This is a genomic window from Paenibacillus sp. IITD108, assembly GCF_036541265.1.
Taxonomy (GTDB): Bacteria; Bacillota; Bacilli; order Paenibacillales; family Paenibacillaceae; genus Pristimantibacillus.
This window is the reverse complement of sequence record NZ_JAZHCT010000026.1, coordinates 1-57,671: the sequence shown is the minus strand read 5'-3', so window position 1 is coordinate 57,671 and position 57,671 is coordinate 1. Positions and strand designations below refer to the sequence as shown.

At 43.4% G+C, this 57,671-nt stretch carries 33 protein-coding genes (1 of these 33 running past the window's edge); 30 read left to right on the top strand and 3 right to left on the bottom strand.

Annotated elements, in window-relative coordinates; genetic code table 11:
* Both V1L65_RS20635 and V1L65_RS20630 read left to right on the top strand, forming a co-directional pair.
* Window positions 1-388: the 3' portion of a TetR/AcrR family transcriptional regulator gene (locus V1L65_RS20635; RefSeq protein ID WP_331701142.1), read on the top strand. The gene continues 185 nt to the left of window position 1, outside the view; 388 of the gene's 573 nt are visible here — the last part of the coding sequence; its start codon lies beyond the left edge, outside the window; the stop codon is at window positions 386-388.
* Entirely contained in the window at window positions 385-4,734 is a 4,350-nt protein-coding gene (locus V1L65_RS20630) for a chitobiase/beta-hexosaminidase C-terminal domain-containing protein (RefSeq protein ID WP_331701141.1), read from the top strand. Before V1L65_RS20635 ends, V1L65_RS20630 begins: the two co-directional genes overlap by 4 nt.
* A gap of 305 nt (window positions 4,735-5,039) precedes the next feature.
* Here V1L65_RS20630 and V1L65_RS20625 read toward each other — a convergent pair whose 3' ends face one another.
* Window positions 5,040-8,270: an ATP-binding protein gene (locus tag V1L65_RS20625; RefSeq protein WP_331701140.1), complete on the bottom strand. Its 3,231-nt coding sequence runs from the start codon at window positions 8,268-8,270 to the stop codon at window positions 5,040-5,042.
* Window positions 8,271-8,474: 204 nt separating this feature from the next.
* Here V1L65_RS20625 and V1L65_RS20620 point away from each other — a divergent pair, with 204 nt between their 5' ends.
* Both V1L65_RS20620 and V1L65_RS20615 read left to right on the top strand, forming a co-directional pair.
* On the top strand, window positions 8,475-11,003 hold the full coding sequence (locus V1L65_RS20620; protein ID WP_331701139.1) for an S-layer homology domain-containing protein: 2,529 nt from the start codon (window positions 8,475-8,477) through the stop codon (window positions 11,001-11,003).
* Between the two features lie 564 nt (window positions 11,004-11,567).
* Window positions 11,568-11,816, top strand: coding sequence for a hypothetical protein (locus tag V1L65_RS20615; RefSeq protein ID WP_331701137.1), 249 nt, complete (start codon window positions 11,568-11,570; stop codon window positions 11,814-11,816).
* Between the two features lie 111 nt (window positions 11,817-11,927).
* Here V1L65_RS20615 and V1L65_RS20610 read toward each other — a convergent pair whose 3' ends face one another.
* Complete coding sequence (locus tag V1L65_RS20610) at window positions 11,928-12,071, bottom strand: hypothetical protein (RefSeq protein ID WP_331701136.1); 144 nt, start codon at window positions 12,069-12,071, stop codon at window positions 11,928-11,930.
* Window positions 12,072-13,032: 961 nt separating this feature from the next.
* Between V1L65_RS20610 and V1L65_RS20605 the strand changes: the two genes are divergently transcribed.
* The 26 genes from V1L65_RS20605 (at window position 13,033) to V1L65_RS20480 (ending at window position 57,192) form a co-directional block, all read left to right on the top strand.
* On the top strand, window positions 13,033-14,001 hold the full coding sequence (locus V1L65_RS20605) for an ABC transporter permease (protein ID WP_331701135.1): 969 nt from the start codon (window positions 13,033-13,035) through the stop codon (window positions 13,999-14,001).
* 31 nt (window positions 14,002-14,032) lie between these two features.
* On the top strand, window positions 14,033-14,911 hold the full coding sequence (locus tag V1L65_RS20600; protein WP_331701134.1) for a carbohydrate ABC transporter permease: 879 nt from the start codon (window positions 14,033-14,035) through the stop codon (window positions 14,909-14,911).
* Between the two features lie 55 nt (window positions 14,912-14,966).
* A complete protein-coding gene (locus V1L65_RS20595; RefSeq protein WP_331701133.1) occupies window positions 14,967-16,595 on the top strand; it encodes an extracellular solute-binding protein in 1,629 nt (542 codons plus the stop codon).
* A 114-nt stretch (window positions 16,596-16,709) separates the two neighbouring features.
* Window positions 16,710-20,816 (top strand): sugar-binding protein, encoded by a 4,107-nt coding sequence (locus V1L65_RS20590; RefSeq protein WP_331701132.1) that lies wholly within the window; start codon window positions 16,710-16,712, stop codon window positions 20,814-20,816.
* Window positions 20,817-20,875: 59 nt separating this feature from the next.
* Window positions 20,876-22,669, top strand: coding sequence for an extracellular solute-binding protein (locus V1L65_RS20585; protein WP_331701131.1), 1,794 nt, complete (start codon window positions 20,876-20,878; stop codon window positions 22,667-22,669).
* Between the two features lie 24 nt (window positions 22,670-22,693).
* Entirely contained in the window at window positions 22,694-25,015 is a 2,322-nt protein-coding gene (locus V1L65_RS20580) for a helix-turn-helix domain-containing protein (protein WP_331701130.1), read from the top strand.
* 6 nt (window positions 25,016-25,021) lie between these two features.
* Window positions 25,022-27,154 carry a family 78 glycoside hydrolase catalytic domain gene (locus V1L65_RS20575; protein WP_331701129.1) on the top strand — a complete coding sequence of 711 codons (2,133 nt, stop codon included), beginning with the start codon at window positions 25,022-25,024 and terminating at the stop codon, window positions 27,152-27,154.
* A gap of 17 nt (window positions 27,155-27,171) precedes the next feature.
* Window positions 27,172-28,860, top strand: coding sequence for a hypothetical protein (locus V1L65_RS20570; protein WP_331701128.1), 1,689 nt, complete (start codon window positions 27,172-27,174; stop codon window positions 28,858-28,860).
* A gap of 429 nt (window positions 28,861-29,289) precedes the next feature.
* Window positions 29,290-30,240 carry a hypothetical protein gene (locus tag V1L65_RS20565; RefSeq protein WP_331701127.1) on the top strand — a complete coding sequence of 317 codons (951 nt, stop codon included), beginning with the start codon at window positions 29,290-29,292 and terminating at the stop codon, window positions 30,238-30,240.
* A gap of 156 nt (window positions 30,241-30,396) precedes the next feature.
* On the top strand, window positions 30,397-31,266 hold the full coding sequence (locus V1L65_RS20560; protein WP_331701126.1) for an AraC family transcriptional regulator: 870 nt from the start codon (window positions 30,397-30,399) through the stop codon (window positions 31,264-31,266).
* 172 nt (window positions 31,267-31,438) lie between these two features.
* Window positions 31,439-33,601 carry an alpha-L-rhamnosidase-related protein gene (locus V1L65_RS20555; RefSeq protein ID WP_331701124.1) on the top strand — a complete coding sequence of 721 codons (2,163 nt, stop codon included), beginning with the start codon at window positions 31,439-31,441 and terminating at the stop codon, window positions 33,599-33,601.
* 124 nt (window positions 33,602-33,725) lie between these two features.
* Entirely contained in the window at window positions 33,726-34,625 is a 900-nt protein-coding gene (locus V1L65_RS20550; RefSeq protein ID WP_331701123.1) for an ABC transporter permease, read from the top strand.
* A 16-nt stretch (window positions 34,626-34,641) separates the two neighbouring features.
* Window positions 34,642-35,547 (top strand): carbohydrate ABC transporter permease, encoded by a 906-nt coding sequence (locus tag V1L65_RS20545; protein WP_331701122.1) that lies wholly within the window; start codon window positions 34,642-34,644, stop codon window positions 35,545-35,547.
* A gap of 31 nt (window positions 35,548-35,578) precedes the next feature.
* Complete coding sequence (locus V1L65_RS20540; RefSeq protein ID WP_331701121.1) at window positions 35,579-37,285, top strand: extracellular solute-binding protein; 1,707 nt, start codon at window positions 35,579-35,581, stop codon at window positions 37,283-37,285.
* 79 nt (window positions 37,286-37,364) lie between these two features.
* Window positions 37,365-38,330, top strand: coding sequence for a hypothetical protein (locus tag V1L65_RS20535; protein ID WP_331701120.1), 966 nt, complete (start codon window positions 37,365-37,367; stop codon window positions 38,328-38,330).
* Window positions 38,331-38,342: 12 nt separating this feature from the next.
* On the top strand, window positions 38,343-39,260 hold the full coding sequence (locus V1L65_RS20530) for a hypothetical protein (RefSeq protein WP_331701119.1): 918 nt from the start codon (window positions 38,343-38,345) through the stop codon (window positions 39,258-39,260).
* Between the two features lie 26 nt (window positions 39,261-39,286).
* Entirely contained in the window at window positions 39,287-40,255 is a 969-nt protein-coding gene (locus V1L65_RS20525) for a hypothetical protein (protein WP_331701118.1), read from the top strand.
* Between the two features lie 652 nt (window positions 40,256-40,907).
* Window positions 40,908-41,855: a hypothetical protein gene (locus tag V1L65_RS20520; protein WP_331701117.1), complete on the top strand. Its 948-nt coding sequence runs from the start codon at window positions 40,908-40,910 to the stop codon at window positions 41,853-41,855.
* Between the two features lie 32 nt (window positions 41,856-41,887).
* Window positions 41,888-42,538: a hypothetical protein gene (locus V1L65_RS20515; RefSeq protein WP_331701116.1), complete on the top strand. Its 651-nt coding sequence runs from the start codon at window positions 41,888-41,890 to the stop codon at window positions 42,536-42,538.
* Window positions 42,539-43,865: 1,327 nt separating this feature from the next.
* Window positions 43,866-44,687: a DNA adenine methylase gene (locus V1L65_RS20510; protein ID WP_331701115.1), complete on the top strand. Its 822-nt coding sequence runs from the start codon at window positions 43,866-43,868 to the stop codon at window positions 44,685-44,687.
* Between the two features lie 696 nt (window positions 44,688-45,383).
* Window positions 45,384-46,823, top strand: coding sequence for a hypothetical protein (locus V1L65_RS20505; RefSeq protein WP_331701114.1), 1,440 nt, complete (start codon window positions 45,384-45,386; stop codon window positions 46,821-46,823).
* Window positions 46,820-48,403 (top strand): coiled-coil domain-containing protein, encoded by a 1,584-nt coding sequence (locus V1L65_RS20500; protein ID WP_331701113.1) that lies wholly within the window; start codon window positions 46,820-46,822, stop codon window positions 48,401-48,403. Before V1L65_RS20505 ends, V1L65_RS20500 begins: the two co-directional genes overlap by 4 nt.
* A complete protein-coding gene (locus tag V1L65_RS20495; RefSeq protein WP_331701112.1) occupies window positions 48,403-49,422 on the top strand; it encodes a hypothetical protein in 1,020 nt (339 codons plus the stop codon). The genes V1L65_RS20500 and V1L65_RS20495 overlap by 1 nt, the downstream gene beginning before the upstream one ends.
* Window positions 49,415-54,634, top strand: a complete 5,220-nt coding sequence (locus V1L65_RS20490) for a DEAD/DEAH box helicase (protein WP_331701111.1) — start codon at window positions 49,415-49,417, stop codon at window positions 54,632-54,634. Before V1L65_RS20495 ends, V1L65_RS20490 begins: the two co-directional genes overlap by 8 nt.
* Window positions 54,635-55,150: 516 nt before the next feature.
* Window positions 55,151-56,260 carry a M48 family metalloprotease gene (locus V1L65_RS20485; RefSeq protein ID WP_331701110.1) on the top strand — a complete coding sequence of 370 codons (1,110 nt, stop codon included), beginning with the start codon at window positions 55,151-55,153 and terminating at the stop codon, window positions 56,258-56,260.
* A 149-nt stretch (window positions 56,261-56,409) separates the two neighbouring features.
* On the top strand, window positions 56,410-57,192 hold the full coding sequence (locus tag V1L65_RS20480; protein ID WP_331701109.1) for a DUF6615 family protein: 783 nt from the start codon (window positions 56,410-56,412) through the stop codon (window positions 57,190-57,192).
* Between the two features lie 270 nt (window positions 57,193-57,462).
* Here V1L65_RS20480 and V1L65_RS20475 read toward each other — a convergent pair.
* Window positions 57,463-57,671: hypothetical protein (locus tag V1L65_RS20475; RefSeq protein ID WP_331701108.1), on the bottom strand; the 209-nt coding region annotated here is incomplete at its 5' end.

The following is a 57,671-nucleotide window of genomic DNA, read 5'->3' as shown; positions in this document are numbered from 1 at the left end:
TCATAATCGTGTGAAGGCATTAGTTGATAGCAGTTTGCTTGAACCAGAAAGAGAGATAGGGGAAGTTAGCGAGAATATCAAAACAAATTTAAAAGTGCTTTTTGATTTTTTAGCGGCTGACCCCGAATTAACGAGAATTGGATTATTCATCGATCCTAACAGGACACAAGTTAAAGCGAGTATGGTTCAAATGATTACAAGGAATCTGGTCAAAGAACAGCAGGCGGGTTATTTTAGAAGCGACTTGGAAATGGAATTTGCAGCTGAATGTTTAGTAAGCATGATTGAACGGCTTGCGGATACACGGTTATTGCCGGGTTTAAGTGATGCGGATCGCTTGGCGGCCCAGGTCGCCGATTTATTGTTAAAAGGGATGATGAAGGAATGAGTGAATCTCATTTCAAAATTAACTATTTTATGAAAGGATGTAAGGAACTCATTATGATGAGGCTCATGCGATTCGTTTTCTTTAGTGCGCTGCTTTTTTTTACTGTTCTATTGGCTGGACATGAAGTTTATGCAAGCGAAGCGGATTATAATTGGATTGAAAACACAGACGGAACGGTCACGATTACGAAATATAAAGTGTACAAGGATAATAATCATGTGGTGGTTCCGGATCAACTGGGTGGTAAAATAGTATCAGAAATTGGAAATAAGGCTTTTGATAATGCTCATATTATTGGAGTAACGCTACCAGACACTGTTACTAGCATAGGGGAATGGGCTTTTGCACGATGCTACAATCTTCAAACGGTAAAACTGCCAAGCGGATTAATTTCAATAGGCAACTATGCTTTTGATACCAATCAGATCAGTCATATTGATTTGCCTGATAGCTTGCAAGATATTGGTTTTTCGGCATTTAACAATAATAAACTAACAAGCTTGTCACTGCCTGACGGAATTAAAAGTATTGGTCAGTTTGCATTTTATAAAAATAACATTACTGCCATATCCATTCCGGATAGTATCACCAAATTAAACCAGTATGTATTTGGTTACAACCAATTAACTTCGATAACGATTCCGAAAAGCGTGACCCTAGTAGATGACTATGCATTTACGGGCAATCTGCAGTTATCAGAAGTAAGGGTTCTTTCAAGTAAAACCGCTTTGTACTTTGTACCCTTCCCGGATGTCGGATCCCAATTAACGATTTATGGACATGCACACTCGTCTGCTCAAATGCTTGTGCTATACAATTCGAAATACAAAGGCTATAATTTTGTGCCGTTTAAAAATCGTGTTGTTTACAATGGAAATGACGATACGGGTGGGAGCGTTCCCGTCGATAATAATTTGTATGAGAGATGGGAACGGGCAACGGTGTTAGGGAATACAGGATTGTTGACAAAGCCGGGATATCGTTTCGACGGATGGAATACGGCTTCTGATGGCAGCGGCGAAGATTACGCGGTTAATAGTAAAGTCAGCATCCAGGAAGAAGATCTCATCTTGTTTGCCAAATGGGTACCGGACAATGCTAAAACGCCCGCTGTTACCGACGCTTTTACCGCAGAAAATAGACAGAGCGCAAGCGGATTGGTCATCACGCCAGATCCGGCAGATCCCGTCGATGTGATGTACTATAAGATCAGCGCAATTGTTGGAGGAACGTTGTACAAGCATGATGGTACGACACAAGTCACGAATGGAGATTTTATAACCGTTGCGGAAGGTGGAGCCGGCTTAAAGTTTACACCTGAGGCCCGTGCAAACTCTGCCGCTGGCGATACGTTTTCTTTTCAAGTACAGGCTGCACCGAAGGCAGACGGGACGCTCCTAAGCAATCCAGTCACGGCCTCCATCCATGTAACCGACGTGAATGATGCGCCGGTTGCAACTGATGATACGTTACCGAAAGTTATGAAAGGTGCAGGCAAAATCATTATTGAATTTGCAGATTTACTCATGAATGATTCCGCGGGTCCCGCTAACGAATCCTTTCAATCCTTAACCATTGTTGCTGTTGGGAACGCTGTTGGCGGAACCGTTGAAATCATAAACGGGCATATAGAGTTCGATCTGGATCCGGCATTTGTCGGGACAGCAAAGTTTTCTTATACCGTACAGGATGATGGCAAGACAGACGGAGTCGACGACTTTAAGACCGCTGATGCGGCAGTCAGCTTTGAGGTGGAAGATAAAGCTGCTATACCGCTAGCCAATCCAGCGGGTGGTGCAGTTATATCCGGCACGAAGATCACCTTAACATCGGCGACAGAAGGAGCGTTGATCTACTACACCACGGATGGCACTACGCCAACGAACGCTAGTACACTGTATACGGGACCGATTGAAATCACGGGTACGATGACGCTCAAGGCTGTGGCCACGAAACTGTGGATGCTCGACAGTGAAGTGCTGACGGAGCAGTACACGATCTTGCCTCTGGAGCAGGTCGTCAAGCCGCTAGCCACCCCAGCGAGCGGTGCAGTTTTATCCGGCACGAAGGTTACCTTGACGTCAGCGACGGACGGAGCCGTGATCTACTACACCACGGATGGCACTGCGCCCACAAGCGCTAGCACGCTGTATAAGGGACCAATTGAAATCACGGATGGAATGATGCTCAAGGCCATAGCCGCGAAGCCGGGTATGCGCGACAGCGAAGTGCTGACGGAGCAATATACGCTCTTGCCTCTGGAGCAAGTGGCCAAACCACTAGCCAATCCAGCGAGCAGTGCAGTTGTATCCGGCACGAAGGTCTCCTTGACATCAACGACGGACGGAGCCGTGATCTACTACACCACGGACGGCACTACGCCAACGAGCGCCAGCACGTCGTATACAGGACCGATTGAAATTACGGGTGCGATGACGCTCAGGGCTATGGCTGTGAAACCGGGTATGCTCGACAGCGAAGTGCTGACGGAGCAGTACACGCTCTTGCCTTTGGAGCAGGTCGTCAAGCCGCTAGCCACCCCAGCGGGCGGAGAGGTTGTATCTGGAACGAAGGTCACCTTAACGTCGACGACAGATGGCGCAGTAATCTACTACACTACAGATGGCACTACGCCAACAAGTGCTAGTACGCTGTATACGGGAGCGATTGAAATCACGAGCGCAATGACGCTCAAGGCTATAGCCGCGAAGCCGGGTATGCTTGACAGCGAAGTGCTGACGGAGCAATATACGATCTTGCCTTTGGAACAAGTGGCCAAACCGCTAGCTAATCCAGCAGGCGGAGCGGTTGCATCTGGAACGGAGGTCACCTTAACGTCGTCAACAGAAGGCGCAATGATCTATTACACCACGGATGGCACTATACCAACGAGCGCTAGCACGCTGTATACGAAAGCGATCGAAATTACGGGTGCGATGATGCTCAAGGCTGTGGCTGTGAAATCGGGTATGCTCGACAGCGAAGTGCTGACGGAGCAGTACACAGTTGTACCGATAGCGGCTCCCACGATCCAGACTGTAACAGCGGGCGATGGTTTTGTGACATTGAATTGGACGGCTGTGGCAGCAACAGATACTGTAACCTACACGGTGTACAAAGTTGCAGGATCAGCTGCTCCGATAAATCCGAACGAGTGGGTTCCTGTTCAAACGAATGTAATGGGGACAACGTTCACCGCCACTGGCTTAACGAACGGAACGAGCTATACGTTTGCGGTTAAGGCTTTCGTTGCAGGAAACGACAGTGACTTCTCCAATGTGGCAACAGCGACCCCGCGAACATCTGGGGGGAACGGTGGTTCTGGTGGTGGAGGTGGCAGGGGTGCTAGCACCCCCAACCATGTGACTTCAACTAACGGCATTATCGCCATTCCGGTTGGAAGCTCCGGAAAAGTTAGTCTGGACGGCGAGATCATAATTGATATCCCTGACGGGGCAGCAGAACAAGAACTGCGCATTACGATTGAAAAGCTGAGCGACACGTCCGACTTTTTGACAGACCAGGGAACATTCCGGAGCCACGTATACGAGGTCTTGAAAAATTTCAGCGGCAACTTCAAGAAGCCGGTCACACTTTCCATCAAGTTCGATCCAATCAAAGTCGGCCAAAACGACAAAGTCGCCATCTTCTACTATGACGAGAACAAGAAAACGTGGATGGAAGTCGGCGGCATGATTGACTGCGAATGGATCACGGTCGAGGTTGACCATTTTACTAAATTTGCCGTTCTGGCGGTTACTGAGAATATGGATGGTGACGGAGAAACACCGAAACAGCCCTCTCTATCATTCACAGATATTGCTGGTCACTGGAGTGAGGACTTCATCATTCGCGCGGTAGCTCAAAAACTGGTGAGCGGTTATCCGGACGGTACTTTCAAACCGAACAACCCGGTTACCCGTGCTGAATTTACGGTCATGTTGGCAGGAGCGCTGAAACTGGACGGAACGGGTAAGGCGCTTCCCTTCAAGGACCGGGATAAGATCGGCGCCTGGGCCAAACGAGCGGTTGCACTCGCTGTACAGGAAGAGATCGTCAGTGGGTACGAGGACGGCAGCTTCCGGCCGGATGCGCGGATTACCCGCACGGAGATGGCGTTGATGATTGCCAAAGCGCTAAAGCTGTCTCTTGAGTACGATGTGCCAACCGGCTTCGCCGATAACAGAGACATTCCGAAATGGGCGAAAGGCGCAGTGGAAGCGATTCGCAAGCTTGGCATTGTCAGCGGCCGAGGAAACAACTATTTCACACCAAACGATACGGCTACGCGGGCGGAAGCGGTCGTCATGCTGCTCAGAATGTTGGAATACAAAGATAATCGATAGGTTCCCCCTTTTTTGTCGTTATTTCAGAAAGAAACGAGGTAATTTATGCGGGGAATGGCAAAGGGGCAGACGCTTCTCAAGTCGACACATGCGGAGTGCTGTGTGTCGCTTGTAAGAGAATAGCATTCAAGAGCCGCATTTACCTGCTTGAAAGCCCAAACGTTGCATGCGTTCGGGCTTTTATATTTGGAAGTGCAAGTCGAGTAAGCCAGATGAGAGGTTGAAGCCAACCGTTTTGGCGGAAGGGGCTATTCAAAAAAATTGCTTTTGGACAGTTGGGTCGAACTCACTCGATGTCAGCGACTTTACGCCTGTCTTTCATGTGGACTTGCTTCACTACGGTCGTAACAGTCTTTCATATCAAGCAGATGAATGATGATCGTTGTCCCTTTGCCCACTTCACTGTTCAATTGAAAACGAGCTCCTTTAATAAGTGAAAGCTTTCTAAACGGATTTGTGAAGCCCAATCGCTCATTTCGACCGCGCATTAGCTCTTGCTGCTTTTCTAGAGGAATCCCGACACCGTTATCCTCTATCGTGATTTTGATATGCTGCTGTTCCCGCTCAATAGTAAGACGCAGCGTTCCGCCTTTTTGATTTTTGATTATTCCGTGAGTAACAGCATTTTCCACTAGCGGCTGCAGTGTCATTGCCGGGATATAGGTTTTAATCGTCTCGTCGATATTATATTCGATATGAAGCCTTTCCTGGAAGCGCAATTGCTCTATCGCTAAGTAAGCCATCACCAATTGTAATTCTTCCTGCAAAGGGACGAGTGAGCGCTGCTTCTGGTAATCCAGCTTTCCTCGGAAATAGGTAGAAAGATGTTCTAATGCAGTTTGGGTTTTTTTCTGGTCAGACAAACTTAGCGCAATAATCGCATTAAGTGTATTGTATAAAAAATGCGGTGTAATCTGAGCGTAAAAGTAGCTGAGTTCATGCTCCACAGCATCTTGCGCGGACTTTTTCATTAATAATAAGGACTCGATTCGCATCTCTAATTCCTTTAAATTAACAGGCTTTTGCAAGTAATCATTGGCTCCTAATTGAAAGGATACAACTAAGTCAGACAATTGTCCCGCTGCTGTTAATATGATGACAGGCAAATCTACTAAGTCTTGCTTCTGTCTGACCATTTTGCAAACCTCATATCCCGTCATATGGGGCATCATTAAATCTAAAATTAATAGATCCACCTTTTCCGTTTCGATGATGTCGAGTGCTTCTTGTCCGCTGCCTACTGCAATTACGCTATAATGAAGCGAATGAAGCAAATTAATAAGCACCTTCAAGTTGGCAGGCTCGTCATCTACAACTAATATCGTATACGGTTTTGGTCCTTTCACTTTTGTTGGCAGAATAACCTGCGACTGCTTCATTTCCTGATTTTTCATTGGGTCAGACGTAACTTGTTCGTTCATTTCGTGATTGTTTATTACATTATGCTGCAATAGCTGCTGATTAGTAGCCAGCGGGATCGTGAAGGTGAAGCATGAGCCTTTACCTATTTCAGAAGTTACCCAAATACGCCCGCCTGCACTCTCCACAATTTTCTTGGTAATGCTTAATCCCAGACCAAGTCCTTCTGAATTTCTAGTCCGGCTGCTTTCAACTTGATAAAAGGTAGTAAATATGAGTTCTTGGTAATCTGGAGCAATACCCGGACCCGTATCCTCAACCGATATGTGCATCTGTTCCTCTATAATTTGAGCTGAGATCGTGATCGTTCCCTGCTTGGTGAATTTAATCGCATTGTAGATCAGATTGAAGAAAACTTGCTTTAGCTTTTGCTCATCGGCGTAGACAAGCGGCAAATTTTTTGGGATCGTATTGATCAATTGAACAGGCAGAGCGGGCGGCATAACATAGGCAATCTCAGCGAGCACTTCCTCAATAATTTGAATTTCGATCGGTCTGGATGTAAAAGACACTTCACCTTGCTTTATTTTAGAAATAAATGTAAGATCCTTAACCAAACCTGCCAATCTTGCACTAACCGAGTGTATCAAAATAACACTTTCTTGCTGTTTTCTTTTTAAAGGCCCCTCTACACCTTCCAGCAGAGATTGAGAAAGATTCATAATACCGTGGAGCGGAGTGCCGAGCTCGTGTGATGTTTTGACTAGAAAATCATCTTTCATGCGGTCAAATTCAAGCAATTCATTAGACAGTTCCTCTACTTTATTATATGCCTGCTGTGAACGGTGACTCATTAGCAGCGCCAAGCTCATTACCATAATTAAAAATAAAAGAAGTGACGGCACTTCGATATCCACTTCAAAAAACAGGACAATTGCAAGTAGAATACCATAAACAGCAAAAGCAAAAACAACGACCAGTACATAGTCCGATTCATCTGTTTTTTGTTTATAGGCTTTTAGAAGCATAATAAAAATATACACATAACTAATAGCGGTAGTCCCTGAAATAATGAGTTGAGTGAACGGAAGTGGAACCTTTGCCATTAGATCAATGGTCATGTTTAATACACATATTGCCAAGACTTGAAATCCTAAGATTGCACTTAATGCAGTGACGATCCTTTTGCTGGCAGACATGTTGAAGAAATGATAAACAAATAGTAGAAAAAATAATACGAAAAGCGTAAGTGAAACGGCTTGAATGACTAGTTGTGAGGCTGGACTGAGTTCCGGAAATAGCAAGTAGCTCCATCTCTCATTTATCGCAGATATATGTACAGCTTGCGCTAAACTGAATAGACTGAAATAGAGCTCATACCGGAATTTCCGTTTGTGTTGCAAATATATCGTAAAGTATATAAATGAAAACAGAAAATAGCCGGAAATAAGAAAGGCTTCAATGAATTTTTCACGGCTTTGTTTTGCTAATATTTGATCGGCTGGACCGAATTGGAGCGAACTGACAATCCCGCCGACAGCATAGTCATAATTGGCAACTAGTATAACAAGTTCTATTTGTTTTTCACTACTGTTTCCAAGAACGACATATTTTTTGAAATCAAAGCGATATTCTTCGGTGCTTTTTGAAGGAACGCCTGCTGAGCCAAGCTCCTCCCCGTTAATATACACTTTACTGGCATTTCGAATCGTATTCAGCTTTATTCCGTAAAGGTCATCCTCCGGCACATGAATAAGCAAGCGATACGTACCTGTCCCATAAGGAGTAGTGCTCTCAGCTCTATGGCGATCCCACGCTGCAGGTACTGGTATGGATTGGCGTTTGTTCTTATAACGTTCAAAGATATCCTCATCCGGGCTTGGCACAATTAATTCATCAGGATAGAAGCTCCATTCTCCATCAAGCGCAATCGTTTTTTCATCTTGCCAATCCCAATGCTGCAATGAAAGAACACCATTTTTCGCTACGAATGTATTGGAGTCGAATACACGAAAGGAGTGAAGGACAAAGTAAGTTGTTAAAAGAGTGATAGCGATCATAATTAGAGTGAGCGTCTTTCTATTTTTCACAAATCCGATTCCTTTCAATATGAGAGCTTCACCTATTTTCAAACAGGCGGCAGCGCCTCTTATTCTACTATATTTTACTAGCATCATCGTGTTAAATCCATGATACAGATTATTAATATAAATATGCATCAACGTTAACATATGAAGGCGATAGAGTATATGAAAAACAGATTAAAAAGGAGAAGGGTTAGAAAAAGAACAGCGTGTATTTAATCTTTCATTATTCTTTCATTGGCCCATGTTATGATGTCGCTGAAAAATAGGCGGCATTATTGCACTAGGAGGAGAATTATGAATCAGTGGAAAAAACAAGGTGTTTTGGTTTTAGTCATTTGTATGTTGTTATCCGTACCTTACCCGGGATGGTTATCGTCAGTAGGGAGCGTACATGCAGCGGTCAGTTTTGTGGGCGGTGATGGTTCGGAGGATGAACCGTTTCAGATTGCGACAGCAGAACAATTAAACGAGATAAGAAATCATCCGACAAGTCATTTTGTTCTAATTAATAATATTGATTTAAGTACTGATGCTTCAACGATCGCATGGGAGCCAATCATTAATTTTTCAGGCAGCTTGGATGGCAGAGGCAATACAATTAGCAATTTAAAAATTGATAAAAGTTCGAACAATGTGGGTTTGTTTGCTAATGTACTCACTGAAGGACGTATCGAAAATTTGGTCATTGTTGCAGTTGAAGTCAGGGGCTTGGATTATGTGGGTATACTCGTTGGAAGTCATATGGGTCTAATAAATAATGTTAGTGTGTCGGGAGCGGTGTATGGGGGTAATTATGTCGGCGGTTTAATAGGTGATTCTGATAAAAGCAACATTTCCAACAGCATTGCAGCAGGGTCAGTCCTAGGAGAGGGCGACTATGTTGGAGGTTTAATTGGGCATGCTCTGGAAAGTATCGTATCACACAACTCTGCATCAGGAGATGTTCAGGGCGATAAAAATGTCGGCGGTTTGGTTGGTCAATATATAACAGGTACGATCACTGAAAGCTACGCAATGGGGAGTGTCACTGCCAATCGTAATGAAGGGGGTCTCGTGGGCAGCTTCCAAAATGGTGACGTTTCCCTAAGTTATGCGACAGGCGAAGTAAGTGGTCTTAAAAACACGGGTGGCTTGATCGGTGAATTGGTAAAGAGCCACGTCATCTCCAGCTATGCTACAGGGAATGTCACAGGTAGTGTAGATGCAGGTGGTTTAATCGGAGGAAACAGGGACGGTGACCTATCTTTTTCTTTTGCAACCGGGACTGTGGCTGGTTGTGATGATATCGGAGGTTTAGTGGGTGACACTGATGACGGAAAAGTGTCCAATAGTTACGCCACAGGTAATGTAACAGGTATATGCAATCCAGGCTCTAATTCAATCGGGGGTCTTGTTGGGGATAATAGATCAGGAACAATTGAAAATAGTTTTGCGATAGGTTCAATAATAGGAAATATATCTGAAGTAGGCGGCTTAGTGGGTGATGGCAGCTCTGGAATCATCACGAACAGTTATTATGATATGGATTTATCAGGGCAATCTGATAACAAGGGTCAAGGTTTAACTTCTGAACAAATGAAAAATATTGCAAACTATGATGGCTGGGACTTCGATACCATATGGAAAATGGATCAGCATCATTATGGATATCCTTATTTAGCAGGAATGCAAGCCTTCTTAACTTACATGGGGAATGATTCAAACGATGGTAGCGGGATGTATGTAAGCAAGTCTTATAGGATCGGCTCGTCTGTAACTATAGAGGATTTCAATTGGACGAGGACAGGACATCTCTTCCAAGGGTGGAATACAGAGTCTGATGGCAGTGGTGTGCCATATGAGATCGGTGATGAGAGACCATTGAATAGTAATCTGCTGCTGTATGCGACTTGGAAACGAGTGAGCAGTGGTTCTGGATCATGGCAGTCTGACAACGCCAATCTTTCTAATTTGATCGTTACAATAGATGGTGAGGAGCTCGCATTATCGCCACAATTTTCGGCAGAGAAAACTAGTTATCGGGCTGAAACAATGTCTAGTGAAGCAATAATTAAAGCGACTCCTTCTAGTGCATGGGCTACGGTTACCTTAGAAGGCGAAAGGTTAAATGGAGAGAAAACGGTTGTTCTCGCAGGAGGGGACAATGTGTTCGAGATTGTCGTGAAAGCAGAGAACGGTACGCTTAAGACATATAGTCTGACTATTCATCGTGTAGTGGACAGTGAGGGTACTCCAACAACACCGGAAGCTCCAGGATGCACATTTTCTGACTTGACGGGTCACTGGGCAAAGTCATTCATATGTGAAGCCTTCGAGCGAGGAATTGTAAATGGTTATACGGAAACGAGGTTTAGTCCGCAAAGCGGCATCACACGAGTCGAGTTCGCAGCGATCTTGCTTCGAACATTGGGTATGACTTCATCAGCCTCCTCATTGACCGGGCATAGCTTTATTGATCAGGATCAAATTCCCGCTTGGGCAACATCTACAGTTCATATTGCAGTGGGGAATGGCCTATTACAAGGATACCCGGATCATTCGCTTCGACCGTTGGATAACGTGAGTCGAGCAGAGATGGTAACGATGATAGGGAGAGCGATGAAGTGGGGGAACTTACCAGGAAACACAACCTTCCACGATGATGCCGATATACCGCATTGGGCTAAAGGGTATACCCAAGAAGCTGTTGCGAGAGGTTTATTGAATGGGCGTGGAGACAATCGATTTAGTCCGTTAGAGTCGACGACTAGAGCGGAAGCAGCTGTGCTACTGCTAAGATTATGGTATGTTCTTAATGAGTTAAATAGCGAATCTGGCAATTGAAAATGTAAATGTGACGAAGTGTGCCCCGATTTTATGAGGATCGGGGATTTTGAAATTGGCATTCTCAAGCTAATATTACAATTGGGATTATATACCTGTTTGGACGATGACAGATAGATTTGGAGTTGCATGGGGGGGGGTTGGGAACCTTTAACTCACACATCAAAATATGCATACACAGCGGTTGCAGAAAGTGCACGAGGAGTTGTAAGTGCTACTAGCGGAGGGTAACTCAAACTGGTTATAACAACTTTAATCCTGCTGCAGGAATAGGTTGGGCAGTTGATCTCACTCTGAATTTTCGAAAAATGGAAATGTATATTCTACTACTAGACATAAGGGATGGGGAAAAGTAAACGCTCAGAAAAAGCACAATGGTTCAGGGGAACAGGATATAAACGAAACCTGTTATCTCTAACGAGTTGTTTTATGTTGGACATTTGATGTGATAAAAACCCGCTCCTTGCTGCTCTTGTGGTGATTTGGCATGCAGATTATGGTCGAATTTATTATTATGATGAAGAAAGCGAACGAGCGTATAAGAAGAACTGGGGGGGCGAACGAATGGGCAAAAGAAAAGGCAGAGAACAGCATAGTGAAGAGGGAAAAGAGATAGAGATATTCTCCTTTGATGATGACGAGGAAGAAGTGTTTATTGATTATGTCTGCGTAGATTGTGGTTGCTTAGATCCTGTGCCTGACTTCATTGTAGGAGAGTGTTCTTATGGGTTAGAACCGGGGGAGAGCCCTGTGTTTGTCTGTCCGGAATGTAACGGAGACTTGGTGAGAAAGGGAAAGCCGGCTGAAGAGTAACCGTCGGCTAGCAAGTTAGGTCACCGATAGGTGATTTTGTTTTTCCGATAAGAGGCAAGGAAGGGGCTTGTTTTTCAAGCCTTTTGGGATTCAAACGGTACTGCTTCGGACTCACCCGCTGAAATGCTGGGTGAACGGATCGAAGGTCAGATAGCCGAGTTTATCAGCGATCGCGGTCACGGCGAGATTGCTCTCCCGCAGAAGTTGAGAGGCTCGTTTCATCAGCAACTTATGTTGGTATGACTTTGGCGTCATACCTGTTTCACGAAGGAACAGCTCATGAAAATAGGTTCTTTTCAGGCCGCAAAATTTGCAACATGTTTCCACCGGATCACGTCTCTCTGGAAATGAGTCTAGTTGGGCAAGAAGACTACTTTCACCAAATAAGTCAGCGCCTGCTCCTACCGAACATTATTGAGGTGTAAAGTGTGTATACTATGACCAATCACCTACAAAGGGGGGAACTGGATTGTCTAAACAGCAAGGACATGGTGTCCAAAATACAACAACTCGAACGTCGGACAAAAAAAGCAACAAAGGGAAAAAAAAGTAGGGTTTTAGCTTAAAGCCGTCTCTCAAAAGCAGCTGTTTGTTAGCTGCTTGGGATGGCTTTTCGTTTTTTTGACGGAACAAGCAGCCAAAATGATCAGTTCCACCGTAAAGTTCAGAATCCCATCAAGTTCCTGCATTTCATACAACAATTTCGCCTCTCGTATGTTGTTAATAATTTCAACTTGTATTAGCAGTGGGACAGTCTCCTACCAGTGTGTAGACATATTGAACTCATTAAAATGAGTAAGGGTTGAATGATTGAAAGACACCTGCTGCAGGTCGGCGGAATGTTATGAGACGTGAGTACAGCAGGTAATCCTTGATGGAACCAGCAAACCGGCCATCCATTGTTGAAGTTGCGTTTCTATAAATACTTGATGCATCTTTTCGAGCAGTTGCCGCATGAAGAAGAGCTAGCAACAGCATACTTGAAGTCCGCTCCCATCGCTAGTCGGGGGCTATTTGATGTTCACATCGCCGGGTCAGTATCCGCGCCTCAAAAACCTATTTTCCTCAAATAATAAAGACTTCCGCAAAAAATAAAGATTAAAAAAGAGCAAAAATCGTTTACGGATAAAATTGTAGCGATTTCGCGGCTCCTTTGCCATGTGCTAGCGTTAGGGCAGATTCAACAAATGGTCATCACATGAAAGGAGCAATTCCCATGCGACATTCCGAAAGCCTGCACCCGCAGCCAGCCGAAGCTTCTTTGGCCGCAGCCGTCCCTAAACGGGGCCTAAAGAAGCATATCATTCGGGACAAATATTTGTACCTGATGCTTGTGCCAGTGGCCTTCTATTTTCTGCTATTCAAGTATGCGCCCCTCTATGGGGAAATCATTGCCTTCAAGAACTACCGTCTGACGGATGGCATCTTAGGAAGCAGTTGGGCAGGGCTGGATCACTTCCGTCAGCTGTTTTCCAGCAAAGAGTTTTATGTTGTTATGCGTAATACGCTTCTGCTTAATCTGTACAATTTGGTATTTGCTTTCCCGGTACCTATTGTGCTGGCGATCCTTCTAAATGAAGTTCGCTGGAATGGATACAAGCGGTTGCTGCAAAATCTGCTCTACATCCCCCACTTTATATCCTGGGTGGTACTGGGCACCATCATTATTGCCATGTTGTCCCCGTCGACGGGTATTGTCAATACGATTCTGGGATTGTTTGGCATGGAGCCTATCTATTTTATGGCGAGTCCGTTCTGGTGGCCGATATCCTTCGTAGGCTCCGGGATCTGGAAAGAGGCGGGCTTCGGCACCATCCTCTATATGGCCGCCATGGCGGGGATTGATCCTACTCTGTATGAAGCGGCCAAGATTGACGGAGCCAATAAGCTTCGGCAGATCTGGCATGTGACTTTGCCCGGGATTCGCAGCACCGCAGCGATTATTCTGATCCTTCAGGTGGGGCGAATCATGGATGTAGGCTTTGAGCAAGTATTTACGATGAAGAATCCTGCTGTTACCCAGGTGGCCGAAGTGATCAGCACTTTTGTGTATACTCGCGGCATTGAGAATCTCCAATACAGCTATACCACAGCTCTTGGTTTGTTCCAGTCGATTGCTGCATTGATCTTGATCGTCAGCGTGAACAAGCTAATTAAGATCATGGGCGAACGAGGGTTATGGTAGACCGATCAGAAAGAAAGGGGATGATTGTCACGTGAGGACAAAATATTTTAGCTCAGAGAGCCTTTTCCGTGGGTTCAACTACATCTTTTTGGCGTTATGCGCCGCTGCAACTGTATTTCCTTTCCTTAATATTATTGCGGTCTCCTTCAGCGACAGCAGAGCGATCTCGGCAGGGGAGGTATTCTTGTGGCCTATCGAATTTAATTGGGATGCTTACCGCAATCTGATTGACGACGGACAATTGGTCGTAGCTATGAAAAATACGGTTCTAATAACGGTTGTGGGCACTCTGTTGAATATGGTGTTTACCATTCTGGCTGCGTACCCGTTGTCCAAATCCAGACTTCGGGGTAGAAACATCATGCTGCAGGCCGTGCTGTTCACCATGTTATTCGGCGGCGGGATGATTCCTCATTTCTTGCTCATCAACAGTCTGGGACTGGTAAATACCTATTGGGCGATCTGGTTACCCGCTTTGATTAGCGTCTATAACATGTTCGTCATGAAATCCTTTTTCGAGGGAATTCCGGCTGAACTGGAGGAGTCGGCATCTATCGATGGCGCTAATGAATGGGTGCTGCTGCTGAAGATTATTATCCCGTTGTCTATGCCGGTGATCGCGGCGCTGACCCTATTCTATGCCGTGGGCTGGTGGAACTCTTACATGAATGTACTGATTTACATCCGAAGCACCGACAAGATGTCTTTGATGGTGAAGCTCTATCAGATGATTGACTTGGTCAGCCCCGAGATGCTACGGAGCGGGGAGGGGGTCACCGAACAGACCTTGACGCCGGAGGGGATCCGCGCGGCAGCTATTGTGTTTTCGATTATACCCATTCTGTGTGTATATCCCTTCTTGCAGAAGTATTTTGTAAAGGGAGTTTTGTTAGGCTCCGTCAAAGGTTGATATCGTAGACTGCCAAGCGGTCTTGATATATATAATTTATTTAGGAGGTCTATGCATGAAAATCAGTCAACAAAAAAAGTGGGTTGTTTTAACAGCTGCCTTATGTATGCTGGCGGGAACGGCATTGGCAGGATGTTCGGGGAAAGGAGCGAACAGCCCCTCCGCATCGCCTTCTGCATCGCCAGGGGTTGAAGCGTCTGCAACGGCAACGGCGATTGCGGATCCGTATGCCGATCTGCCGAAAGCGGTTAGCATCTCCGCGTTTGACCGGGGGGCTGTATCCAGTGACGAAGGGACTTATGAAAACAATCGATGGGTGAAATGGATCCGGGAACAGTCCGGGATTGACGTGACGATGGTGCCTGTGCCCCGCAACCAGGCTCAGGACAAGCTGAATGTGCTTATTGCTTCGAATCAGGCGCCGGATCTGATCTGGGAATACGATCGGGCCTACATCGGCAAGCTGATTACTCAAGGCGCGCTGCAGCCGATTGACGCTTATATTGAGCAATACAGCACATCCTACAAAAAATATTTGCAGGAGCATCCCGAGTTGTTGCCTTACCTGACCTTCGATGGTCAAATGTATACGGTCGCGACTGCTCGGACGATAGATGGCATCGCCAATCATGGTCTGTGGATCCGGCAAGATTGGCTGGACAAGCTGGGCCTCAAGACGCCAACAACGATGGAGGAATTGATCGAAGTGGCGAGGGCGTTCAAGGAGCAGGATCCGGATGGCAACAATCAGGACGATACTACGGCGCTGGTAGGCAGTACGGTTTTTGATAGTTATGCAGCGATGAACGCGGCAATCAGCAATCAATGGTACCTTGAGGACGGCAGCATGAAGTACGGGGCCACACTTGACCGCTTCGGGGATGCGATGGATCTGGAGAAGCAATTGTACGAAGCAGGGCTGGTGGACAAGGAATATTTGACGGACAAAAACTTCCAAAGGGCTATCCAACTGTGGACGACGGGCAAAGCGGGCATCTTCGCCGGCAGTTGGGGCGGCAGCGCGATGGAGAACCATATCCGGAATATGCTGAAGAACGAACCGGAAGCAAATCCGGTGCCGCTTGAGCCGGTATCCACCAAAAACGGTAAATTCGGTCTGTATCAAGAAACGCCGCCGAATATTTTCGTAGCCTTCAATAAGGAAATGAAAAATCCGAAGGCCGCAGTGGAATATTTAGACTGGATGGTAGAAGAGGGATGGAAGACGTTGGTGAACGGTGAAGAAGGTGTTCATTATAAGGATGTCAACGGAGTGGCTCAAATGCTGGATGCAGAGAAGTACAAGAAGGAAGTGTCATACGCGGGTGAATATGCAGTTGTGCGGGATGCAAAGTTTTCCCCTGAAGATCTGCTCGTGAAGGCGGCTTCTGACGAGATCTCCCAGAAGCTGGCGGCATTGAGTCAGCAGGGATTGGAGATGGCGACCAAAAACAAGTTCCGTCGGGATATTCCGTATCAGCCAAACTTTATGGAGCTGAACGATATTCAGACGGCGCTGAAACCTTTTATCGAAGAGGTTCGCGCCAAAGTGACGATGCAGGGCAGCCAGTATACGGCGGCATGGGGACTGGAGGAAATTCGCAAGGAATGGAAGCGACTGGGCGGAGAAGCGGTAGAAGCCAAGGCGCAGGAATGGTACGAAGCGAACAAAGCCAACTTTTAAATAAGGTGTAGAGATGGTCATCCAAGCGAGACAGGCCTCGACTTTCATGAATAGATTTCAAGAAAGGCAGAGGTTCTGTCTCTCCCTCAATAACGATAACTGAAAGGGGCATACATGATGTCGACGAGTAAGCGGAATGAAAATGCAAGAACGATTCGTTTAGCTTTGTTTATGGTTATCTTCTTGTTATTTCAGACTGTAATTCCTGTCGGTTTTTCCGAGACTACGCAAGCGGTTGCGTTGAATGGGACAGAATCAATCGATTCCATCGACAACCTCATTACCAACGGAGGTTTTGAGACAGGTCTATGGTCAACCAGAGCGGGAGGAAGCTTGGATACTACGGTTAAACATAGCGGAAACCAAAGCGCGAGTATGACTGCGACTGCGACGACACAGTATCTGGGAAGCGCATTGATACCTGTAGAATCGAACAGTATCTATGAGCTGTCGGCCTGGATCAAGACATCCGGCATCTCCGTTTCTGATGCAGCAAGTGTAAACGCTTTAATGGTTGATGCCAACATGAATGCAATAGGCTGGTACAATACGATGAAGCTGATCCGGACCGGAGGCAGTCAAGATTGGACGGAATATACGACGGAGCTAAGCCAATTTGCAGCCGGGACGTCCTATATCCGCATATATGTCAGGTTGGATGGCAATGTGAGCGGTTCCGTATGGTTTGATGACGTGGAGTTGAAGGTATCCGACAATATGCTGGTCAACAGCGGCTTTGAGTTCGGGTTGTGGTCGCCGAGAGAAGGGGGAAGTCTAGATACAACCGTTAAACGAAATGGCAACCAGAGCGCGAGGATGACGGCGGCCACGACGACACAGTATTGGGGAAGCGCGTTGATTCCTATACAATCGAATGAAGTGTATACGCTGTCGAGCTGGATCAAAACATCCGGCATATCGGTTACGGATGCCGTAAGTGTAAACGCTTTAGTGATTGATGCCAATATGAATTCACTGGGCTGGCACGATACGATGAAGCTGATTCAGACAGGAGGCAGTCAGGAATGGACGGAGTATACGACAGAGCTAAGCCGATTTGCGGTTGGGGCGGCCTATATCCGCCTATATGTCAGGCTGGACGGTAATTCGGGCGGCGATGTTTGGTTTGACGACATTGTATTCAAGCCAAAGGACTTCGTTATTGGTGTCGATGGACCAACGGGAAATATTTTTTCGGCTAATGAACCGACGATATTAAGTCTGTCGCTGAAAAACTCCACAAACCGGAGCAAACAGGTTCAAGTGGATTACGGTGTAAAAGATTCCGAAGATAACTTGATCATAACCGGAAGCTTTGATACGGATGTCGGCATGCGCGGGGTAGCGAATCAAGAGCTGGACTTCTCGGCTATTGAACGTTACGGCGTATATACTTTGGAGGTAACGGCAACAGGAGACAATGGCAATATTAACGAGCAGGAGAGCTTCCCGTTCAGCAGGGCGCCGGCACCGGGCGAAAGCACGCCGGGCAGTGTATTCGGTACTGCGATTCATCTTCTTAACAAAACCGATGTCAATTATGTCGACACCTATCTTACCCAGATCGCACAGACAGGAATCCAATGGATTAGGGATGATGCAAGATGGACAGTTGCCGAAACGGTGAAGGGGCAGATCAGCATTCCGCCTGCTTGGGATATGTTTGTAGACACTGCATTGTCCAAAGGCATCAGTCCTTTGTTTATTGTCGATTATGGCAATCCGTTTTACGATGATGGAAAGGCGCCTTATACTGATGAAGGAATTGCAGCCTATGCCCGTTATGCAGGCGAGCTGGCAGAACACTTTCTGGGCAGGGTGGACCACTTTGAAATATGGAATGAATGGAATATCGGAGGAGGCAACCCGGATCGCCTTTCGCCGGAGGCGTATGCCAAAGTGCTTAAAGCGGCATATGCCGCTATCAAGGCGGTCAATCCCGATGCGGTAGTCATAGGCGGCGCCACGTCGGGGGCGGATGCAGGATGGATTAGCAGAGTATTGTCGGCAGGCGGATATGATGATATGGATGCCGTATCCATTCATCCCTATACCTATCCGATCAACCCGGATGACGGAGGATTCGTAGCCAGCTTGCAGTCGATAAAGAATCTGTTTCTGGCCTATGGCCCTGCCAAGCCGATATGGGTGACCGAGATAGGCTGGCCAACCAGTGAAAGTTTGACCAGAGGCGTAAGCGAGCTAATGTCGGGAGCTAATGTCGTTAAGACGTATACTCTAGCACTTAGCAGCGGCCTTGCAGATAAGGTTTTCTGGTATGATTTTAAGAATGACCCTAAACCGCCGACAAGTCTTGAAGGTCATTTCGGTCTGGTCAGAGGGGAGCATGAAGGTACGACTTGGTCCGCGAAAGAGAACTATGTGGCTTATCGTGGGCTTACCAACATGCTTTCAGGAGCGGAGTTTGTTCAAACCTATGCCGCTGGCGATCAGGTCCAGGCCTACAGATTTTACCGCAATTCGGATCAGAAAGACGTGCTTGTGCTGTGGAGCAAGGGCGATGCCAAAAATCTGGCGTTAAATCTCGGCGCTACCGTTGCGACATCCTATGATTTGTTTGGCAATAGCAGCCATGAAACCGCGAATAGCAATGGCATAATAACCCTGCCAATTTCGGAAGTGCCCATATATGTGGAAGGAAACTTTGCCCAGAACATAGAGGTTCAGGATCCATATCATATCCGCGTAGAACCGCATTTGCAGGAGACGCCGCAGGGCGAGCAATGGAGTGTCCGTATTGGCATCGACAACAATACGAACGCGGCCATATCCGGGGAGATACGAATCGTTGGTTCCTCGCCATGGAATCAGGGAAGCGAGGAGATGTTGTTTACCGCTGCGGCCAACCAATCGGCAACCGTATCGTTCGCATTCCCGGGAAATCCGGAGCCAAGATTATATGATTTGCAAATTGCAACAACATTGGACAGCGGAGTGAGCACTGTCGTAGATCGGAAAATCAGCTTCCTTGCCGCAAAGCAAGCCGCTGAAGCTCCGATCATCGACGGGGTGCTGTCGCAAGGGGAATGGTCCGACACAATGCCAATCCTGATCAATCAAACCTCACAGGTCCAAATGGGCGATTGGGGAGGAGTCGACGATCTGAGCGGCACAGGCTATATTCTATGGGATGATGATTATTTCTATTTTGCAGTGGCAGTACAGGACGATGTCCATGTTCAAAACGATACGGACGGCAATATCTGGAGAGGAGACAGTATACAATTCGCTATAGATCCCGGCAGAAAGTCGGGGGCATCCAATCTCGGGTATAATGAAATCGGTATTGCTATGAACCCTAACACCTCCAATGTCATTGTCTGGAGATGGACCGCCGCCTCGGGAGTTTCAAGCCTGAGCAACGTACAAGCTTCGGTCATACGAGACGACAACAGCAATACGACCAGCTATGAAATGGCGATTCCATGGGACGCGTTATTGCCGGTTGGCGTGACGGCAGCTCCGGGCTCGGATTTTGGATTTGCCATGCTCATCAATGATAATGACGGTTCCGGCAGACGCGGTTGGATGGAGTATATGGGCGGTATCGGCTCGGGCAAAGACCGTAGTGCTTTCGGAGATTTGCTGCTAGTTCCACTTGCTGCGGAAATAACAAGCCAGGCCGCTCCGAAGAAGCCGATTCTGTCTGACAACAACGGGCATGATACAGGATTATTGGACGGCAATTATGAGATCACCATGAATATGTGGTGGGGAAATAACGGTTCTTTGTACCAATTGTATGAAAATGATGTTTTGATCGATAGTCAGTTATTGTCCGAGAACCCGCCGTATGCCCAGACGGCGGTTACATCGTTAACCGATAGATCGAACGGCATATATCGTTATGTCGCAAAGCTTACTAACGCATCCGGTACGACGCAAAGTGACGAGTGGGTTGTTCGCGTCAACGATGCGTCGCCGGGGAAACCGGTGTTGTCAGATGATAATTGGGATGGAGACGGGAACTTCACCCTTACCATGAATATGTGGTGGGGTACGAACGGGACAACTTATCAATTGTACGAAAATGGTATTCTGATCGATACACAACCGCTCTCCAAACGGACACCGCAAGCGCAATTCGCTGTAACATCAATCCGTGACAGACCGGCAGGCACGTATGAATATCGATGCGAATTGTCTAATAGTGCCGGGATCACATCAAGCGAGACAACAACGGTGACAGTCCTTCGTTAATCGATGTTGTCCCCAAGTGCAGGGACTTCTTCCGCAACGTAAATGCGGGAGGAGTCCTTATGGCATGCCGATCAAGGGCATTTCCTCAAAAAATAGATACTTCCGCAAAAAGTAGAGATTTCGGAAATCCATTGCAGCATGTTACCGTTAGAGTGGGTTTGGCACATATGCGCGGCAGAAGCCTATATCGCAGGCTCATCACAGGAAGCCATGGTATAAACTATAATTCAGGAGGTCGGGCTACTTTGAAAACAAGACATAAGCTGATAACTGCCTTTGCAGCCGCCGTATGCTTGTTTGCGGGAACGGGGTTGACTGGCTGTTCGAATCCAGGAGCGGATGAACCCTTAGCATTGCCCGGAAGCGAGTCGCCAGCGACGGCAGCAGATCCGTATGCCGATCTGCCGAAAGCAGTCAGCATCTCCGCGTTCGACCGAGGGGGCGTATCTAGTGATGAGGGAACCTATGAAAACAATCGTTGGGTAAAGTGGATCCGGGAGCAGTCCGGAATTGACGTAACGATGGTACCCGTGCCCCGTAACCAGGCTCAGGACAAGCTGAACGTGCTTATCGCCTCGAATCGGGCGCCGGATCTGATCTGGGAGTACGATAGGGCCTACATTGGTAAATTGATTACCCAAGGCGCACTGCAGCCGGTGGACACTTATATTGAGCAGTACAGCACATCCTACAAAAAATATTTGCAGGAGCATCCCGAGTTGTTGCCTTATCTGACCTTTGATGGTCAAATGTATGCAGTCGCGACTGCTCGGACGATAGATGGCATCGCCAATCATGGTCTGTGGATCCGGCAAGATTGGCTAGATAAGCTAGGTCTCAAGACGCCGACAACGATGGACGAATTGATCGAGGTGGCGAAGGCATTCAAGGAGCAGGACCCGGATGGTAACAACCAGGACGATACAACGGCGCTGGTAGGCAGCACGGTCTTTGATAGCTATGCAGCGATGAACGCCGCGATCAGTAATCAATGGTATCTGGAGGACGGCAGTATGAAGTACGGCGCCACGCTCAACCGGTTCGGGGATGCAATGGATCTAGAGAAGCAAATGTACGAAGCTGGGCTGGTGGACAAGGAATATTTGACGGACAAAAACTTTCAGAGGGCTATCCAACTGTGGACGACCGGCAAAGCAGGCATCTTCGCCGGCAGTTGGGGCGGGAGCGCGATGGAGGACCATATCCGGAATATGCTGAAGAACGAGCCGCTAGCGAATCCGGTGCCGCTTAAGCCGGTATCCACCAAAAACGGCAAATTCGGTCTGTACCAAGAAACACCGCCGAATATCTTCGTAGCTTTCAATAAGGAAATGAAAAATCCGAAGGCCGCAGTGGAATATTTGGACTGGATGGTAGAAGAGGGCTGGAAGACGCTGGTCAACGGAGAAGAGGGCGTTCATTACAAGAGTGTCAACGGAGTGGCTCAAATGCTGGATGCGGAAAAGTACAAGAAGGAAGTGTCGTATGCGGGCGAATATGCGGTTGTGCGGGATGCGAAGTTCTCGCCCGAGGATCTGCTGGTAAAGGCGGCGCCTGACGAGATCTCCCAGAGGCTGGCGGCATTGAGTCAGCAGGGCTTGGAGATGGCGGCCCAGAACAAGTTCCGCCGGGATATTCCGTATCAGCCGAACTTTATGGAGCTGAACGATATCCAGACGGCGCTGAAACCTTATATCGAAGAGATTCGCGCCAAAGTAACGATGCAGGGTAGCCAGTATACGGCGGCATGGGGACTGGAGCAAATTCGTAAGGAATGGAAGCGCCTGGGCGGAGAAGATGTAGAAGCTATGGCTCAGGAATGGTACGAGGCGAACAAAGTCGACTTTAAATAGCTGCCGCACGAAAGGAACGGGACAATGAAGAATGTACAGAGCCAATGGATGAAAAAAATAATTACAGGTCTGATCATGTTCCTGTTCCTGATTGTAACTGTGTCGGCCGTGTTGTTTTATTTTATTTTCACCAATGATCTGAAGGACCAACTCGTCAGAACGAATGTGGAGCTCCTGGATCATATGGAGCAGAAGCTGGATTTGGTGCTGAAGAGCATCGACAACGAAGCTATCCAACTGGTCCAGTACGATGAAATAAAAACGTTTTTTGACGATAGTCTGCCCCAAGGGGAGCGGACCGAAAACGACTATCGGATCGGCAATCACATCGACAGACTAATCCGAAGCAATGAATATCTGTTCTCCATAGACATCTACTCGTATTCCCAGGACAGGCTGGTGTCGGGAGATATCTTGACGGAGGAGATGAGGCTGAAGGATTACGCCTGGATCGGACAGTTCGCTCAATTCGACGGTTATTCCAGCTGGTTGGCAAGTCGCAAGCTGTTGATCAGCAACTCCAACTTTCCAATTTACCGTAATGTGGTGTCGTTCATTCGGACCTATCCGCTTATTCATTCTACGGGCACGAGGAAGGGGGCCATCGCCTTTAATTTGAAGGAGGAGATGCTGCTGCCTCTGATCTATCACGAGGGGGATGCTCAAGGTCTGAATCTTGTGCTGGACAAAGGGGGACTGGTAGTACTCCATCCCGACGAGTCCAAGCTTGGGGAGAACATGGGCTCCACACCTTTCGTGGCGCAGATGGCTACGGAGGGCAAGAGCGCAGGTTACTTCCATGCCAAGGTTGAGAACAAAGATTCTATCGTCTTCTACAAGGTGAATCCGTATACCGGATGGAGAATTACGAGAATTGTTTCGGAGATCGAGTTGAACAAACCGTTGACGGTGATTCGCAATACGCTGGCTGTTCTGTCCGTTATGATCTTGATAACGGCAGCTGTTCTGGCTCTTGCCGTAGGCAGATGGACGTTCAAGCCGTTGAACCGATTCCTGGGAACGATCTCCTCCAGATTGAATGCCGTATCTCCCCAGCCCACAGGGGAAGCGGGAGGAGACGGATTCCGAATACTGGAGTCCCGATTTGAGGATTTCCTGGTCAACAGCGAGCAGTTGCAGCAGCAGGTTCGAGAGACCAAGCCGATTCTAAAATGGCAGCTGGTCATAGAGTTGCTGTCCGATTCTAAGATCAACATCTCCAATACAAGGCAACATATGGGTATGCTGGGGATTCAGCTGGATTTGAACCGGTTTGTCGTGATGGTGGCGGAATTTGACCAGCGTAACGATTTGACCGCCCAAGATACACATCTGTACAATTATGCGCTGTGTAATGTGGCCGAGGAGTTGATTCAGGCGGAAGGCAAGGGCGTGTCAATTGAATTGGAAAACGGCTGCTGCGCTATTCTGATGAGCTTCCAGGATAGCGGCATGGAAGCCGAACTGCGAGCCAGCGTTGTGGCGGATTTAATCAAAAATTATGTCGCAGAAAACTTCAAACGCACGGTTACGATCGGCGTGGGCGGGCTGGCGGAATCGGTGGGTGAGATCAGGCAGTCCTTCAAGCAAGCATGCGACGTGTTGGCTTATCGATTGATTCTGGGCTCGAATATGGTGATCACCCGGGATGATGTGCAAAGTGACGAATCCGCCCAATATTACCGATTGGTGGCGATGACCGACGGGATGATGGATTCATTGAAGCTTTTGGATGGGGAGAAGCTGAAGGCGCAGACAGACCGCTGGTTCGAGGCTTTCACCCAATACGGAGTGCCTCCGGAGATGATTCGCCAATTGAATCTGCAATGTTTGATGAAGGCTGCCGTAGTGGCTGGGGAAGCGGGCATCGAGCCGGAGCAAATCCGTATGCCGCAGGAAATGAGAGATGCTCTGAATCAATACGACAGTCTGGATGAGATGAAAGGTTTCATCTTGACTATGCTTCGGGAGTACATGGATCTGATTCGAACAAAACGCGGCAAACGGGAGAAAAGCGATCTGATTGTCAAGGTGCTGGACTATATTAACAAGGATATCGGCAGAGCCGACCTGTCGCTGAATTTGTTGGCCGACGAATTGCGCGTGAGCGTGTCTCACTTGAGCAGGCTGTTCAAGGAGCAGACGGAAAGCAACTTTATTGATTACCTGATGAATCTGCGAATTAATCAAGCCAAGCGGCTGTTGATGGAAACCGATGAGAAAATCAAGGTGATTGCGGAAGCTGTCGGTTACAGCAACGTCAATACGTTTATTCGCATCTTCAAGAAGCTTACGGCGCTCACCCCCTCGGAGTACCGGGAGCAGAGGCAGGAGCAACAGGAGTGATTCTCGATGAAAGAAGTTGAAGCAATGAATGTCAAACAAGCATGGAAAGCCAAATGGATCATGTATACCGGGTGTCCTGATCATGCAGCGCCTGTCTTCAGAAAAAAGTTTCAAATGCCTGGCGGCATAAAAAAAACACAAATTCGTATATGCGGACTAGGTTTCTATGTGTTGAACATAAATGGACGGCGTGTTGGCGACGATATTATGCAGCCAGCGTTTACCGCTTACGACAAAACAGTCTTGTTTAACGTTTACGAGGTGGACAACTATTTGGCTGAAGGGCTCAATGAGATCGAGGTTACATTGGGCAACGGTTGGTACAATGAATTGCAGCCTTCGGCATGGCAGTTCGAACATGCGGCATGGCGCGCACAGCCGAAATTGATTGCGGAATTGTACTTGGACGGGCAATTATTTCTGGTATCGGATACAACTTGGGAATGCGCTCGGAGCGGCATCAGCTATAACTCTTTACGATGCGGCGAAACGTTCGATGCGGGATTCAAGATCGATAAATGGGAAAAACCCTCCATCGCGCCCGCGCCTGGCGGCGTGATGAAAGAGCAGCAGATTTCTCCTATACGAGTGAGTGAGCTTATTAAGCCTGTGGCTATTGTGCCGAGCCCATTGCCTGTCATCTATGATTTTGGCGTCAATCTTTCGGGGAATGTAGAAATTCAAGTAATCGGACGGAAAGGCAACAAAGTGACGATTCAGTATTTCGAACTGCTGAGATCTACGGCAACTCCGGATTTGGAAAGATATAAACAACATGTTTATGATGATAGATTTCAATGCGACGAATATATATTATCAGGTGAGGGAGTTGAGACCTGGCATAGCGAATTCAATTATAACGGCTTCCGTTATGCAAGAGTCTATGGAGAATATGAATCGCTCGAGGTTGTCGCTCGTTGTTTCCATACCGATTTATCCGATGCAGGGGACCTTCAATGCGACAATCCCCTCGTTACGAAAATTCAGGCAGCTGTGCGTCGATCTACTTTGACTAATTTTCATCATATTCCAACCGATTGTCCGCATCGCGAAAAAAATGGCTGGACCGGAGATGCGCATCTGGCTTGCGAACAAGCGCTGTTCAACTTTCAAATAGATGAAGCCTATATCAAATGGCTGGATGATATTGTAGATTGCCAACGTCCAAGTGGCCGTATTCCTTGTATCGCTCCGACAAGCAGTTGGGGATATGATCACATGTTGTGCGGGCCTACATGGGATGCCGCTTTATTCGTTATTCCCTGGGAGTTGTATCGATACACAGGGAAGGTTGAATATATACGCAGGTACTATGAGCCAATGGGAAAATATATCGGCTACCTGCAATCCATTCTCGACAATGGCATTTGCCGCATCGGTCTCGGCGATTGGTCTGCGCCTTCGGTTGCGCCAGCATTTCCGGTAGAATCGCTGCTTACCGCCTATTCCTATTACATGACGGATATTTTCGGGAAGATATCCGGGATTCTGCACGAGGAAGAAAGTGAGCGGCAGGCCGCAGAGCTTTCGGATGGTATAAAATCAGCATTTATAAAGCAATTTGCCGCTATTCAGACAGACAGTCAGGTTTTTTATGCGATGATGCTTTATTTTGGGCTTGCAGAGGACGTGTCCGCAACGCTGGATAACCTGATCAGAACAGTGGAATTAGCGGATGATCATATTATGGGAGGAATGTTTTGTTCGAAAATGCTTTTGGACGTACTTACAGACAATGACCGGTTTGACCTTGCCTATAAAATTGCGTCACAAGTGGATTTTCCGGGATGGGGGCACCTGGCAGGCTTATGCGCGGGAACGTTGGGCGAGAACTGGTACGGTGGTTCATCGATGAATCATTTTATGTTCGCCGAAATTGGCGCGTGGTATTACAAAGCGCTCGCGGGATTCAATATTGACGACAACAACCCGGGATTTAAGCACATCAGATTAACCCCTCATATCCCGGCGGACATCGGCGAGTTCCGAGCATGGCATCAAACCCCTTACGGCAGATTGGAAATTTCGTGGGATCGGGAATATATGAATGTTATTCTTCCGCAAGGGGTATCTGCAACGTTCGTGCATGGGGATGTGACAAGGGAGCTTTCTGAAGGTGAATATCGCATTAAAAGATAACAGAGAAGGAGAGATCGATGATGAGTAGCGCCGAACTGGCGGTCAAGATTAAAGAAACGGAAACAAACTATGACGATCGGGTCAAGCTCGTCCGCACTCCGTTGACGGCAACTTATCATACGGCACTGAGACCGGATGCGCATCCTTTTGTCTACGCGCTGTATCCGTCTACTTGTTATGCGTATGATTTGCTTCAGTATGGGGGCGAGGACTATACACGGAAGGCTGCAGGCATTCTGGAGGTGGTGATGTCCTTTCAGGATCAGGATTCGACACGGGCGACTTATGGGATTTGGCCGTACTTCTATGAGGAGACGTTAGATGAGATGGATCGTCCCGACTGGAATATGGCCGACTTTCACGGTAAGAAGCTACTGCTGATTCTAAAAAATAATGCGCAGCTCCTTCCGCAACCGCTTCTGTCGAAACTCCGGGAAGCTGTGTATCACGCTTGCAAAGCTATTATGATTCGGGATGTTGGGCCTCATTATACGAACATTGCCATCATGGGGGCGGTGGTGACGCTTCTTGGCGGCGAAGTGCTGGGGAATGAAGAGTTTAGAAGTTATGGAGAGCAGCGTCTCAGAAGGTTTCATGCCTATACAACGGAGATTGGCACGTTCTCGGAATATAACAGCCCGTGCTATACGCCTATTGCGATTGAAGAACTACAGGTCATTTATTCGCAATCGAGCTCGGCAGACGCCTTGGAGATTGCCGGGCAACTACTGGACATTGCGTGGCATATGATCGGGAGGCATTATCATGCGGCGACGGGCGCGTGGGGAGGACCGCATAGCCGTACGTACAGAACGGTACTTCGTCCAATTGAACGGGAGTTTCTGACAAACGGACTGGCGATAGAATCATCTGGTCCCCGTTGTCCCGAGAAGTATCGCTACTTATTCGACTCAACAGAGGAGCGTTATTTCACAGAGCAGACGGTTCTGGCGGCGGAGACCGGCTATCAAAATTATGCAACCACCTACCAAAATGAGGCGCTGACGCTTGGCAGTTTCAGTAGCGGAAGCATGTGGAACCAGCGTCGCAATTTGATCGGCTACGTCAACGTCGGAGACGGAAAGACCGTGTCGGTCCAGTTGCAGTTTCTTAAGGACGGCAAGGACTTCTGCTCCGCCATATTTACTGGTGTGCAGTTGCGCAAGCAAGTGTTATTCAGCTTTAACCTGGCGACAGATAATGGAGGCTGGCATCAGGATCTCGATATCATTAACGGCAGATTCAGAGCCGAGGATCTACGCATTCGATTGCTAATCGGCGGCGATACTGCAGCGCTGGATATACCTATCGCTCAAGATGGCGTGCGACTCGCGGCGCAGCTTGGAGAAACGACCCTGCAAGTGGAATCGGTGCTGGACAACTCTGGGTACGGCCCGCTCTCCGTTGAAGCGGAGCGTACGGCTGACGGGGTAAACCTCGATTATGTAATTGCGTCGGGAGAGGAACGGGATTTTGATTTCCACGCACTGGATAAGGCCGTATGGATCTTGATCTTGTCGCTGGGAGAAGATCGGGCATTGCCTGCTGTCAAACTCAAGTCGGACGGAATGTGGGTGACCGCGTCGGTTTGTAAGGAAGATGATTCGATGGCGATAACCGTGCCGGTGGTTCCACGGAAGACCAAAGAACTATATCGGGATAATCAAATTCAAATGCCCAAGGCACTTAAGACACAGTTGGAATAGATGAGAGGGATGTCGAGTGGCTATTGAATCAACATAGCTTGCTTAAAATAAAAGTGGAAGGCTATGTGATTGAGGAGCACATTGATGAAATCATAGAATCTGCTAATCAACTGCTAAGGAGGTTCCAATGTAAGGGAACCGGCTTGCTAATATTTAGAGCCACATTTACCTGTAAGTTGAAGCCCGACCGTATACGGTCGGGCTTTTGTTCGTATCTATAGACATACATGGACAGTGCAAGTTGTTCATGTGTGAAGCGTTGTAGTTTTTGTGTTCTTTTAAACTTGCAAATCCCATTGTGTAACCCTGATTCATGTCCGAATAGACCAATTTATCGACGTAATATTCCTAGTTATCGATCATAAGTGGCTGATATACTAATTTTAAATATTCATTATATACATTATGAAACGACAGGGGGCTTGCAATTTGAAGAAGTTATTGCTAACAATGTCGATATCGTTTCTCCTTTTAATGATGTCGGTAAGCACTGTGTTTGCAGATATACCGGAGGATTTTTTGGGTTTAGGCGGTGGATCAAAGCCGGAAACACAAAAAATCGAAGCGACGGATCACGGCATTATCGTATCCACAGAAGGTTCCTATACGCCAGACAGGCAAGCTGCAGGAATTATTTATAAAAAACCTATAGATCCCAAAGATGTAACCATTGAGTTCACGATCGATAAAATTCCGACATTGAACCCGGTACAAGGGGCGCAATGGTCCCAGGAAAGAGACAGCTGGTATGCAGTAAGTCTGTTGGACAAGCCGGATTTCTGGACAACGGCTAACGATGATGTGAAATCATTTACTTTAGCAATATCCCCTATTAGTGACAATCGAGCGTATGTGCATGCCTATCGTACATTTGCAGGGGGATTTTTCCAGGCGAACTGGTTGGCAACGATTGACCTAAGTGTTGGCACTAAGATGAATGTCAATATCAAATGGGTAGATAAAACGGTTGCTGCTACTGTCAACGGCGTTGAAATTCCGCTCGATACCTTCAATAACGATCAACTGCCAACGATTGATCCGGTATTCCCTGACAATGCCTATATCGCAGTATCGGGACAAACGGGGGCGAAAATGGCTCAATTTACTTTGGAGAAAATTAACGATACTGTTTTTGATCAACCAGCGCAATCAGCTGAAGTATCCCCTAGTACCGAACCGTCTGAATCAGCGACGGCAAGCGTTGAGCCGTCGGCATCGGCGAGTGCCGAAGCTTCTCCGGACGCGGAGGCGCCTGCAAGTGCCGATGGTGAACAATCTGGAACAAATCAAAATTTCATATATTATATTCTGGGTGCGCTGATTCTGATCGTTGTCGCAGTCGTTGTGATCAACAAGTCGCGGAAATCTAACAAGATGTAAAGGGGGAGAATCTCCTCTTATTACACAATAAAAAGTAAGTTGGTGTTGTTGATGGAAGGAAAAAAATACATCTTTAAGTCTTCCGAGCATAATATTCGCGACGATTTTCCTTTTGTTGTTTCTCATTGGATTCACGATTCAAAGTCGGAGATTCCAATGCACAGTCATGAATTTATCGAAATCGTATTTATTGTGAATGGAAAAGCCGGACACAAATTTAAGTCTCGAAATTCCAAAGTGTACGAAAGCGAGTTAAGTAAAGGGGATATATTCATTATTAATCCCGGCGAAGAGCATACTTATATTTTGTCTGAGGATGAGCAGGTCGAAGTTGTTAATTTGTTGTTTTATTCGGACATCATCGAATGGACGATATTGCGCGGGTCGGACTATATGAAGGATATGGATTTTTATTATGTTCAACCATTTTTACCGCCAGAGATCCGATTCGGCAATATTCTCAAATTGTCCTTGGAGGAAGCGGAAAATGTAAGTTATTTAATTGATTTATTGGAAAAGGAGTTTACAGCTAAACGGCCGCCTTACCAAGTGCTGATTCAATTAATACTTACACAAATTATCGTGCTGCTAAGCCGGAAGTATTCGGAACAAAAAAACGCAGCCATTTATATGGAAAGCATAACGAGAAGCATCCATAAGACTGGAGACACGCATCGAATATTGGGATATTTGGAAAGGCATTATTCGGAAAATGTGACAGTTGAGCAATTGACGAAAATATGTCACTGCAGCGAAAGACAGCTCTCAAGACAGTTTAAACAATTGACCGGTGAAACATTGTTTAACTATTTGCATAAGCTTCGCATTGAGAAAGCCAAGTCGTATCTGCTTAGCACGGACAGCAAAATATCGGATATCTGTATCCGTGTTGGGTTTAACGACATTAGCTTTTTTAATAAGGTGTTCAAAAAACATGCGGGCATTTCACCTAAAGAATACAGGCATAAATTTGCGAAGGCAGAGGACGTAAGTTGTGAATTTATCGGCACATTGGATTTGGAATGATCATAATCCAGGGTATGAAAAGGAAGTTTGCCATTTTCGGCGAGAGTTTGATGTTGAAGCAGTTCCTGGGAAACACGAAGTTCTTGTTTCAGCAGACAGTTACTATCAAATATATGTTAACAGCCAGTATTTATTGCGAGGCCCCTGCAGAGGGGACAAATTCAGAAAATACGTGGATCGGATTGACATTGCTCCATACCTTAAACAAGGTAAAAACGTGATTGCCATTTTAGCTGCTTATTTCCCGTCAGAAGGATTAAGCAATGTTAAATTTTTGAACGGGCCAGCATCATTGATTAGTTCAGATCATGGCGGATTTTTGTTTGCGGAAGATATTCATAATTCGATCCGCTTTGGCATCGAATCGGATGAAAGATGGATGTCGCGAATGAACGGCTCATATTCTTTCCGCTTTGCTGTACAAGCAAAATATGCAGGAGATATGGAAGATGTGGACGGCAGAACGTTCCCGTTCGATTGGTATGGCGAGTCCGTAGATTCCAGGGAGTGGCGTCCGGCAATTGTGATCAACGGTTCGGAAAACAGCTTGCGCGGCGGTGTGCTCAATAACTGGCCCTTGAGAGAAAGGGATATTCCCTTAATGAATGAAGTTGAAATCAAGTTCCAAAAAATATTGAAGCAATCTGCTGCGGAAATTCCGTGGCACAACTTGTTATCGGGCAAACAAGTGACGATACCTGCCAATCAATCGGTATGGGTAGAAATTGACGCTGGATTTTTAACGACTTCCTATATAAGAACACTGCTTGAGGATGGAGATTGTTCCACTATTCGTACTACGTATGCAGAAAGCTATATACAAGGCTTTACCGAAGCAGGAGTGCCAATTAAAGAAGTCAGGGACGATATCAAAGGTCAACTTTGGGGAGAGTATGACACCTTTGTTACAAGGTTGGGAGCACAACATTATGAGCCGTTAATGTATAGAACCTTCCGCTTTGTTCGGTTTGAGATAAGTACGGGGAACCGACCGCTGACGATACTTAATATAGCGATGCGTGAAACCGGTTACCCGCTTGAGGTGGAGGGCAGGATAGCGTTGGATAGACCGGATATGCAGCAATTGTGGGACATCAGCATAAGAACATTGCGCCGGTGTATGCATGACAGCTACGTTGACTGCCCTTATTATGAGCAAATGCAGTATACGATGGACACAATGCTGCAGATGTTGTTTACGTATCAAGTATCCATGGATGACAGATTGGCAAAAAAAGCAATCTACGATTTCCATAGCTCGATGATGCCTGACGGAATGATTGCATGCAATTGGCCGTCAAAATTCGTACAGGTCATTCCTGGTTTTTCTTTTTTCTGGATCATGATGCTTGACCATCACTATACGTATTACAAGGAATTGGATTTCATCTATCAGTATTTGCCGTCCGTTGATCGAATTCTGCAATATTTCGAATTTCGCATTGATCCGGAGACAAAGCTGATCAAGGATGCAGGGTATTGGCAGTTCGTCGATTGGACGATGGAATGGTCGGAAACCTTTGGCGCGTCTGTAAGACAGGATCAAACCAATATTATTTATAATATGATGTTTATTTATGGCTTGCAGGTAGCTGCACGGTTAAACCGGTATGTGGGGTATTCCGATCGAGCCGCATTTTTGGACAAATTGGCGGAACAAACCAAACAGGCGGTACGCAAGCAGTCATGGGATCTGAGTAAAGGACTGTTTCGGGATGCTCCTGAAATAGATCGGTATAGCCAGCATGCGCAAGTATGGGCCGTGCTAGCCGAAGTGATTACTGGTGATGAGGCACGCAAGCTCATGCACAGATGCCTGACGAATACCGAGCTTGCTCAATGCTCTTATTCTATGTCGTTTTTCCTGTTTAGGGCATTGGAGAAAGTGCAATTGTATTCCATGACCGAAGGTTTGTGGACTCGATGGCTTAGCCTGCTGGACAAGCATTTGACGACATGGCCCGAAGACCTGCTGACCCAGAGAAGCGATTGTCATGCCTGGGGAGCTGTCCCGCTATATGAATATTCAGCATGCGTACTAGGAGTCAAACCCCATCTCCCCGGTTACGAGGAAGTAGAAATTCATCCTGTGGCAGATTACATCTCCAGGGCAGAGGGAACGGTCGCTACAAAATGGGGGCCAATAAGTGTGAAGTGGGAACGCAGCGAAGAGAGCTTCACGATAATGGCAAGCTTGCCCCGAGAATGTAAAGCAGTCGTAATTTTTCCCGATGGATGCAGGAAAGTTGTTGAGGGCAAGCGAGAGATTCATATGACTCACAGGTTAATTTCCCTAAGTACAGGCGAGACGCAAAACAAGGAGGCAGTACAATGACTAATCTGAAAGTTGCCGTAATCGGGGCAGGTCAAAGAAGGGCGAATGTGTATGGAGTGATTAATATACACCAATCCCAACGTACGCTGGTGCAGGGAACTGCTTTATGAGGGGGGCGCCGCTATTGAACAGGTCAATTTGGCAAAACTGGCAGCTCTACGCATTATTGATCCTTCCTGTAATGTTTGTTGCGATTTTTGCTTATGGGCCGATGTATGGCCTTATTATCGCCTTCAAAAAATTTTCGCCTGTTTTAGGGATGTGGGACAGTCCGTGGGTCGGACTGAAAAATTTTGAACGATTCATCAACTACTATGGGTTTTGGAACATTATGAAGAATACGGTTGTCCTCAGTGTTTATGCAATCGTAGCGGGATTTCCCCTTCCCATCCTGTTGGCCTTGGGGCTTAACTACGTAAAAAATGATTTGTTCAAAAGATCAGTTCAAATGATCACATACATTCCTTATTTCATTTCGGTCGTCGTTGTTGTTGGCATGATTCATCAGTTTATTAACCCGAGAACCGGTATTCTGGGACAGCTCTTGCATTTCATTATGGGAGAAAGCGTCAACATTCTGCTCGAACCGGGCAGCTTTATGCACATTATGGTTTGGTCGGGGATATGGCAGGGAGTCGGATTCGGTTCCATCATTTACATGTCTGTTCTTGCAGGGATATCGCCTGAGCTGCATGAGGCGGCGATGATAGACGGCGCTTCTAAGGCCCGTAGAATGTGGCATATTGATCTGCCAGGAATCATGCCGACAGCCATTATTTTTCTGATTCTGTCGGTAGGCGGAATTTTAAATTCGGGGTTCGAGAAGATTTTGCTGCTGCAAAATGACATAAATATTTCGGCCTCTGAAGTTATTGACACTTATTCGTACAAAGTAGGTCTGACTGGGGTGATCCCCGATCCTTCCTATGCGACAGCAATCGGGTTGTTTAAGTCCATAATCGGTTTTGCTTTGTTGTATGCCGTGAACCGACTTGCACGACGGTTCGAATCGAGCATCTGGTAAGAAAGGAGATGATAGTTTGAGCAATACCGTTTTGAAGAAAAAACGCAGAGGCAGCGACTTTGTGTTTGACGTAGTAAATTATTCTCTGCTCATTCTGATCCTGATCGCCACAGGATATCCAGTTCTGATGGTTATCGCCGCTTCGATCAGCGATCCGGATGCGGTCTCAAGAGGAGCAGTTTGGATCTGGCCTGTCGGTTTTTCGTTGGAGGGCTATGCAGCCGTATTCAAAAATGATTCCATTGTGACGGGATACTTAAATACGCTCTTTTATGTCGTGGTTGGAACGATCGTAAGCATCGTGCTGACGATTATGGCCGCCTATCCGCTTTCGCGCAGCGACCTGACAGGGGCGCGGTTTATCCTGCTAGCATTCTCCTTTACGATGCTGTTTAGCGGTGGGCTGATCCCTTCCTACTTGCTGGTAAAGGAGCTCGGGATGCTGGATACGCGTTGGTCGCAGATCATTCCAACGGCACTGAGTGTGTTTAACGTCATCATTATGAGGAGTTATTTTCAAAGCAGTTTGCCAAAGGAATTACTTGAAGCTGCAAAAATGGATGGCTGCTCTGATTTCAGATTTCTGATAAGAATTGCAATCCCTCTTTCTGGCCCTATTATCGCCGTCATGGTGCTGTTTTATGGAGTCGGAATTTGGAATTCCTATTTTAACGCGTTGATCTATCTGAACAGTAAAGAACTGTTTCCTCTACAATTGGTTTTGAGGGAAATTCTGGTTATGAATCAAGTCAGCCTTGACATGCTGGCCAAAGATCCGAAAGCGCTTCAAATCAAGCTTGAACTTATGGAAAGCCTGAAGTATGCGGTTATCGTAGTAGCAAATCTCCCGCTAATCATCGCTTATCCGTTTGTTCAGAAGCATTTTACCAAGGGAATTATGGTAGGTTCGTTAAAAGGCTAGTCTGTAAAACACTATACGAGGAGTGCTGCAAATGAAACTTAAAAAAATGTCATTATGGGTTAGTCTTATTATGGTAATTGTTACAGTTATGAGCGGATGCGGTAAAAATAACAATGCAGCAGAACCACCGTCCTTAGACGGAGCTAATACGCCGGGCTCTTCGGCTGCGGCAAGCGAAGCAGACCCGGCCAATCCGAATCAGATCTCTAAAGAGAAAATTACTATAAAGGCCCTTACTGCGACGTATCCGGAGGCCAAACTGACGGACTACAATTACGATCAGAATGCATTTACGAAATGGCTGGAGGATACGACGAATATTCATATTGAATGGATCACGGTTCCTTCATCTGCGGACATTCAACAGAAGCTCAGCCTCTTAATGAGCAGCGGAGATATTCCGGACATCATGTTCCAGAATAATTTTCCTCCTTCCGTACAGAAGCTGTACGGCAGCCAGGGCTTGCTTTTGGACATGAGCGACTATATTGAGCAATACGGTGTATACTCCAAAAAAATGTTCGAAGAATTTCCTGATACAAAGGCGGCTGTCACCTTGGATCAGGGCGAAATTTATGCTTTACCGACATATGCGGACGATCCTCACTTGAGCTCTCTGTACAAAATGTGGATTAATAAACCATGGCTCGATAATTTAGGTTTAGAAATCCCGCAGACAACGGATGACCTCTATCAAGTTCTGAAGGCATTTAAGGAGCAGGATCCTAACGGAAACAAAAAAAATGATGAAATTCCTCTGTTGGGTAATACGGCATGGGTAACATGGAATCCTATCAACTTCGTGATGAACTCTTTTGTTTACTATAATCCAGACAGAAAATTGATCCTTAACGACGGAAAAGTTGAACCTGTCTTTACAAAACCTGAGTTCAGGGAAGGTTTGAAATATCTTCAGAAGCTTGCCATGGAGGGATTGCTGTCACGCGAAAGTTTCACGATGGACTTTAATCAATTCAAACAGGCTGTTGAAAATCCGGATGCTCCTTTGGTAGGGATGATACCTTCTCATGCTCCGTTTGTCGCTGCGGATACCAGATATCCTGATTATCTCGCCTTAGCTCCTCTTAAAGGACCAGAAGGCGTTCAATACGCAAACTATCATTTCACGACTAATAATAGCGGTGTTGTTGTATCCGCTCAAACAAAGTATCCGGTTGAAGTGTTCAAATTGCTTGATTTTCTTTATGCTCCGGAAACGATGATCCGCATGAAGGATGGACGCGAAGGCTTCGAATGGGAGTATGCTAAAGAGGGAGAAGGACTCGGCAAGGATGGACAGCCTGCTATGTACAAGAATTTGAAAAACTCTGCCAATCAATATGATCCAAATGCAGGCGAGAAGAACATCAACTGGTATATGATGGCCAACTACTTCAATCCAAAATCACTGCAGGATCAATGGCTGGTCGAAGAAGATGCGCCGGTTGATCCGGCCGCTAACCTGGTTCCGGTTACCCAGGAACTGTACGTACCTTATCAACCGTCCAAGGATATGTTATTGCCTCAGACCATTGTATTTACTGAAGAGGAATCAGCAGAGGTTTCCGACATTGAAATTGCGATTAACGATTATGTTACGGAATCAATGACCAGATTCATTCTGAGTTCCAACGATATTGATCAACAATGGGATGCTTATTTAAAGAAGCTTGACCAGATGGGATTGGAAAGATTGATCTCGATTTATCAAGGTTATATGGATCGAACTACAAAATAATGACTAGAACAAATGCAAGTTTGTTATGGAGCTCGTAATTCGCAAATTACGAGCTCCAAATTTATTGGGGGTGTTGTGAATGTCTAAAAAAACATATATAAGTTTGGTGGGGGTATTTTGTTTGTTTTTGCTGGCATCATGCGCTGCTGAAAAGCTGGGAAATTCGGAAAAAACGGTCAATATTTTTGATGATCCGGATTTTTCACTAGGATTTATCATATATCCAACGCTACATTCTGAAGGTGCCAAAGAGATCGGAAGATTGAAATTCGACCCCGAACCGGCAAATCCAGTGTGGCACTTAGCGCAATGGAGCTCGCGTTATGATATTAGCCTCGCCAAAGGTGAAGCAGATGAAGCTAAAGAGTCGTACAAGTATGCCAACGAAGGCAAGGTAGTTGCGAAAGAATACGTGGATGGGGAAGCATTACTTACACTTAAAGTAATCGGCGAGATGGAGTATAAGGACGGGACAAGAAAGAACGGAGAAGCATGGCCACACTTGCTCATTGAACAAGTGATGGGCGATCCTCAGAATGTGGATAGTTTTAGCGAACTTATGCTGAATCTGGATGTTCGGATTAATGATTTCGAGTATCTGATGACAAGTGACTTCGATGCGAATCTGCATGCTGCACAGACAACGGCATACTTTGGCATTTCCAATCAGAACAAGGAATCCGAAGGTTACAGCGATTTCTTTTGGTTCGGTATCCCGATCTTCGATAGCAGATTCGAGTATCCGCCAGGCGGAGTCATAAAAGATGCTGGACAGCCGGGCGCATCGGGAGCGCTAATCTATACTCCTCCCGGTAAAGAATTTTTAACAAAAAATATGCTTGATGGAGAATGGGAAACGATTCATGTCGATCTCATCCCGTATATTCAAAGAGCGGTTGAGGAAGGCAAGCAAAAAGGATACTTGCCGAAGACAAGCTTCGAGGACTTAAAAATAACGAGTTTCAACCTGGGGTGGGAATTGCCGGGTACATATAACGCTTCCCTGCAGATTAAAAATCTCGAATTGATTGGTAGGATAAAGTGAGGGATGTTTCACATGATGACTTCAGAAAAACAATATTTGCACCGGATGATAGGACCGGATAATATTGATGATTACTTATACGTGGATTATCAAAAAGTTCGTAACGATTCTCCTGCATTAATTGTGAGATGGCAGAATGATATCGAGGAGGATGGCTCTGCAATTTCAAAGCAATTGCATACAGATGTTTCCCGTTATACAGGTTTGTTACCGCCGGAACCACTAAACGTTTGGCAGAGAGGCCAATTTGAGAGTTCATTAAAAGGAAGATCGGGTCCGCCTCCATGCTTTCAATGGAACGGTAGATCTATTGGTATCTTAATGAATAGCTGGTATTCCACTCCTCGTGAAATTCGGGGAGGCGGTATGAATACGGTTTACTCGATGCAATTCTCACAGCCGGTAAAGCCATGGCTAATGGAAGGACAGCAATTATACTTTGAAGGCGAGGTGCAGATTCCATATTTTGCTTCATGGTTCAAAGGAAGCGATGCTTACGGACCGGTAGGCCAATTTAGTTACATTGCTTATTTCAAAGACGTAACTACAGAACAATCAATCGCAATGGTCATTAATATATTTGATAACCGTCATGAGGCACCCCCAGAGAGAATAATGCATGATACATTTGTTTCCTTTGCTTCAACTCGATTCGGAGCTGAGCATTTTGTCACAACGGGAAATAATTCGTGTGAGTGGACATCTTCAACCTGGAAGGATTACAGGCCTTATAAAGCGATAATTACCCGACAGAATCTCATCCGGATCGTAGAAAGTGTAAATGATGAGCATCGCATTGGATTGTCGACAGAGCCTTCCGATTATGTTTTGATTTCGGTTGGTATATTGCAGGAGACGTTCAGAGCAGAACAAGAGCAAATCGCTTTGGGAGCATCATTTCGAAATATCGAGGTATATATCGGCAGTTAATAGGTCTTAACTTAGGAGGGAAAAGAATGAAAAGAAACGCTGTCGCAATTACGGTATTGAGTGCCTTGCTTTTACTAGCCCCAGCAACGAGTAAAGGAAGCAGCCCCGTTGCTCTTCTTGAGCCGCAAAGTATCACGGATGTGGAAGATCATCTCTTTGTAGATTATGATCCAACGCCGAATGATCAAATTAATATGATTGTCAGGTGGCAGGATGATGCGTCGCATTCGGGAAATGCAATTTCACAAGCTGTATCCTACGATCCCTCAGCCTTTACAGGGTTCACGCCATCCTCTCCGCGGAACACATGGCAAAGGGGAGAGTTCGATGATGCGGTGAAAGGCTCCCCTGTTTACCAGTTTCAAGGTACCTCCGGAGGAATTTTAATGAATAGCTGGTTTACTACCTATCAAAATGTAGTCGGCGGTGGAGCCAACACGACATATGAGTACAAGTTCTCCTCTCCGCCTGCCGTGTGGACGACGCCAAATTCCAAGCTATGGGTGCAAGGAGATTTGAAAATACCATGGTTTGCGAATTGGGACAACAATAGCAACGGCAACTGGCCGGTTGGTCAAGTGAGTTATTTCATCTATTTAAAAGATACCTCAACAGATCAAACCTTCTGTTATGTTATCAACGCATTTGACAATCGTCCTACTATACCTGATGAAGCGATAATGCACGATACATTTACCTATTTTGCTTCTACGTACTTTGGGGCCAATGATTATGTGACACCCAACCCATATTCGGGATCTTGGACGCATTCTACCTGGAACCAATATGTTTTTTACAGAGTAGAAATCCAGCCCAATGATCTTGTTTCCGCATTGACGGATGCCAACACACTATATGGTGCAGGTTTGTCTACGAACCCTGCAGATTATGTGCTTACTTCTGTTGGTATATTGCAGGAAACTTTTAGAGAAGACGGTGATCAGATCTCCCTTGGAATCTCATTTAGAGATTTTGGAGTATATGTTGATAATTAACAGCTAGGAAGCTGGAGGCAAAACTCTGACGGATGGGAAAGGTATTGTATGAATCTTGGGATTGGATGAAAAGGAACTCTGATTTCTCATCGCTGCAAATGTAACTGAGGCAACCATCAACCAATTTGATCGCTTCGATGAATTAAAAGCTTTTGTAGACAAAGCAAAAGCAAAGGAATTTTTCGAAAAATTGGAGAACACGAAAATACCATCATTTAAGACCAACATAAAAGTACATAATTTACTTAAGGAATTTATTCTTAAAGGTGGGTTCGATCGAAGAGCCAATAGAATAAACGTTTCAGGATGAACATTGATTCTATGAAATATCTAGTACTTTATCAGACTCTGGGTAACGAGAATACTTTCCGAATACAAATGACAAATGCTAAAACTACTTCCTCCCGTGTGGAGGTTTTTTTGTGTACATACATCCTTTGACACAATATTGGTTTATGTATAATGGTTGAAAGGTCTTAGGTCACCTCTTTTTCCATTATATTGAAACACGAATTACATCGAAAAAATATAAATAACTATTATGTGCAATAAGTGGAGGATTATGGAGAGTATTGTCGAATAAGTAAGTCATTATCATATAGGTATATGTCCCTATGAAATTGATGCAATTTTATCTCGGAGGGTGCCATTAATGGGTAAAAAGAAAATGACAGTTGCAAACTTTAACGTTGTATTCGGAAAAAGAGAAGAGCCTTTATTGAATTATTTTGATACGGTTATTATGCCGGCATTGCTGAATCAAGCCACAAAAGAAAAAAGTGAACAAGGATTTGAGTTTCTTAATGTAGAGGTTATTGATTCTGGAAAAGACGATTTTGTCTTAACTGGAATCATCGTAAGAAAAACCACATTGGAGGTATTATCAAAGATAGATGAGCATGGGAATCTGGTTGAGGCAAATGAATTTCATCCTTCAGCGCCGTATTCAATGTTTTCGATATTTCTGAAAAATCACCGCATGGTCTTGGTGAAAAACCAAAAAGGCAGCCCAGATATCAAGTCTTTTTCGTCAGCATTTAAACAGGTTTTAAATAATTACATTAGACAAGAAAATACATACCTTAGAGAAACAGAGCAAGAACTTTTACCTTATCCTATCATGAATGTCGTTGGTATTCCAATGAAGGAATCAATCGATGAGGCATTGAAAAGGGTCTCGAAAATTAACAAGCTCACACTACGATTCTATCCATTAAACGGAGATATTGATTTTAGTGATTTATTTGAGGGAATGACATCAGATCTTAGGAAAAAAGTTGGCAGCAAGACTGGATCAGTAGTGTTAAATTCACCAACTTCAAAGTCTGGAATAATAGATGTCTTAACTGCTGCACAAGGTACAATTGAACCAGTATTTGAGGTGACATATCCAGATAAGAGCAAAGGGAAGATACGCAATGGTACACTATCTGAAAACATGGATATTAGTATCGATGAAACAACAATAGAAAAGTCGTTGTTAGAAATTATAATGACCTCTAAGAAGATTGAGAGCATTTCAATGGTGAGTGAAGGAAATAGGGAGATTTACGAAGTTAATAAATCAAATATTATACCCTTTGTAAAAAGGAAACATTAGAATGCGATTTTTGTAGAAGGTGATGAATGGTCATGGCAATTGATGTTAAGAAAATTGAAAAATTGTTTTCTAGCCGTTCATCCAGGGCTTTATTTAAGGAAGCGATAATTGAAATCCTACCCGAGAAAGATCAGTGGGCCTCTTCTATAATATTTGGAGTTATATCGGCTGTTCCAGCTGGAATAATAGGTGTGTCGAAAGACACCGTGGAATTATTTTATAAGGCAGTCTCAAACCTTAATAGTATTATTTTAGCTCTATTCGCTATTGTTTTTACTGGTTATGCATTGTTTCAAGCGTTAGTAAATAATGATTTGTTGCGAAGGTTAATAATAGCAGACGCTAAAAAAAGCGGGAAGAGATCTAAGGAAGATAAGACAAGAAAAAGTAAGTTGCAGGAGAGTAATGAGTATTTTATTAAGTTAATGATGCTCATTATTTCGGCAATAGTGATTAATGCTTTGTTACTGTTGGTAATAGGGAGTTTACCCAAGGATTTTTATCTTCCTCTGAATAACACGTTTAATAATACGATGGCTGCAATATTAATTTGGATTTATTTTTTGTACATGTTTCGAATTTTATGGGAAATGAAAAGCTTTGTGTATAATATGTTTCAATTATTTAATGCGCATGCTGGTTCAAAGGCAATTGAGTTGTTAAAAAAGCAAGATGAAGAGTGATTTCAGGGATCGCTTGTTAGGGTCTGCGATTGAAGGCCGTTTCGCTTATTTTGTAATGTTGCTCATGGGTGGCATGATGTAATAAACAGAAAATGATCAGAATATGCCTGCCGTATAATTGCCGTAAATTCGCGATAAAGTCTATTAAAGCAAAAGAATACAAAGAGCATTGGCGAAAAACAAGATAAACATAAGTTTTTTTCTGGATTGTTTCATGGATATGGAATTGGAAGCCACTTGATTCACCAAGATGCGGATGCCATTAATTTTTTAATAGATCATAATCAAATGGAAGAAGGATAGCTAAGGAGTTAGCACACGGGTGTAGACAGAACCTGCAGAGAATATATATTTAGAATCACATTTCAGATTGGATCAGGAGATAGAAAAGTTTCATAAGTCCTTCCAAGAAGTCGATGAAAAGTATTTAGATCATTGATCGCATACTTTGAAGCGGGGAACGTCAATAACAGACTATATTACGAACCAATTTTTGATCCTTCAAAAACGGCCATGAACCCTTGTGCCAAGGGTACCCATTTTAAGTATGCATAATTATTGTTGGGTCTATAAGGTTACCAATGTGGACGATAATATCCCCTCTTCCATTTGGTCGTCGCCCGAATAGTCAATCCTGAGTTACTGATAAGTGGCTAATGCACAAATTAAAAATAATTAAAGATTCAACAGAGCTTAGACTATCTATATTTTTGAAGATGAAGTAGGTTCTTCAAAAAAGAAGAATCTATTTCATTTTTTCACCTTTTCAAAAGTGCTCTTCTTATTTTAATAAGTATGAACACTATTAATCCAAATTCATTAACTCAGTGTTTGCTTTTGATAATACCAACAAGTAGTACTTAAAAAAGCTATAGTTAGTTAATCTAAGTACGAAGTTTAAATCATTTCCTTCATTTATAAGAAGAACTTCTTTTGTTTTAACAGTAAGGCTTTCCCACAGTTTTGGGAATTTCCACAATATTAAGGCTATTTTGAGAAAAACTGTTTTAGGTCTAGAAATCTTGAATCGCGATTAGTTTTGTTGATATGATTTACACATAGAATCTTTTGATTGTAGGGTGGCGTGAAGTGACAGAAGAAAATTAGCATAAGAAAGAAGTGATTAAAAGACTTCTTTTCTTTTATGAGCAGGAAAATAGTCGCATATGGTCGAATTTATATACTCTAGAAGTAGTAAATTAAACCAATTTCAGTTTATAATGTTAGTCAAAGGGAATTTGAAATTTGGAATTGTTCGAAAGTCCCATAAATGTCATGGGAAAGCATACAAAATTAAGCAACTTTCATTTTGATTGGACTGATAAGTATGGGGAGAGTGTTCTCACCTTTAAGATATCCTGGCGGTAAGGGGCAGATGTATAATTATATAGTAGAGATAATGAATAAGAATGACCTAATAGGATGTAATTATGTAGAGCCTTTTGCCGGAGGCGCGGGTGTGGCCCTAAGATTACTACGAGATGGATATGTGAGAAACATATCCATTAATGATTATGATCGTTCGATTTATGCTTTTTGGTATAGCATATTAAATACAACGGATGAATTTATTAGGAGAATTCAAGGAACTGAGGTTAATATCACTGAGTGGCATCTACAAAAACATGTGCAAGACAATAAAGATGATGCTAGTTTATTTGATCTGGGTTTCTCAACTTTTTTTCTAAATAGGACTAATCGTTCAGGAATTCTTAAAGCGGGACCGATAGGTGGGCTTAATCAGGAAGGCAAATATAAAATTGATTGTCGGTATAATAAGGAAAGACTAGTTGCTTTAATTCTACAAATTAATCAACAGAGGGATAATATTGAGCTTTCAAATATAGATGCTAATGAATTAATTCAGAATGTTAATAATGAAGGAAGTTTCTGGTTTATTGATCCACCTTACTATCAAAAAGGAAAGGATCTATACATTAATTTTTTTTGTCACGATGATCATCATGCCTTATCAGAAACTATAGACATTTATTTGGAGAGAGTTCCTTTTATTATAACATATGACATATGTGGGAGTATTTATGAATTCTATAGGCATTTAAATTGCGAAATTATATCTCTAAACTATAGTGTTCAAACTAAGAAAAAATCTGGTGAATATATGTTTTATAAAAATCTTTTGGTATAAGGAGGTAGTTTTGAGTATGAGGATAACTGGATTACTGTTCCCGTAAGAAACTTAATAGTTTGCACGATATTCATAGAACAGCAATAGAGATGTCGGAAACGAAGTTGGAGCATTCGATATTTTTTTTGAAGTTGAAGGAAAAAGTAATTAGATGACTTGGTTGCTGATGTGTGGAATTTGGTTTGAATTCCCACCGGCAGCCTATTTTTGTGGAAACGTTAGTTTGGATTCTTACATAGTGTATTGTGGAAAAAGAAGGATATCGATTCTAAAGCTCTTAGCTAAGCGAATTATTATATACAACAATATTTGTTAATTTAAACTAATCGTGAGAAGGACTTCGTTTAATAGACATTGAACGCAGTGGGGAAGAAGGCGGGAAAGACGATTAGGCTGGGGTAATCACAGTGCCGATATGCTCATTATGATTCAGCACGATTTAAGAAAATGTGATTACATAGTTTTCATTTTTATCTGAATCAGTTTTATAAGCATATAATTACTGAAAACTTGTATTTTATTCCAAATTTTAGATAACGCCATCTAACAGAACGATAATTCGCTCTAGCTTTCTTTGAGTGAGTGTAATGTGGCTTCATCTCGTTCCAACGCGGCAGATGAGAGGGAAGAACAATACAATACTTAATATCTTAGTGTAGGCGTAAACTGCAACCTGATGAAAGGAGATTCTAAGAAATGCGTAAGGTGTATGATACAATTCTTCAAACTGAAGTCTCTGCGGAGCTAGCTGTTCGAAACGGCGGATTTGAACCGTATCGCTATGAGTGTGCTTGTTGTGGAGAGGAAGTGTTTGTTGCTGCTCCTTACAGCACCAGAATGGTCGCTCATTTCAGGCATCGTAGCGGGAATAATGACATTGAATGCGAAAATTACCTCGGACAACTTGGAGTGATAAGCACAGATTCTAGTTCGAAAAGAAGCAGCCGCGTAAGGGCAGAGTTCTACTATAATAACAGCAGCAAAACTTTTAGCTTAGGTCTTCGGTTTAGCGAGAGCGAAATTAAAGCCTACGAACAGCAATATATTGATTTCGAGATAAGAACAACAGACTCAGATGCACCTTTCCATGTATTGAAAATTAACAGTACAAACTTTACACCTGACGTTCCTACAATGATTTCTTTAAATCATTTTTCGTCCAGCTATTATTTGTCCAATACCCTTAATGATGCAAAAAGAAAATATGATCTTTTCAATCACGATAATGCTCCGATCTTTTTAAAAATACAAGGCAACAATAGTGATGATAGTAATTTTCAAGCAAAGTTAGTCCGCGGCATTGTATTGTATACGAACACCCAGTACTTTGTTGTATTTCAAAGATACTCATCAGAACGAGCGATTCTGTTTCCAAGTGGCATAGAAGTGGGGGGAACTTCCTACTTTGAAACAATGAATCGAAAGTTTATAGGGTTTTTATTGTCGATAACAAATAAAACTGCTTCTATAGATAATATGATAAATTCATGGGGTTACCAATTAGAAGCTTCCGAGTCACTGACGCTGCTTTGGCCGCCTGCACAAGTAATTGATGATGTCAGCATTATCGCATCGGAATATGCTTATATTTTTTCGAGCTTTGAATTACAGGCTCATGGGAACATCAATGTAAATTCGGAGGAAATAGTGGAGCTTTCACACGGCATATCAAGAGTATCGGTTAAGCCAAAGACTAAAATATTCAAGAAGAATGCGGAAATTGTTATTAATAAGGTTGTACCGCTTGTTGACACTTACATCGATATTACACTATCCAAAAGAGTGAAAAACAGCTTTACTGTTCCTGATGAAGGTTTTTATTTCCTTTTTAATCATTCGGGGGTTTCCTCTTTAAAAAATGGACAAGTTGTTTTTCTGACACCTGGAAGTCTGATTGTTCAGTATGAGTACAACTATCCTGTTAGTTATATTTATCCTTGTAGTCAAAGGGAGCTATCAGGTGATGCATTGCTGGAAGATATTCTTGCGCACTATAAACGTACAGAAGCCTTCGACTCTACCAAGAATAGTTCACTTACACTTAGCAAAACTGCCTCTCAATACTTCGAAAAGTGCAGGATAGCGGGTTCAATCAATTCGATTGCTAAGTGCTTCATCGAGGAGGGACGGCTATGAATTATATTTCGCAATTAACCGAAGATGAAGTGCGGTTTATTTGCTCAGTTGTACCGTATAAGGACACACTTGCGTATTTTACAAAACACCCAAAAGAGTTCGCGAAAATTCGTCCAGGATTTCGAGCTAATGCAATCTCGAAACTCAATGTAAGCAATCTGTTATTTAATTATCGTAGCAGACTGTTTATTTCGAAATTTATTGAAAAACGTATTGGAGTTTGGCTCTCTCAGATTCAAGAACATATTAGCAAATGCCTGGAGGATGGGGAAAGTAAAGATATAGCTTTTATAAATACTTTGCCTTTCTGTTTCTTTGCCGATAATGTCAATTTATACTTTAAGCTTGTCAATGAGGAGTACTCGGAGGAATACATCGCGTTATTGAGTGCAACAGTTAAGGCTATAAAAGAGGCGACCAACAAGCAAGAAAGGCTAAATGAAGAAATAAAGGTCTTAGAGTCTGAATGTAAAAAACTCAAAACGGAAATAGAGTCAAAAGAAGCGGAGTTGGATAGAAGCAAAGATAATCTATCAAACAGATTGTCAGAGATTAATACTCTCAATAGCAAGATTTCTATTCTAGAAGAACTTCAAGCCACTGCTAAGGAAGATGAGGAAGTAATCAAATCACTCGAAAGGGAAAAAGTGGAATTTCTTGATAAAATCCACTTGCTGTCTAAAGATTTAACAGAAGTCAAAAATAATAGCCTGCTTCTTGAGAAAAAAATATTAACTGAATTAGAGGAACAGCAAAAACGTTTAGAAGAGGAACAGGGTCCCGCAGCAAGTCCAAAATGCCCTTACGATATAAACGAATTCAAGGAATATTTAGGGTATAACCTAGCAAGTATCGGAGTGACTAATGATGCCGAGTATTACCCACTCCTGATAAAGCATTTAAGTAAGACTCTGTTTCACGGAGTACCTATCGTTGTCAATCACGCAATCGGGATAAATCTCATTAAGTGTGTGGGCAACACACTTATAGGAAAATCGACTGTTAAGATGATGTCTTATAGTAAAGACGTAACAGTCGAGAAAATAGGCCAGTTCTTACAGTCTGCAGATCGTGTTGTTTGTTTAGATAATTTTATTGGTAATTTTAACGAAACCGAGTTAATTCCGTTACTGAAAAAACACAGAGATAAAATAGTTTTCCTAACGGTTGTTTACGATAGAACACTTCATTACTTATCAAATGAGTTTAAGCGATATTGTCACTATTTCAACGCGAATCGTATCGGGGCTTTATCCATCAACACAGAGTTATCTGAAGACCCATCAACGATTGCGGAGCAAAGTTTTATTCCGAAATTTGCCCTGGGAGGCAATAGGTTTCAGAATATCTTTAGGGAGATACTTCGGGAATTAGGCTACCCTCAAAGCCTGTTTGAGCATTGTTGTGCGTTAATAACTAATGAGGATGATTTGTGCTGCTCACTAGCATTTGATGTTTTGCCATATTGTGCTGATGTATTGCAGATCAACCCATACACCACATCTGAGCGCCTGTTAAAATACGCTGGAACAGACGGCCGATGCCCACAAAAAAAACTGCTTATGAGGTGGTTTACGTAATGAATGAATTTATAAACGCTATGTCAAATGATATGGGCATTAGTCGTTACAAGGGCGAATCCAATGATTCATTCATCTACAGACTCTGCTATTCTGCAATGGGGCAATGGTGCCTTAGGATAGCTCAAAACTCTTCAGATGGTAAAATTGGAGTCACAAAGCATAATCAAACCATTGTTATAAACGAATTACTGCAATGTTATACCGAAATATTTCCCAACAATGGAGACAAGTATATTGATTCTAATCAATCACAAATGAATTTTCCTGTACACATTCGGAGGGTATATGAGGAAACCGGCTATCTGCTTACTAATAGTAGCAATCGTAACCAGTTAGCCAATTTTGGGAGAACCGTTTACATAGGTAATACTTCTCTGTTTTTTGGCATTCCTAATAAAATGCATACTGTTAACGGGCTTGGTGTGTTTACGTCACCAACTACACATTCAGTTACGTCAAGTGAATTATTAATAAGAGATTCATTATCCTGTGAGGAATATTTGTTATCGAGGTATGACATTGCAGATTTTTATGAAAAGGATCTTTCCACGGACGAACTGCAATTTTTCAATCCTCTATCCAATAGCGTTCCATCACAATCATGGTCAGCAAAATTGGCTACAGATTATTCCTTGGCTCGAAAAAGTCAGTGGGGACCCTTCTATAGAGTGATTCGTGAATCTGATGAATCGCTTTTGTTTGCAGATGAAATTGTCGAGTCGCAGAGCGACAGCTTAACTTCATACGAATATAGGAGACTGTATTTTTCGTTAAAAGCGCATTACAACAACCCTTTAAGAGCAAGGATCGTTAAACTAGATGAGGAATATTCAAAACTTACAATTGGCGGGCACCTACCAAATCGAGAATACTATTTTTTGTTGCTTTTGTCTTGGCCAATCAATAACGCCTTTGACAAAGTCAGCTTTCTTATAAGGAACGACTTTATTCCAGAAATAACAAATACTCTTAAAAACATTGGAATTATAGTTAAGGGAGGAAATGCAGGTGCTTAACACAAACGGCGTACAAGAATATTATCAGGCAATCCGCGATAGGTTGAAGAACTACATCAAATCAGACTATTTGGCTAACAGCGAAACTCTACTCCTTTACGTCGATGACCTTCTGGGCGAATTTTGCTCAGCGCACACCAACATTGCTCGCGAGCCTTATATCGAAACTTCGGCATCTTATAAAAAAGTCCAAGATGGCATTAAAAACTCTCATCACATCGAACAGAGCGTAAAGGAGTCGGTGCTGAAACTTGTAAAGGAGAATCTTGGGATCTTTCCCGACCCGTTTGAACACCAAGTTAAGGCTTTAGAGTATTATTTATCAGGGAGAGATTTGTTCGTTTCTACAGGAACGGGTTCTGGTAAGACAGAGTGCTTCCTTTGGCCTATTATAAGCAATTGTTTCAATGAAGCAAAGAATCGTCCTAGCTCTTTTAAGATGGATGCTGTGCGTACTCTTATTATTTATCCTATGAACGCTCTTGTATCTGACCAGCTCGCCAGATTCAGGAGAATCATCGGTAACGATAAATTCCGAGATATTTTCACTAAGGATACTCATGCTACCCGCATACCTCATTTTGGTATGTATACTGGTAGAACTCCATATTCCGGCGATGCAAAGCCGGCAAGTAGCCGTGAATTAGCGAATACATTCCGTGAAAATTATTTGATAGATGAAAACGCCGATGCAGAGACTCAGCGGCGACAATTTAACAACATAGACGGACTAAGAAGCATCAATAAATACCCTGTAAGATTCGGTGAAAACGGAATGAAAGTATTTATTGAGAACTTGGAAAAGAACATTCATATGCCATCACCGTTTGACGCTGAACTCATAACGCGTTTTGAGATGCAGAATTGTCCGCCAGATATTCTGATTACCAATTATTCCATGTTGGAGTACATGCTTATGCGTCAGCGCGAGGCAAACATATGGGACAAAACGAAGCAGTGGCTTGATGAATCTAGCGACAATAAACTTCTCATTGTCTTGGACGAAGCGCATATGTATCGTGGCTCTGCTGGTGGAGAAATATCGCTGTTGTTGGAGCGATTGTTTCATCGCTTGAAAATTTCAGTCGATCGAGTTCAGTTCATTCTTACAACTGCGAGTATGCCTCAAAACGATCAAAAAGCGATTAATGCTTTTTACTCTGGTCTTACAGGGAAAGAGCCTGCTAGTTGCGAATTTTTGTACGGTACAAAAGAAGCTGTTCCAGATGAAGTGGAGATAAAAACAGATATTGATGCGTTAGCATCAATTGGTTCTCAGCAAGTGCAAGGCGACAACATAACCGTCAGAATTAAGGATTTTGCAAAAGTCGTTTTCCATTGCGACCTAGCAAATGACATTAGTCAGAATCAAGCTCAAGTATGGCTATACGACAATCTTCCCAAATATCAAGCGTTTGTAATGCTTAACAAATTATGCCGTGATGGCGCAAAATCATATAGTGAGATTAAGAGAGAACTGTTTGGTGACAGCGAAAATGCTGGGAAAGCACTAGATGCTTTATTAGTTTTAGTTTCTCTTGCTGCAAAGAGTGGCAATATTCTCTTCCCTGTGCGCCTTCATATGTTTTTGCGTGGACTGCAGGGTTTATATGCATGTTCCAATCCGAAATGCAGACTAGCCAAATATTCGAAAAGCGAGAAACTCCCGTTGGGCAAGGTTATCTCTATTCCGAGGGATAGATGTGAATGTGGCGGGCGAATTTATGAACTTGTAAATCATATCAAGTGTGGGGCATTATACTTTAGAGTTTACCTTCAGAAAAATGAAGGACAACCATATTGGTATGTGTTCCCGCAACGTGGGCTGAATGGTGATGCAAATTCGCTTAATGAAATGCTGCTATATGTTGTTCCGGAAGGCTATCAGAAGAGGAAAAACGATAAGATTGGTGCTCTTGACCCATTAACGGGGAAACTGTATACGTCGCCTCAAAGTGACGATAAATTGCTTACTATTGTCTACCATGAGAAATTTGATAAAAATACACGGTCATTTACTTTCAATGTTTGCCCAAAATGCAAAAAGCAAATGCCGTTAAAGAAACCGATTGACTTATCCACCAAGGGTAACGTACCGTTCTATAACTTGACAAAGGCTCAGTTTGAACTACAACCCGCAAAGCGAACTGAACTGATTAACCAAGGGAAAAAAGTCCTGTTATTTTCAGATTCTCGTCAGAACGCAGCAAAACTTGCACGAGACTTGTCAAAATCATCTGATGCGGATGCTTTCCGACAGGCGGTTATGCTTGCATCACTTCTTTTGAAGGTTGATGACAAAGAGCATTCATTATCGGACTTATATCCAGCGTTTTTGGATGTTTGTATTCAAAACAGACTTTCATTTTTCAGTGGGATAAGCAAAAAGAAGTTTGAGGAAAATAAGCGGTTATTTAAAGTTGCGAAAATTAGATCTGAAAAGCAAGGTAGAGTTCTTAACTATGCGGCAATGGCTCATGAGTATCAACCGTTACCCGACGACTATTATGAGCAGTTGCTGATGTTTTTTACGGAAAGCCCTCGTTCATTTAAAGACATTGGTATAGGATACTTAGCTCCTATTTGTTCCATTCTTGATAATTGTGTATACGATTTAGAAGATGAAGGCTTGACTATTGAGAGCGAAAAATTGTATCAATTGCTCGTGCTGTTATTCTGGGATGTTATGGACGATAGCGCTGCCATCGGAGAAACAATCCCCGATGATGTCAGGATAGGTCTGCCCGGACGAAGTAAAATACAGATATTTGGTCTGAGTTTCGATTTTTCAACGGAATTGGACAAAAGGCTTATTCAAAGAATCCAAGAAGTGCTGAAAATCGATGATTATGCGATGAAGAAAGTTGTAGATAAAGTGCGAGACTTATTCTTCTCACTTGCTTCAAACAACAGACATTACATTAAACTAGCGGCAGTAAAAATTGAGTTAGCCGATGATAAATTCACTTGGTATCGCTGCGTAAAGTGTGGAAAGCTTTCCCCCTACAAGATTGGAGAATTTTGTGGTGCTTGTTTTGATTCAGAAGACGTAGTGCCAATTAACGCAATGGAATTATCTCGTTTTGATTTTTGGCGGATACCTGTTCTTAATGCTTTGAATAAAATTGAATCTATCCATACAATTGACACAGAGGAACATACAGCACAACTTTCACATAAGGAAACTAAAAGCGATACATGGAGCCGTACCGAAAACTATGAAATGCGATTTCAGGACATATACTCAGGAGAATATGGGGAGGAATCCATTGATGTCTTGAGTTGTACGACTACCATGGAGGTCGGTATTGACATCGGTTCATTAACCGCTGTAGGGCTCCGAAATATACCTCCAATGAGAGAGAATTACCAACAACGTGCCGGACGCGCGGGACGTAAGAATACCGGCATTTCGACCATTGTAACATATGCTTCTGGTGGAACACATGATAGCCACTACTTTTTGCATCCCGATGAGATGATTTCGGGTTCGCCACGTAAGCCCTGGATTGACCGTGATAATCCAAAAATCAGGCAGCGCCATATAAACATGTTGGCGTTGAATGGATTCATGTCGTCCCCGGAAATGAAATCACAATTCGATGGTATAGTTGATACAGGAATAGTGTCCTTTTGTGAAAAATACGGAGATAACTTTATTGAATATGCAGAATCATTGAACTTGTCTACCAATGAAACTATCAGGCAGTTTCGCGAAATAAGGCTAAATGTATTAGATGAAGGCAGACGTAATGAATACTTTAACAATGACAAAGAGACTTCTGCGTTTGATGTTTTCTATCGTGAAGGATATATTCCGTCATATTCATTTCCCAAAAATGTAGTTAGGTTTTATGTGGAGAAAGAATCTGAACGGGGTAAAAACGCTCCTCGTGACATTCAATATGCTCCAGATAGAGATATTGCTATAGCGCTTAGCGAGTATGCGCCCGGCAGATTTGTCACGATTGATAAAAAGATATTTAAAAGCGGAGGCATTTACGCCAATCCACGTCCAAGAGGCTTCGAAACGAATCAAGCTGAGTACTACTTCAAGAACAAAGATTATTATAAAGACATTATCATTTGTTCAGAATGCAATTGGTTTGGAGTTGAGAAGGAGGATGTTTCAAAGAAGCAATGTCCATATTGCAGTGCGCCAATAGACCATAAAAAAATGCTGCGTCCATGGGGTTTTTCACCTGTTAAAGGTGATGATGTTAAGTTTGAAGATGAAGATGAACAATATACTTATGCTGAAGCGCCTTATTATTCCTATGTCCCAGAAGACATGAATATGGATACATTTGGGGAAAGCAGGATCCGTTATGCTAAGTTGTCCGATAGAAAAGTATTAACCGTCAATATGGGCAATAGCAAGAATGGTTTCAACGTTTGTAAAAAATGCGGAGGTGCTGAGGTTGCTGAGGTGAACAACAATGGAAATTATTCCATTTCGCAGCCATACCACGATAACCGTCCATTGTGTCGACATGAAGGAACTGTAGCAACAAATATGTTTTTAGGGTATGAGTTCTTAACCGATATGTTCATGATGGATATTTTCTATGACTCTACAAAACTTGTAGGTAACAGTAACGTGGAGGAAAAGAGCATTCTGCGAGCTGCGGTAACGACTCTGCATGAGTCACTAAAAAAAGCTGTTTCGCTAGTACTTGACATAGATTACAGCGAGATAAGTGGAGGGTGGAGACCAAGAATAAAGAATGATGGTGACTCGCGCATTGAAATGTTCTTCTATGACAATCTCTCAAGCGGTGCAGGCTATTCTTCTCTGATTGGCTCGATTCTTGATAAAGTACTTGAAAGAGCAAGACAAATTCTTACAGAATGTGAGTGTTCGCGCACCTGTAAGAACTGTCTCGATAACTTCTGGAATCAGAGAAACCATCAGTTATTTGATAGACAATTGGGATTGCAGCTTATTAACTATGTTGAATATGGGCAATTACCAGATGAATACGATAACGGAGAACAACAGGCTTTTCTTGTGCCGTTGCAAAAACTCATTGCAGAAGACAGAAGTATAACGAAACCCAATCCCTCAATCAAGTTTGAGGTTATTCCAGCTATTCTCAAAAAGTCGGAGAACACAAAAACAAAGATATTCTTAAATCCTTATGATTTGTCCGATTGGTTGCCCAATACATTTATGACATACAGAAGCTTAATAAGCGAGGAGAATGGCTAAGTCACTTTCGCCGCTTCGTTATACGGACGGCGAATCAAAATTCTATGAAAAGGTTAAAAAAAAATGCTCTTTGCAACAAAACACAAGTTGAGCCTATTGCATGGGTTTATTTAGGAATTGGTTTGTTATGCGATAATATTTAGCGCATCTAGAAATTTTAATAAGTGGTGCAATAGACAGTTCACTATATGTTTAATCAAGTTCAGTTAGTATGGAGACTCCGTCTCTACAAATATAATGGTGCTCTTATTTTAATGGGAACGGATTGGGGACGAAAGCTATCATATTCGAGTGAATGGCAACTAAACAAAACAATACTCCAACTCAGAAAACCTATACAAATTAAGTTTAGGCCCTACAGCAGTAGACAGGAACCAAACAGTCTATGATCCCACATGTAGTGCATGTGGGGTGTTGCTTACAAGAAATTCTTGGTCAATAAATTCTGGTGTATAAAATTCCATTTTACTTAGTTATCAGGCCCACGTGTCTCAATCTATGGGAGCAATATAATATGTGGATACGATTTATTTGAATGGAAGGTTTTTTATGTTCATCATTAATGTGCTCTGTGTTTTATTTGTTACAGCCGGAAATCTTATTCTATGTGTATATTCGGTTCATGTATTGATTCTTTCAATTAATAAAGAGAATCCTGAGACGGCTACAATTTTTCAAGCATTATTTGGAGTCCTTTATTCATGTGCTCCTATAATTATCATACCTTTTATCATAAATAGTTACTTAAGTAAAACGAATAAATCTATATTTATGATTGTCTTAATTATGACAGTTTCATTTTTCGTGGGCATTAGATGGACTAAAAAATGGTGGATTTTTATTGCAAGTATTGAAAAAGATCTGGAAAATAACTCTACTGAGGATAATGAGGTATATGATTTTCCGTATATTCAACTAAGAAGTGATATTTTTAAGCTCTGTCATCAGGCAGGAGTAACTAATGTAGAGCTCTTTTTAACCAATGAAAAATCAATTAATGGATATGCCAGAGCCAATTATATCAAACCCAATTCGATCACACTGACAGAAGGTTGCTTAGGACTAACTTGGCCTGAGATTGCAGCAATCGTAGGACATGAAATAGTCCATATTAAGTATAAAGATAATACTATTATGGCCGTCATATGGAGAATAGTTGGAGGTTTACTTTTAATTTTTCTTTTGATTGTTTATATCTTACTTATCCAAGTAGTCGGTGATCTATCTCCTATTGCAGGCGAGGTTTTAACAATTCTAACTCTACCTATTGTCATACTTTATGAAATCTCTATGCTTGTATTTTTAACTATTGATAACAGAAGATATTGGTACCAAATTCAGGAATTACGTGCAGATCGACTAGCGTGTGAACTGCATGGCGTCAAACGCTCAGCCATGTTAGATTTTTTAGAAAAAGAAGTTGTACGAGAAGAGAGCTGGTTCAAAAAGTTATATTGGTACAAGAAAATATACTATCGATATTTTATCCTGCTTGAACACCCTAGTGCTAAACATCGACTCAAATTAATTAATAATTACAGAAAGTGGTCATTTGTAGATTATGGTATACATATTTTACAGGTTACAAAATGGTTTTTCAGTGGAAAGGGTTGGAACGGTCTTTAGCGTAGGGGGAGTCGGGGATGATTTCAAAAAAATTATGCAAACTAGTCTGTGATATTTCGGGAGAGATATGGGGGAAAATGGATTTTTCATTTCGAAATAATACGACTATTGAAGAAACCACAATAACGCACCTAGTGTAGGAATTGATAATGTCTTGTAATAACATAGAAACGGTTGCTACGAAGAAACCAGGAAATGTAGAGGAATATAAAACCGGAGCCGACTTTGAGTGGTGGTTTATTGAGAAGAAGACGCAGAAGAGCATTGGGCTGAGAATTCAAGCAAAAGTAATTAATAAGATTTGTACAGGATATAACGAATTAAAACATAAAATTGGTGATCAGTACCAAATCAATGTATTGATCAATAGTGCTCTTAATGAAAAAATGATACCGATGTATTGTTTTTATTCGTATTCGTACAGTAAATGGGAGCCTAATCGAGCTTGGGAGCTTGCTTTTGCCCATAAAATTAAAGAAGTATTTTTTGAGTCAATCGAAACTGTCCATAAACGTGAAGCGATAAAGGAACACCTATTCTCAGCTGAAGAACTATTCTGTCCAATAACATGTATTGAGGATTTTGTCTATTTATTTGGTACTTTAACCAACATAAAAGATCTTGAAGATTATGTTAGGGGATCTGTGCCTGATTACATTGATAATATGTTAAAAAACAAACAAGAAAACATCAAAAAAAGAACTAGCGGAAATAGGAAGCGGGGAACTATCTTTATGCCTCGTGTTGTGAAGAGAGAAGGTTCTAAAGATATATTGAAAAACGTGATATTTTGCCTTAAGAAGGCAAATCTAAATAAAATTAAAAACCGATTGTTTGATTTTGTAAATGGTAGCCCATCACAAGTCTCATTTGTGGATTTTCCGACTAAAGGGCCTAATGTGGGATATATTATGGTTTCACTTTTTGAGTGATATCAAGATTGAGTAACCCACACTTGAATGCTGAATGTTGTTAGTATGGGAATAGTGTTTAAAGCCACATTTACCTTGAAACAAAGGTTCAAGTATAACATTACTTGAACCTTTGTTGATTTTACATATAGGTTGATGGTGTATAGAAGGATTTTCTTATGGCAAAAGGCGTGATCAAGCATCATTCCATTCTATTCTGAAATTATAGGAAATACTTAAATCGCCTCGTCTTCGCGATCGTCAAAACCACCTTCATGAGTATGATTTGCGTTATTCTGTGGAGAGTTGGAAGAATTGAATATGGATTTGATCAGTGAAAATACTATGAATATTGTTTTTATTGTCCCGAATTACTATGTAGTTTTTATCCTGATATACTCGTACTCCTTCAATATTTTTTATTTGTCCATTCAAGGTGTATTCTACTGTAACAAAGTCCGTATCAAACTGGGCTAGATTTTTACCGAAGCCTCCCAATT

Bases quoted from the DNA above. Each gene is read 5' to 3' on its own strand.
- V1L65_RS20630 (WP_331701141.1), top strand. From the start codon at position 385: ATGAGTGAATCTCATTTCAAAATTAACTATTTTATGAAAGGATGTAAG.
- V1L65_RS20625 (WP_331701140.1), bottom strand. From the start codon at position 8,270: ATGATGCTAGTAAAATATAGTAGAATAAGAGGCGCTGCCGCCTGTTTG.
- V1L65_RS20620 (WP_331701139.1), top strand. From the start codon at position 8,475: ATGAATCAGTGGAAAAAACAAGGTGTTTTGGTTTTAGTCATTTGTATG.
- V1L65_RS20615 (WP_331701137.1), top strand. From the start codon at position 11,568: ATGGGCAAAAGAAAAGGCAGAGAACAGCATAGTGAAGAGGGAAAAGAG.
- V1L65_RS20610 (WP_331701136.1), bottom strand. From the start codon at position 12,071: ATGACGCCAAAGTCATACCAACATAAGTTGCTGATGAAACGAGCCTCT.
- V1L65_RS20605 (WP_331701135.1), top strand. From the start codon at position 13,033: ATGCGACATTCCGAAAGCCTGCACCCGCAGCCAGCCGAAGCTTCTTTG.
- V1L65_RS20595 (WP_331701133.1), top strand. From the start codon at position 14,967: ATGAAAATCAGTCAACAAAAAAAGTGGGTTGTTTTAACAGCTGCCTTA.
- V1L65_RS20590 (WP_331701132.1), top strand. From the start codon at position 16,710: ATGATGTCGACGAGTAAGCGGAATGAAAATGCAAGAACGATTCGTTTA.
- V1L65_RS20585 (WP_331701131.1), top strand. From the start codon at position 20,876: ATGGCATGCCGATCAAGGGCATTTCCTCAAAAAATAGATACTTCCGCA.
- V1L65_RS20580 (WP_331701130.1), top strand. From the start codon at position 22,694: ATGAAGAATGTACAGAGCCAATGGATGAAAAAAATAATTACAGGTCTG.
- V1L65_RS20575 (WP_331701129.1), top strand. From the start codon at position 25,022: ATGAAAGAAGTTGAAGCAATGAATGTCAAACAAGCATGGAAAGCCAAA.
- V1L65_RS20570 (WP_331701128.1), top strand. From the start codon at position 27,172: ATGATGAGTAGCGCCGAACTGGCGGTCAAGATTAAAGAAACGGAAACA.
- V1L65_RS20560 (WP_331701126.1), top strand. From the start codon at position 30,397: ATGCACAGTCATGAATTTATCGAAATCGTATTTATTGTGAATGGAAAA.
- V1L65_RS20540 (WP_331701121.1), top strand. From the start codon at position 35,579: ATGAAACTTAAAAAAATGTCATTATGGGTTAGTCTTATTATGGTAATT.
- V1L65_RS20535 (WP_331701120.1), top strand. From the start codon at position 37,365: ATGTCTAAAAAAACATATATAAGTTTGGTGGGGGTATTTTGTTTGTTT.
- V1L65_RS20530 (WP_331701119.1), top strand. From the start codon at position 38,343: ATGATGACTTCAGAAAAACAATATTTGCACCGGATGATAGGACCGGAT.
- V1L65_RS20525 (WP_331701118.1), top strand. From the start codon at position 39,287: ATGAAAAGAAACGCTGTCGCAATTACGGTATTGAGTGCCTTGCTTTTA.
- V1L65_RS20520 (WP_331701117.1), top strand. From the start codon at position 40,908: ATGGGTAAAAAGAAAATGACAGTTGCAAACTTTAACGTTGTATTCGGA.
- V1L65_RS20515 (WP_331701116.1), top strand. From the start codon at position 41,888: ATGGCAATTGATGTTAAGAAAATTGAAAAATTGTTTTCTAGCCGTTCA.
- V1L65_RS20510 (WP_331701115.1), top strand. From the start codon at position 43,866: ATGGGGAGAGTGTTCTCACCTTTAAGATATCCTGGCGGTAAGGGGCAG.
- V1L65_RS20505 (WP_331701114.1), top strand. From the start codon at position 45,384: ATGCGTAAGGTGTATGATACAATTCTTCAAACTGAAGTCTCTGCGGAG.
- V1L65_RS20500 (WP_331701113.1), top strand. From the start codon at position 46,820: ATGAATTATATTTCGCAATTAACCGAAGATGAAGTGCGGTTTATTTGC.
- V1L65_RS20495 (WP_331701112.1), top strand. From the start codon at position 48,403: ATGAATGAATTTATAAACGCTATGTCAAATGATATGGGCATTAGTCGT.
- V1L65_RS20480 (WP_331701109.1), top strand. From the start codon at position 56,410: ATGTCTTGTAATAACATAGAAACGGTTGCTACGAAGAAACCAGGAAAT.